This window comes from Allosphingosinicella sp. (assembly GCF_036403745.1).
Lineage (GTDB): Bacteria > Pseudomonadota > Alphaproteobacteria > Sphingomonadales > Sphingomonadaceae > Allosphingosinicella.
Genome location: NZ_DASWQI010000085.1, coordinates 1 through 55998, shown reverse-complemented (window position 1 = coordinate 55998; position 55998 = coordinate 1). Strand labels below are relative to the sequence as shown.

Annotated in this window: 53 protein-coding genes, 2 tRNA genes and 1 pseudogene; 26 read left to right on the top strand and 30 right to left on the bottom strand. The window is 68.2% G+C overall.

Features of this window, described 5'->3' with window-relative positions; all coding sequences use genetic code 11:
• The first annotated feature begins 102 nt into the window (after nt 1-102).
• Nucleotides 103-336: a hypothetical protein gene (locus VGC56_RS16330; RefSeq protein ID WP_464126571.1), complete on the top strand. Its 234-nt coding sequence runs from the start codon at nt 103-105 to the stop codon at nt 334-336.
• Between the two features lie 72 nt (nt 337-408).
• Here VGC56_RS16330 and VGC56_RS16325 read toward each other — a convergent pair whose 3' ends face one another.
• The 8 genes from VGC56_RS16325 to VGC56_RS16290 form a co-directional block, all read right to left on the bottom strand.
• Nucleotides 409-561 carry a hypothetical protein gene (locus VGC56_RS16325; protein ID WP_464126570.1) on the bottom strand — a complete coding sequence of 51 codons (153 nt, stop codon included), beginning with the start codon at nt 559-561 and terminating at the stop codon, nt 409-411.
• Between the two features lie 115 nt (nt 562-676).
• Nucleotides 677-1561, bottom strand: a complete 885-nt coding sequence (locus VGC56_RS16320; protein WP_464126568.1) for a hypothetical protein — start codon at nt 1559-1561, stop codon at nt 677-679.
• A 142-nt stretch (nt 1562-1703) separates the two neighbouring features.
• The gene (locus VGC56_RS16315; protein ID WP_464126567.1) at nt 1704-1862 is read right to left on the bottom strand and encodes a transposase; all 159 of its coding nucleotides are present in this window, start codon (nt 1860-1862) and stop codon (nt 1704-1706) included.
• A 576-nt stretch (nt 1863-2438) separates the two neighbouring features.
• Nucleotides 2439-4286, bottom strand: a complete 1848-nt coding sequence (locus VGC56_RS16310) for a hypothetical protein (RefSeq protein ID WP_464126565.1) — start codon at nt 4284-4286, stop codon at nt 2439-2441.
• Complete coding sequence (locus VGC56_RS16305; protein ID WP_464126564.1) at nt 4283-6211, bottom strand: heme-binding protein; 1929 nt, start codon at nt 6209-6211, stop codon at nt 4283-4285. The genes VGC56_RS16310 and VGC56_RS16305 overlap by 4 nt, the downstream gene beginning before the upstream one ends.
• On the bottom strand, nt 6208-7581 hold the full coding sequence (locus tag VGC56_RS16300) for a multiheme c-type cytochrome (protein WP_464126562.1): 1374 nt from the start codon (nt 7579-7581) through the stop codon (nt 6208-6210). Before VGC56_RS16300 ends, VGC56_RS16305 begins: the two co-directional genes overlap by 4 nt.
• 107 nt (nt 7582-7688) lie before the next feature.
• Nucleotides 7689-8615 (bottom strand): FecR family protein, encoded by a 927-nt coding sequence (locus VGC56_RS16295; protein ID WP_464126561.1) that lies wholly within the window; start codon nt 8613-8615, stop codon nt 7689-7691.
• The gene (locus tag VGC56_RS16290; RefSeq protein WP_464126559.1) at nt 8612-9019 is read right to left on the bottom strand and encodes a hypothetical protein; all 408 of its coding nucleotides are present in this window, start codon (nt 9017-9019) and stop codon (nt 8612-8614) included. Before VGC56_RS16290 ends, VGC56_RS16295 begins: the two co-directional genes overlap by 4 nt.
• 153 nt (nt 9020-9172) lie before the next feature.
• Between VGC56_RS16290 and VGC56_RS16285 the strand changes: the two genes are divergently transcribed.
• Nucleotides 9173-11419: a CHASE2 domain-containing protein gene (locus tag VGC56_RS16285; RefSeq protein ID WP_464126557.1), complete on the top strand. Its 2247-nt coding sequence runs from the start codon at nt 9173-9175 to the stop codon at nt 11417-11419.
• On the opposite strand, the gene gdhA is transcribed toward VGC56_RS16285, so the two are convergent.
• The gene (gdhA, locus tag VGC56_RS16280) at nt 11420-12778 is read right to left on the bottom strand and encodes an NADP-specific glutamate dehydrogenase (protein ID WP_464126555.1); all 1359 of its coding nucleotides are present in this window, start codon (nt 12776-12778) and stop codon (nt 11420-11422) included.
• A 95-nt stretch (nt 12779-12873) separates the two neighbouring features.
• Between gdhA and VGC56_RS16275 the strand changes: the two genes are divergently transcribed.
• From VGC56_RS16275 to VGC56_RS16260, 4 genes are all read left to right on the top strand, one after another.
• The gene (locus VGC56_RS16275) at nt 12874-13305 is read left to right on the top strand and encodes a methylglyoxal synthase (protein ID WP_464126553.1); all 432 of its coding nucleotides are present in this window, start codon (nt 12874-12876) and stop codon (nt 13303-13305) included.
• Nucleotides 13306-13368: 63 nt separating this feature from the next.
• Complete coding sequence (locus VGC56_RS16270) at nt 13369-14283, top strand: class I fructose-bisphosphate aldolase (protein WP_464126552.1); 915 nt, start codon at nt 13369-13371, stop codon at nt 14281-14283.
• Between the two features lies 1 nt (nt 14284).
• Complete coding sequence (gene thiE / locus VGC56_RS16265; RefSeq protein WP_464126551.1) at nt 14285-14980, top strand: thiamine phosphate synthase; 696 nt, start codon at nt 14285-14287, stop codon at nt 14978-14980.
• Between the two features lie 3 nt (nt 14981-14983).
• Nucleotides 14984-16801, top strand: coding sequence for a glycoside hydrolase family 9 protein (locus VGC56_RS16260; protein WP_464126549.1), 1818 nt, complete (start codon nt 14984-14986; stop codon nt 16799-16801).
• Between the two features lie 935 nt (nt 16802-17736).
• Here VGC56_RS16260 and VGC56_RS16255 read toward each other — a convergent pair.
• From VGC56_RS16255 to VGC56_RS16240, 4 genes are all read right to left on the bottom strand, one after another.
• Nucleotides 17737-17812, bottom strand: a tRNA-Lys gene (locus VGC56_RS16255).
• Nucleotides 17813-18173: 361 nt separating this feature from the next.
• On the bottom strand, nt 18174-18833 hold the full coding sequence (gene lexA / locus VGC56_RS16250) for a transcriptional repressor LexA (RefSeq protein ID WP_464126547.1): 660 nt from the start codon (nt 18831-18833) through the stop codon (nt 18174-18176).
• Between the two features lie 43 nt (nt 18834-18876).
• Nucleotides 18877-19512, bottom strand: a complete 636-nt coding sequence (locus VGC56_RS16245; RefSeq protein WP_464126546.1) for an anthranilate synthase component II — start codon at nt 19510-19512, stop codon at nt 18877-18879.
• A gap of 18 nt (nt 19513-19530) precedes the next feature.
• Complete coding sequence (locus VGC56_RS16240) at nt 19531-21483, bottom strand: SurA N-terminal domain-containing protein (RefSeq protein WP_464126544.1); 1953 nt, start codon at nt 21481-21483, stop codon at nt 19531-19533.
• 155 nt (nt 21484-21638) lie between these two features.
• On the opposite strand from VGC56_RS16240, the gene tpiA reads away from it, so the two are divergent.
• Together tpiA and secG are read left to right on the top strand one after the other, a co-directional pair.
• Complete coding sequence (gene tpiA / locus VGC56_RS16235) at nt 21639-22388, top strand: triose-phosphate isomerase (protein ID WP_464126543.1); 750 nt, start codon at nt 21639-21641, stop codon at nt 22386-22388.
• Nucleotides 22389-22533: 145 nt separating this feature from the next.
• Complete coding sequence (gene secG, locus VGC56_RS16230; RefSeq protein ID WP_464126542.1) at nt 22534-22920, top strand: preprotein translocase subunit SecG; 387 nt, start codon at nt 22534-22536, stop codon at nt 22918-22920.
• A gap of 4 nt (nt 22921-22924) precedes the next feature.
• Here secG and VGC56_RS16225 read toward each other — a convergent pair whose 3' ends face one another.
• Nucleotides 22925-24184 (bottom strand): FAD/NAD(P)-binding protein, encoded by a 1260-nt coding sequence (locus VGC56_RS16225; RefSeq protein ID WP_464126539.1) that lies wholly within the window; start codon nt 24182-24184, stop codon nt 22925-22927.
• Between the two features lie 134 nt (nt 24185-24318).
• On the opposite strand from VGC56_RS16225, the gene VGC56_RS16220 reads away from it, so the two are divergent.
• Nucleotides 24319-25962: a CTP synthase gene (locus tag VGC56_RS16220; protein ID WP_464126538.1), complete on the top strand. Its 1644-nt coding sequence runs from the start codon at nt 24319-24321 to the stop codon at nt 25960-25962.
• A gap of 61 nt (nt 25963-26023) precedes the next feature.
• Here VGC56_RS16220 and VGC56_RS16215 read toward each other — a convergent pair whose 3' ends face one another.
• From VGC56_RS16215 to VGC56_RS16200, 4 genes are all read right to left on the bottom strand, one after another.
• The gene (locus tag VGC56_RS16215) at nt 26024-26836 is read right to left on the bottom strand and encodes an ATP-dependent Clp protease proteolytic subunit (protein ID WP_464126536.1); all 813 of its coding nucleotides are present in this window, start codon (nt 26834-26836) and stop codon (nt 26024-26026) included.
• A gap of 38 nt (nt 26837-26874) precedes the next feature.
• A complete protein-coding gene (locus tag VGC56_RS16210) occupies nt 26875-27090 on the bottom strand; it encodes a hypothetical protein (protein ID WP_464126535.1) in 216 nt (71 codons plus the stop codon).
• Between the two features lie 115 nt (nt 27091-27205).
• Nucleotides 27206-27553, bottom strand: a complete 348-nt coding sequence (locus VGC56_RS16205; protein ID WP_464126533.1) for a hypothetical protein — start codon at nt 27551-27553, stop codon at nt 27206-27208.
• A 114-nt stretch (nt 27554-27667) separates the two neighbouring features.
• The gene (locus tag VGC56_RS16200) at nt 27668-28108 is read right to left on the bottom strand and encodes a hypothetical protein (RefSeq protein ID WP_464126532.1); all 441 of its coding nucleotides are present in this window, start codon (nt 28106-28108) and stop codon (nt 27668-27670) included.
• A 626-nt stretch (nt 28109-28734) separates the two neighbouring features.
• On the opposite strand from VGC56_RS16200, the gene proS reads away from it, so the two are divergent.
• The 3 genes from proS to VGC56_RS16185 all read left to right on the top strand — a co-directional run bounded on the left by proS (nt 28735) and on the right by VGC56_RS16185 (nt 32114).
• The gene (gene proS / locus VGC56_RS16195; protein WP_464126530.1) at nt 28735-30057 is read left to right on the top strand and encodes a proline--tRNA ligase; all 1323 of its coding nucleotides are present in this window, start codon (nt 28735-28737) and stop codon (nt 30055-30057) included.
• Nucleotides 30058-30175: 118 nt separating this feature from the next.
• A complete protein-coding gene (locus tag VGC56_RS16190) occupies nt 30176-31426 on the top strand; it encodes a lipoprotein-releasing ABC transporter permease subunit (protein WP_464126528.1) in 1251 nt (416 codons plus the stop codon).
• A gap of 13 nt (nt 31427-31439) precedes the next feature.
• Nucleotides 31440-32114 carry an ABC transporter ATP-binding protein gene (locus tag VGC56_RS16185; RefSeq protein ID WP_464126628.1) on the top strand — a complete coding sequence of 225 codons (675 nt, stop codon included), beginning with the start codon at nt 31440-31442 and terminating at the stop codon, nt 32112-32114.
• A 30-nt stretch (nt 32115-32144) separates the two neighbouring features.
• On the opposite strand, the gene VGC56_RS16180 is transcribed toward VGC56_RS16185, so the two are convergent.
• Nucleotides 32145-33107: an NAD(P)/FAD-dependent oxidoreductase gene (locus VGC56_RS16180; RefSeq protein WP_464126526.1), complete on the bottom strand. Its 963-nt coding sequence runs from the start codon at nt 33105-33107 to the stop codon at nt 32145-32147.
• Nucleotides 33108-33203: 96 nt separating this feature from the next.
• On the opposite strand from VGC56_RS16180, the gene VGC56_RS16175 reads away from it, so the two are divergent.
• From VGC56_RS16175 to VGC56_RS16150, 6 genes are all read left to right on the top strand, one after another.
• The gene (locus VGC56_RS16175; protein ID WP_464126524.1) at nt 33204-34712 is read left to right on the top strand and encodes a serine hydrolase domain-containing protein; all 1509 of its coding nucleotides are present in this window, start codon (nt 33204-33206) and stop codon (nt 34710-34712) included.
• Between the two features lie 51 nt (nt 34713-34763).
• Nucleotides 34764-35042: an AbrB/MazE/SpoVT family DNA-binding domain-containing protein gene (locus VGC56_RS16170; RefSeq protein WP_464126522.1), complete on the top strand. Its 279-nt coding sequence runs from the start codon at nt 34764-34766 to the stop codon at nt 35040-35042.
• A complete protein-coding gene (locus VGC56_RS16165; protein ID WP_464126521.1) occupies nt 35035-35418 on the top strand; it encodes a PIN domain-containing protein in 384 nt (127 codons plus the stop codon). The genes VGC56_RS16170 and VGC56_RS16165 overlap by 8 nt, the downstream gene beginning before the upstream one ends.
• Nucleotides 35415-36146 (top strand): tRNA (guanosine(37)-N1)-methyltransferase TrmD, encoded by a 732-nt coding sequence (gene trmD / locus VGC56_RS16160; RefSeq protein WP_464126520.1) that lies wholly within the window; start codon nt 35415-35417, stop codon nt 36144-36146. The genes VGC56_RS16165 and trmD overlap by 4 nt, the downstream gene beginning before the upstream one ends.
• Before the next feature lie 14 nt (nt 36147-36160).
• A complete protein-coding gene (gene rplS, locus VGC56_RS16155; protein WP_464126519.1) occupies nt 36161-36589 on the top strand; it encodes a 50S ribosomal protein L19 in 429 nt (142 codons plus the stop codon).
• A 225-nt stretch (nt 36590-36814) separates the two neighbouring features.
• A complete protein-coding gene (locus VGC56_RS16150) occupies nt 36815-39019 on the top strand; it encodes a S9 family peptidase (RefSeq protein ID WP_464126517.1) in 2205 nt (734 codons plus the stop codon).
• On the opposite strand, the gene VGC56_RS16145 is transcribed toward VGC56_RS16150, so the two are convergent.
• Nucleotides 39016-41250: a M28 family peptidase gene (locus tag VGC56_RS16145; protein ID WP_464126516.1), complete on the bottom strand. Its 2235-nt coding sequence runs from the start codon at nt 41248-41250 to the stop codon at nt 39016-39018. The two genes, VGC56_RS16150 and VGC56_RS16145, sit on opposite strands and share 4 nt — an antisense overlap.
• A 636-nt stretch (nt 41251-41886) precedes the next feature.
• Here VGC56_RS16145 and VGC56_RS16140 point away from each other — a divergent pair.
• Both VGC56_RS16140 and VGC56_RS16135 read left to right on the top strand, forming a co-directional pair.
• Nucleotides 41887-42384 (top strand): hypothetical protein, encoded by a 498-nt coding sequence (locus VGC56_RS16140; RefSeq protein ID WP_464126515.1) that lies wholly within the window; start codon nt 41887-41889, stop codon nt 42382-42384.
• A gap of 118 nt (nt 42385-42502) precedes the next feature.
• The gene (locus VGC56_RS16135) at nt 42503-42742 is read left to right on the top strand and encodes a helix-turn-helix domain-containing protein (RefSeq protein ID WP_464126514.1); all 240 of its coding nucleotides are present in this window, start codon (nt 42503-42505) and stop codon (nt 42740-42742) included.
• Nucleotides 42743-42820: 78 nt separating this feature from the next.
• Here VGC56_RS16135 and VGC56_RS16130 read toward each other — a convergent pair whose 3' ends face one another.
• The 6 genes from VGC56_RS16130 to VGC56_RS16105 all read right to left on the bottom strand — a co-directional run bounded on the left by VGC56_RS16130 (nt 42821) and on the right by VGC56_RS16105 (nt 48849).
• A complete protein-coding gene (locus tag VGC56_RS16130; protein WP_464126513.1) occupies nt 42821-44824 on the bottom strand; it encodes an ATP-binding protein in 2004 nt (667 codons plus the stop codon).
• A gap of 280 nt (nt 44825-45104) precedes the next feature.
• On the bottom strand, nt 45105-45644 hold the full coding sequence (gene nusG / locus VGC56_RS16125; RefSeq protein ID WP_464126511.1) for a transcription termination/antitermination protein NusG: 540 nt from the start codon (nt 45642-45644) through the stop codon (nt 45105-45107).
• 152 nt (nt 45645-45796) lie between these two features.
• Nucleotides 45797-45994, bottom strand: coding sequence for a preprotein translocase subunit SecE (secE, locus tag VGC56_RS16120; RefSeq protein ID WP_464126510.1), 198 nt, complete (start codon nt 45992-45994; stop codon nt 45797-45799).
• A gap of 205 nt (nt 45995-46199) precedes the next feature.
• The gene (locus VGC56_RS16115) at nt 46200-46877 is read right to left on the bottom strand and encodes a hypothetical protein (RefSeq protein ID WP_464126509.1); all 678 of its coding nucleotides are present in this window, start codon (nt 46875-46877) and stop codon (nt 46200-46202) included.
• Nucleotides 46878-46975: 98 nt separating this feature from the next.
• A tRNA-Trp gene (locus tag VGC56_RS16110) sits at nt 46976-47051 on the bottom strand.
• 61 nt (nt 47052-47112) lie between these two features.
• Nucleotides 47113-48849 carry a fatty acyl-AMP ligase gene (locus VGC56_RS16105; protein ID WP_464126507.1) on the bottom strand — a complete coding sequence of 579 codons (1737 nt, stop codon included), beginning with the start codon at nt 48847-48849 and terminating at the stop codon, nt 47113-47115.
• A 111-nt stretch (nt 48850-48960) separates the two neighbouring features.
• Between VGC56_RS16105 and VGC56_RS16100 the strand changes: the two genes are divergently transcribed.
• From VGC56_RS16100 to VGC56_RS16085, 4 genes and pseudogenes are all read left to right on the top strand, one after another.
• Nucleotides 48961-49497, top strand: a complete 537-nt coding sequence (locus VGC56_RS16100) for a regulatory protein RecX (RefSeq protein ID WP_464126506.1) — start codon at nt 48961-48963, stop codon at nt 49495-49497.
• A 78-nt stretch (nt 49498-49575) separates the two neighbouring features.
• Complete coding sequence (locus VGC56_RS16095) at nt 49576-50175, top strand: cold-shock protein (protein ID WP_464126504.1); 600 nt, start codon at nt 49576-49578, stop codon at nt 50173-50175.
• A gap of 45 nt (nt 50176-50220) precedes the next feature.
• The gene (locus tag VGC56_RS16090) at nt 50221-50607 is read left to right on the top strand and encodes an NADH:ubiquinone oxidoreductase subunit NDUFA12 (protein ID WP_464126503.1); all 387 of its coding nucleotides are present in this window, start codon (nt 50221-50223) and stop codon (nt 50605-50607) included.
• Nucleotides 50604-51011, top strand: a pseudogene (locus VGC56_RS16085) (DUF2155 domain-containing protein); the annotation flags it as partial. The gene VGC56_RS16090 and the pseudogene VGC56_RS16085, both read left to right, overlap by 4 nt.
• Before the next feature lie 35 nt (nt 51012-51046).
• On the opposite strand, the gene aat reads toward VGC56_RS16085, so the two are convergent.
• Genes aat through VGC56_RS16065 form a run of 4 tightly spaced genes read right to left on the bottom strand, consistent with a single transcriptional unit; the run spans nt 51047 to nt 54318 of the window.
• The gene (aat, locus tag VGC56_RS16080) at nt 51047-51793 is read right to left on the bottom strand and encodes a leucyl/phenylalanyl-tRNA--protein transferase (protein WP_464126501.1); all 747 of its coding nucleotides are present in this window, start codon (nt 51791-51793) and stop codon (nt 51047-51049) included.
• Nucleotides 51794-51839: 46 nt separating this feature from the next.
• Nucleotides 51840-52175 carry an arsenate reductase (glutaredoxin) gene (gene arsC, locus VGC56_RS16075; RefSeq protein WP_464126500.1) on the bottom strand — a complete coding sequence of 112 codons (336 nt, stop codon included), beginning with the start codon at nt 52173-52175 and terminating at the stop codon, nt 51840-51842.
• The gene (locus VGC56_RS16070) at nt 52172-53401 is read right to left on the bottom strand and encodes an MFS transporter (RefSeq protein WP_464126499.1); all 1230 of its coding nucleotides are present in this window, start codon (nt 53399-53401) and stop codon (nt 52172-52174) included. Before VGC56_RS16070 ends, arsC begins: the two co-directional genes overlap by 4 nt.
• Nucleotides 53402-53412: 11 nt before the next feature.
• Nucleotides 53413-54318 carry an oxygenase MpaB family protein gene (locus VGC56_RS16065; RefSeq protein WP_464126498.1) on the bottom strand — a complete coding sequence of 302 codons (906 nt, stop codon included), beginning with the start codon at nt 54316-54318 and terminating at the stop codon, nt 53413-53415.
• A gap of 108 nt (nt 54319-54426) precedes the next feature.
• Here VGC56_RS16065 and VGC56_RS16060 point away from each other — a divergent pair, with 108 nt between their 5' ends.
• Both VGC56_RS16060 and VGC56_RS16055 read left to right on the top strand, forming a co-directional pair.
• Nucleotides 54427-55116, top strand: a complete 690-nt coding sequence (locus VGC56_RS16060; protein ID WP_464126496.1) for an SRPBCC family protein — start codon at nt 54427-54429, stop codon at nt 55114-55116.
• A 13-nt stretch (nt 55117-55129) separates the two neighbouring features.
• Nucleotides 55130-55998 (top strand): alcohol dehydrogenase catalytic domain-containing protein (locus tag VGC56_RS16055; protein ID WP_464126495.1); only part of this gene is annotated, 869 nt, incomplete at its 3' end.

Sequence of the window (55998 nt, the reverse complement as noted above, 5' to 3'; positions counted from 1 at the left end):
TCCCAGGTACGTACCTGTCACCGCTCCGTCCCTCGAAGCAGACCTTAACTTTGCTGTCGTACACCGGCCCGTTCAACGCAGATGCGATCGCGGAGACGTGACGTGAGCATGATGGGTCGGTACATCTGGGGCCTCGCGGTGCTCACATTCACATGGGGGCTTCTCGTCTATGGGTCGCCGAGCCCGCCCGATCATCGCAACGGTGCGCTCATCATGGCCTGGGGGGGATTGATGGCCGCATTGCTGCTCTTTCGCGACCGGCCGATCATCCGCATCCTGCGAGCCGTAACGGTTGCTCCGATGCTACTTACCCTGGCCTATTGCGCTTTGAAGTAGACAGGATAGCCGTGACCGCACGGCGGGCCGTCAGGCAAGGGACCAACGGAGCGAACCAGCGAGACCGCCCCGCTAAACCCCAGCAAAGCCCCGTACATCCCGCACCAGCGCCGCCAGACACGCCTCCCCGGCGCGCAGCTCCCACACCTGCTCCGCGACAACCAGCTCGATCTTCACCGCCAGCGCCGCAAGGCCGGGCGCCGGCCTCCGCAACAACTGCACCATCGCCCGCAATTCCTCGTAACCCTAAACTTGTTTGGCGCTTGTCCCTTTTAAGCATGTACCGTGCTTTTTACGGGGTGGGCTCCAACTTGGAATGGAGATTGTTGAAGCTGCGGCCCTAGTTGCCGCGATTATGGTCGGGCAGGTACAGGCCGCGGACTTGCCATCCGGTAGGATTTCCTTCGCCGTCGAACGCGGAAGGAATCCACCATACGCGTTGTGCGAATGTCCGCCGATGGCGTTGTTTGAAAACGTCCATGTACTCGACGACACCCCAAACATAGAGGCCCATGTCGCCAATACCGTTCTTGACGGAAAGCGCCATGTCGTCATCAACGCGCCCGGGAGCGATGGCCGTTATCGCCCCGTCCTGCATCGGATCGAGAATATTCCCACCCCCCCATTCCTTAGGCAGCGGGTATTTGAAAGTGTCGGGCAAGGGGATCGGCAGAACGTCAGCGGCTATCTTAAAGCGGACATGGCGAGCTACAGTGTTGCCTCTGTTCACAAGAAGCGGGTCGGCCTGGAATCTAAGCCCGCGGTCCTGATAGAGCCCACCTCCGATCAAGATAGCAACATACGCCCGCATTTGGATCTTGCTAAACTCTCGCTGGGTCTCAGCCATCTGTTCCGTGATTTCTACGCTGCGAACAATCTGAGCGGCGTTCACGGCCATGGACCCAGCTACGCCCTCCATCGCCTTGGCGGCTCTAGCGGCCTCCTGAATAGACCGCTCCATTTTCTCGGCTTGAGAATCGCTGGTCGATTTAGCGTCTTTGGCCAAGTCGGTGGTGGCCCTCCACAGGCGAGCGGTGTAGATCACAAGGCCGGTGGTCGCGATGGCAAGCCACAGGGTGAGAAGGGAAATCGGCTCGATCCAACCCGCCGGTATCGTGGGTTCTGGCTGGCTTTCGTGAGCGCTTGTGGTTTGGGTGCCGTGCTGTCCTACGGCTACATCTGGTGGGCTGGCTGGCGCTACCGCCGTGGTCGTCGTATTCCCCATGATCGCCTTATGGCAAACACGACACGGAGTGGAAAGAATGGTTGAGGAGCACGAGCACCATCGCCGCTTTAACGGGCTCCTGAAAGCAATGGCCTCCGGAACAGCGCCTAGCGAGGGAAAGACAACATCAGGCGCTCAAGCATCAGCTGCGGAACGTGACGAATGTTGACCGGTACTCAAACTCGCCCAGATACTTCGGAAGGTACTTCGCGCTGACGCGGATATGCGTCCGCTTGATGCCGCGCTTTAGCTGAGCCCAGAAGCCCTCCATCGCGTTCACGCCGTGGCCTTGGGCGTTCACATATTGCCCGTCTTGTGGTCGAAGCCGCACATGACATAGAACGAATCGCGCAGCGGGGTGCGGGTGCGACCCTGAACTCGCCGTAATTTTCGCGGCTCCGGCCGGCACCGGGGCGGGTTTGACCCAGCACCGGCCCGGCAACGGCACGGTAAGCACCCGGCACCCGCACGGTACGCACCCGGCACCGACACGGTAAGCGCACGGCCGGGACTCGACAGCCGCACCATCGCTCAGCCGCCTCCCGCACCCCCCTCATGGCCCATGGTAATTCTCGTCCGTTTATGCTATGTTCCAACCATGACAGCGGCACAGCTTCTCTCCCGCCCGCGGGCAACGGCACGCGATTCGGGCGCTCCGCACGCCTGCACCGCGGCCCCGACTTATAGAGAGAATCGATCGAAGGGGCCGGGTTTGATCGAAAGGATTTTTAAAAACCACGAAAGTTCGAAACTTCCGGGGTGGGGTCCGCCGGGCGGCTCAGGGCGCGCTAGGCGTGACCACAGCGTGACCTTCCGCGGCTCTCGCCGGTCGCTGCGCACCGGGGAACAGTCACAAGTGACCGCCCCATCCCGAGCCTCAGTAGGCGACGATCGCGTTGAGAAGCACCGAGACGTACCGCTTGTCGCGGTCGGAGTTGGCGAAGAGGTCGCGGAAGCCGGGGCCGGGCTGGAGCACCGCCGCCGAAGCGCGCAGGACCAGGTTCTGGGTGAATTTGGGGCGCCAGATCGCCGCCGCCGACAGGTCCCAGCCGATGTCGCGGGGGATGCTGCCCTCGTTGCGCAGCGCCTGCAGCACGGCTGTGTCGGCGAACCAGAGATGGTTCAAGTTCGCGCTGAGCCGCAGCGTCGGCAGGATGTCGAAGTCGGCGCCGGCGCCGAGGAGCACGGTGCCGGGATTGTTGAAGTTCGACTGGCCCTGCTCCTTCGAGGAGCGGAGCGAATTGAGGATGCCGTTGCGGCCGTTCAGCGACACGGCGCGGCCGCCGCCGGCGAAGGGGATGGACTGGCGGATCCAGTAGCTGGTGTCGGCGCCGGCGAAGATCGGGTTTTCGAAGATCGCGTCGAAGCCGCCCTCCTTGTTGTCGAACGGCTTGCCGTCGCCGCTCGCATAGAGGATCGAGGCGCGGAGGCGGATCCAGTTCACGTCCCAGCTCGGCTCGGCGGCGAGGAAGTAGCTGCGGATCTGGGCGCTGCGGCCGGTGAAGATCGAGCCCCGGTCCCAGCCGAACGCGCCGTAGACCGAGGCGGTGAGGTTCAAGCGCCCGAAGTGACCGTCGCCATTATAGCCCAGGTAGAAGACGTCGTAATTGCGCGCCCGCAAAGTGCCGATCAGCGCCGGGCGGACCGGAAAGCCGTTCTTGTCGACCTCGATGTCGCCGCGCTCGCGATTGGCGTTCCAGGTGAGGCTCGCCTGGCTGGTGAAGCCGGGGACGGGAAAGTCCTGCCGGTAGAGATTGGCGTGCAGCACCCAGTCCTTGCGCGGGGTCTGGGTCACGTCGTTCAACCCGCTGTTCGTGTCTTTCTCGAGCCGCCACACGGCGAGCAAGTTGTACTGCAGGCGGTTGCCGCCGCGGTTGCCGAACAGGCGCACGCCAAGCTGCTGGTCGTTGAACAGGAAGCCGCGGAAATCGAGCTGGAAGGGCTGGATGCCGACCCGGACGCTGTCGAAATCGTAGCGCGCCGAGACGTCGCGGAGATGATAGTCGACGAACGCCTCCTGCACCCCCACCCAGCCGTCGAGGCGCGAGGTCGGGCTCGACGGCTTGACGTTGAGGATGCGGCGCTCCGACACGTCGGCATAGTTCATGTTGAAGGCGAGGCTGACGCGATATTCGACATGCGGCGGCATGAACGCCGTCGACCCCTTGGTCAGCGACGCGCCGAGGATGAAGGTCTGCGACAGGAGCAGGCTGCCGTTCTTCCCGAACACGTCGTTGCTGCCCGGCCGGTTCGTCGTCTGCACCCCGACAGGAATCGGAAAGGTGCGGGGCTCGATCACCGTGTCCGACACCGCGTTCACCGAGAAGAACCAGTCATGCTCCTTGAGCCCGAGCCAGCGCGGCGTGGCGCACGGGCGCTGCCCAGCCGCCGCCCGCCGGGCCTGCTCCTCCCTGGTCGGCAGGCACAGCGGCCGGTCGCCCTTATATGTGTTCTGGTGGTAGGGATCGAACCAGCGCTCCTTCACCAGCCCGAGGCTCTCGACCAGCCGCCACCGGTCCGGCACCGGCACCTGGTCGGTCGGAAACGCCTCCGGCGGCGGCGCCCGCAACGCGCCCGGATTGGATTGCGACACCGGTTCGTCGAGCACCTGCTGCGGCACGCCGGGACGGCGGCGGCCGGGAAGCGGCGCGGGCGGCGGCGGCGGCTCGGCCTCGGCCGGCGGCTGCCCAGCCGAGGCGAGGAGCAGGGCCATCGTCAGGCTCATTTGCCCTGGCAGACATTCTGGTCGCTCGTCCCCAGGAACGGCGCGAACGGGCAGTTGACGAAGCGGAGGCGCGCGCTGACGGCGCCGACCTGCAGGACGATCTGGTCGGAGCGGCGCGCGGGGTCGGCATTGCCAAGGGTGCCGAGGCGGGCGGCGGCGTTGTTGGTGCCGAGGAAGGCGGTCATGTCGTCCTGGTCGATGCCGTCGCCAGACACGCCGATCGCGCCCACCAAAGTGCCGCCGCGGTAGATGGGCACCGATCCCGGGAAGATCTGCATGCCGTTGGCGAGCCGCGACACGCCCGCCGCACCGCCGCATTGCGCCGGCACATCCGATCCAGCCCCGAGCACGAAGCCGACATGGGCCTTCACTTCCGCCTGGATCAGCGCCGACTGGAGCCCCGTCGAGAAGGGGTTGAACTGGGCGATCGAGCGGGACAGCGGCCCCTGCGGCTGCGCCGCCTCGCCGTCCGGAAAGTGCGGCCGGTGGATGTTGCCGATGGCGCGGTCGCTGAACGCCCAGTTCGATGTGAACAGCGGCTGGGCCGCGGTGTAGAAGGCGCGCACATCCGGGTCCGAACTGGTGCTCAGCTGCGCTGCGGTGGTCGCATTGGAGAAGAAGGCCGCAGTACGTGCCTTCTGCACCGAGACGTCGATGCCGAAGATCGGCGCGTCGGGCGCCCGGACGAGACCGAGCACCGCGCCATTGGTGTCGACCACGGCCATCGAGACCTGCGCGCGGCTGTCGAGCGGGTGACGGATCTGCCCGCGCGCCGCGGTCATGATCTTGAACGCTTCCTCGAGCAGCGCCGTCACCTCGCCGGCGGCCAGCAGGCCATCGGTGCCCGCCCGGATCGGGAAGCGGTTGCCGCCCGCGCCGTTGGTGAGAACGAAGGCGTCGGGGTTGGAGAATTCGGCGCCGGCGGAAGCGCGAACGCCCGAAGCTTCGGAGCCATAAGCGCGGCCCGCGAGGATGCCCGCCGTGGCGTCGTAATAGCCGCGGACGGTGACCAGCGCTCCCGCGGCGCCGGAGAAGGGCGGTGCGCTCGCCGGGTTGCGCACCAGGTCGCCGGGCGCGGCGTCCGAATAGCGGAGCAGAGTGCCGTCGACGGTAATCCGGTCCGCTCGGATGTCGTCGCCCGGCGCGAAGCCGGAAGCGGCGGCGAAGGCGATCGCTTCGTCCGTGTCGCGGTCCACGTCCTGCACTTCCGGGTCGAAGCCGTAGACGCCGTCCGCCATCACCCCGACGCCGCCGACCAGCACGCCGTTCTTGTAGAGCGGGAAGCCCCCTGGATCGGCGGCGAGGCCGAGCGGCGAGCGTTTCGGCCCGATGAAGCCCGCCGCGCCGACATTGCCCTTGAAGCGCGCGGCGACGTCCGAGCAGGGCAATTGGCTGAACTGCACCCCGAACAGAGGCCCGCTCTCCAGTTCGACCGTCGCCTTGGAGGGCGGGAAGTTCGCCTGCACGATCATGCTCGCCGTTCGCGTCGAAAAGGCGTTGCCGCCCGACGAAAGATAGGCGCCGGTAATCGCCTTCGCGATCGCTCCCGCCGCGCCGCCGGGCACGTCGACGCCCTGCAGGTCATGCGCGCTGCCGTCCGGCGCCACCGGGATCGACAGCCGCGGATTGGCGCCCGCCATCGCGAAGACGGCGAGGACGTTGCCGACCCGGTCCACCACCGCGAAGGTGGCGGGCGTCGAGCGCCCCTGCGCCTCGTTGATGCCCCGCGCCAGCACCGCCTCGACATCCGCCTGGGTGAGCGCCTCCTGAGCCGGCACCGCGTAATTGGACGTCGGCGGGGGAGGGGGCGTCGGCGCCGGCGTGACGGCGACCGGGCCCCCGCCGCCGCTGGTCCCACCGCCGCCGTCGCCACAGCTTCCGAGGACCAGGGCGGCGATGGCGACGGCGCCGGGCACCCGCCTCATTGCAGTCTCCGGATCGCCGCGGCGGCGCGCCCCAGGCCGGCGCGAAATTCGCGCGGATCGTAGGCATTGGGCTCGCGCACTGCCCTGTACGCGATCTCGATGTCGCCGCGGATCGTCTTGGCCGCGGCGCCATCGACCTGCCCCGCATTGACGAGCGCCGAGAGCAAGGTGTCGACAGCCATCACCGCCTGCACGCTGCCCTCGTAATCGGTGAACCGCGCCGAGACCGCATTGCCCGCGATGCTGTCGATGATCGCGAAGGTCTGTGGCCGGCTGACGCCGCCGCGGTCGAACTGATCGGCGACGGCGAGTGCGGTCCCCCTCAGCCGCGCCGCGGCCGCCAGCGCGCTGCCGCGGTCCTCGGCCAGCGCGGCGTGGAAGGCGCGGCTGTCGCGCTCGAAACGGGCGGCGAGGGCAGGGGATGTCGCCCGCAGCGCTGCCGACAGCATGATCATGTTCTCGTCGTTGTAAGCGGGCATCCCGCTCGGGATCGGCCGTCCCGGATTGGCCGCCGCGCTCGGCTGGAAGCGGCGGTCGTCGGAGATGGCGCGGTGGCAGGTGTGGCAGTCGAAGAAGTAGAATTCGGGAAAGACGCCGTTCGTCCCCTTCGGCGTCGCATACAAAGCCAGCGACCGCTCCAGCGCCAGCGCCTGGCCGACCGCCCACACCTGCACGTTGGAGCGCCGTCCCTTGCGCTGGACGTAATCGGCATCCTCGACATGATGCTGCTGCAGCGTCGTGAACAGGTCGAGCTCGAACGACAACCGCGGATGGCCTGCCGCCATGATCCTGTGGTCGACGAACTGCCCCGTGGCGCCGCTGCCGTAATGGCAGTCGAGGCATTTCGACGCCCTGGCCCGCGGCGTGTCGAGCGGCACCATCCCCCGCGCGACATTGCCGGTGTGGCTCGCGCCGACCGAATAATGGCTCGCCAGCCATTCCGAGGCCGCGCCGTGGCACGCCTCGCAGCCGACGCCGTCGGAGCGCAGGAAACGAGGGCCTGTCGCCGCCCCCGCGGTCGGCGTCGCATGGCAGCCGAGGCAGAGCGGCGCGCTCGTCGCCTCGCCGATCCCCAGCCGCGCCGCGATCGCCTTTGCGCGCGGCTCGGCAAGGGCACGGAAGGCGCGGCTGTGGATGCCGGCGGGGCTCGCCGGATCCTGCCAGCGCATCAGCTCGTCTTGGCGGACGACCTTGCCGTCTCCCTCCAAGCGGCCGTGGCAGGTCGTGCCCGCGCAGCTCGCCACGCCGACGAAAGCCTGGGCCGACGGCTCGGCCGCGCCGGCGCCCTCAGCCAGAAACAGGACGAGGAGCAGCAAAGCACCGGCAAAGGCGGCCGCAACGCTCCAGGCAGTTCCGCGGCTGCGGCCCATTCGCCCCCCTTGTTGCCCGCGCGGCGGTGCGGCGCGGAACGTCCCGACTATGACTTAGACCGCATTGTTGAGGCAAGCCGTGAAGCGGCGCTTGCCGCGCACCGGGATCAGCCGCCGTTCGGCTTGCGCGGCGGCGGCGCCTGGGCGTTCGGGTTCTTCGGCGCCCCCGGCTTCGGCTTCTTGCCTCCGCCGCCGAGCAGCTTGCTGCCGATGATCCCCGCCGCCACCACTCCCGCGCCGATGGCGATGTTGCGCGCCGTGTGGTTGCCGCCGCCGCTGCCCGGTGCGGAGCCCGGACTCGTCCGGAGCAGGTCCTGCAGCGCTTCAAGCCCCGCCGGCGAGATGCGGAACGGGCCGATCGGCGGCGCTCCGTCGCGCGGCGCGTAGAGGGCAAGATCGGGCCCGTCGAGCGTGACCGTCCGATCGCCGACCGTGACGTCGATGATTCCGGGCACGACGTCCCCCTGCGCCCGCGGCCCGGGCCCTCGCAGCACGATGAGCGATGCTTCGCCCTTGTCCGCCTTGACGCGCTTGCCGACCGCCGGCTCGTCCTCTGCGATGCGAATCGCATCCTCTCCGACCACCCCTTCGAAGATCGTGCCGCGGATGCCGATCGCCGCCACCGGCGTCCGCACGCTGACGGCCCCCGAAGGCCGCCCCAGCGCGCGCCCCGACATGAAGCGGAAGGCGCCGTGGGCGACGGAGATGCCGACCTGCCGGCTGTTCGCCGCCGGATCGTAGACGAAGCGGTCGATCGTCACCCGCGCATTGGCGCCGACGGTGAAGGTGGTCCGGTCCATCAGCAGCATCTGCAGCTGGCTCGCCGCGGCGGTCTGCACCTGGTCCGCCATGTACAACCGCTCACGCAGCGCGGCGGGATGCGCCTTGCGGGTGGCGGCGCTGCGGATCTCGACCTTGTTGCGCACCGCCGCGGCGATTCCCGCCTGGGTCTGGGCCAGCACCGGGCTCACGGCCATGCTCAATGCGGCGGCGAGGGCGATCGGCCGCCCGACGGAGACGATGGCGCGGATCACCGCCGGCGGCCCTTGGGCGGCGGTGGCCGGGTGATGCCCGGACAGGCGGCCGCGACCTCCGCCCAGTCGGCCTCGGCGAAGGCGTGGCCGTCGAACTGCCCAAGCTCGACCTCGGCGCCTTCCCGGTCGTCGAGCCGGCAGAGCAAGGCCGTGTAGAGCAGCCGCGGCGGCACCGCTTCGGGATGCGCGAACAGCACCCGCTCCAGCGTGCCGAGCGCGCCGAGCAGGTCGCTTTCGGCGATCTCGCTGCGGGCGAGGGTCATACCCGTGTCCGGCGACAGCGATGCGCCGATCAGCGTCTCGGCGTCGGTCGGCGCGCGCTGGGCGCAGGCGGGTGTCGCGAGCGTTGCCGCGGCCGCGAGACCGATCGCGCCAAGCCAGCACCGCACCTCAAATCTCCGCATCGTCGGGACCCCTTTCGGCGGCCGATGGTCGACGTGGGCGGCACCGCCGCATGCGGCGCCGTCGATTGACTAAGGGCTATCATTCGCGCACCGTTGCCGCAACGTCATTTCAGCCCCGGTCCGGTCCGGGCCGAAGGGGGGCGGCGGGGGACGATGCTGGCCAGACGCACGAAGCGCCCGCCGGCCTCGACGCGCCGCTCGACCATCGCCGCCGCGGGCCTGGTCCCGGTCCTGCTCGTCGCGCTCCTCGCCTTTTTGCAGCCGACGATCTTCACTGAAGCCCGCGGGCTGCTGTTCGACACCTACCAGCGCCTGTCGCCGCGGCCCTTCAGGGACGCGGGCGTGCGCATCGTCGACATTGACGAGGAGACGATCCGCCGCATGGGCCAATGGCCCTGGCCACGCGGCGATGTCGGCGCCCTCACCAAGGCGATCGCAGACGCCGGCGCGGCGTCGATCGCCTTCGACATCGTCTTCTCGGAGCCGGACCGCACGTCGCCGGGGCGCCTGGCGGCGCTCGCCGAGCGGCAGGGCGCGCCGGCCGCGCAGATCGCGGCGATCAGGGGCCTCCCGGACCAGGACGGCCGCTTCGCCGAGACCCTCGCCGCCGCGCCGGCCGTCCTCGGCCTCTTCCTCACCGCCGACGCCAGCGGCGCTCCCGTCCAACCGAAGGCTGGCTTCGCCGTCGCCGGCAGCGATCCCGGGGCCAGCCTCAACGCCTATCGCGGCGCCATCGTCCCGCTGCCGGCGCTACAGGCGTCCGCCCGCGGCCTCGGTTTCGTGTCGCTCCGCGGCGATGCGGACGGCATCGTCCGCCGCGTGCCGCTCGTCGCCAAGGTCGGCGATACGTTGCTGCCCTCGCTCTCGGCCGAAGCATTGCGGGTGGCGCAGGAGGCCGGCGGCTTCGTCCTCAAGAGCAGCGACGCGAGCGGCGAAGTCAATTCGGGAAGACCCGAAGCGGTGGCGGTGAAGATCGGCGCCGCCGAAGTCCCCGTCACGGAGCGCGGCGAACTGTGGATGCACTATACCGCCCCCGTTCCCGAACGCGTCGTTCCGGCCTGGAAGGTGCTGGAGGGCAAGCTCCCGCCGGCCGAGATGCAGCGGCTGTTCTCCGGCCGCATCGTCTTCATCGGCACCGGCGCCGTCGGCCTGCGCGACCTCGTCTCGACTCCAGTGGCGGATCGCGAGCTCGGCGTCACCCTTCACGCCGAGGCCGTCGAGCAGATGGTGCTGCAGGATTTCCTCTCGCGCCCCGATTGGGCGGCGGGGCTCGAAATGGCGGCCTTGCTCGGCGCTGGCATCGCCCTTGCGCTCGCCTTGCCCTGGCTCGGGGCTTTGCGGGGTGCCCTGTTCGCGGGGCTGCTTGCGGGCGGCGCAGGCGGCGGCAGCTGGTACGCATTCGAGGAAAAGCATCTGCTCGTCGATCCGACGGCGCCGCTCCTCGCGCTTCTCGCCTGCTATCTCGTCGCCACCCTCTTCACCTACGTGCGTGAGGAGAGACAGCGCCGCTACATCCACGGCGCCTTCGACCGCTACCTTTCGCCCGACCTCGTCAAGCGCATTACCGACGATCCCTCGCAGCTCGAGCTTGGCGGCGAAGTGCGCGAGATGAGCGTGCTCTTCTGCGACATTCGGGGCTTCTCGCACATTTCGGAAGGGCTCGGCCCGCAGCAGATCATCGGCTTCCTCATCGCCTTTCTGACGCCGATGACCGACATCCTCATCGCCCGCCGCGCCACCATCGACAAATATATCGGCGACGCCATCCTCGCCTTCTGGAATGCGCCGCTCGACGATCCCGACCAGTATCGCAATGCCGCCCGCGGCGCGTTGGACATGGCCGCCCGTCTCGACGCTCTGAACGCAGACATGGCCGGCCGCGAGGACTGGCCCGGCACGGTAGAGATCGGCATCGGCCTCAACGCCGGCCCGTGCTGCGTCGGCAACATGGGCTCGGCCCGGCGCCTCTCTTATTCGCTGATCGGCGACACCGTGAACCTCGCCTCGCGCCTCGAAGGCCTCACCAAGCAATATGGCGTCCGCATCGCCATCGGCGCCGTGCTGGCGGCGCAGCTTCCGGAGTTTGCGCTCATAGAACTCGACCGCGTCCGCGTCGTCGGCCGCGAGCGCCCGGAAACCGTCTATGCGCTGGTCGGCGACGAGACGGTCGCGGGCCGACACGAATTTCGAACCTTCCTCGATGGCCATGCCACCATGCTCGCCGCCTATCGCGCGCAGGACTGGGACGAAGCCGAGCGCCGCGCGTCGGCGAATGAGACCGCCGCCCGCGGCTACGGCCTCGCCACGCTCTACGCCCGCTACCGCGCCCTCATCGAACGCTACCGCGCCGATCCCCCGCCCCCCGGCTGGGACGGCGTCGCCCAACTCAAGGAAAAGTGATCACACCACCCCAAACGCCAGCATCGCGTCTGCGACTTTCTTGAAGCCGGCGATGTTCGCGCCCTTCACATAGTCGACATAGGCCTCGCCGGCGCTCTGGCCGTAGGCGACGCAGCGGTCGTGGATGTCGGCCATGATCGTTTCCAGCATCGTCTGGAGCTCGGCTTCCTTCCAGCTCATCCGCGCGCTGTTCTGGCTCATCTCCAGCCCCGACACGGCGACGCCGCCGGCATTGGCCGCCTTGCCCGGCGCGTAGAGGATGCGGGCGTCCTTGAAGACGTGCACGCCTTCGAGATCCGTCGGCATGTTGGCGCCTTCCGCGACCGCAGTGCAGCCGTTGGCGACCAGGGTCCGCGCGTCCGCCCCGAGCAGCTCGTTCTGCGTCGCGCAGGGGAGGGCGACGTCGCAGGGCACGCCCCAGGGCGTCTTGCCGGCGTGGAAGGTCGCCTGCTTATACTCCTGCACATAGTCGGAGATGCGCCCGCGTCGCCGCGTCTTGTGCGCCTTGACCCAGTCGATCTTCGCCTGGTCGAAGCCGTCCGGATCGTGGACGAAGCCTTCCGAATCCGACAGCGTCAGCACCTTGGCGCCGAGCTGCACCAGCTTCTCCGCCGCATGCGTCGCAACGTTGCCCGAGCCGGAGACGACCGCCGTCTTGCCCTCCAGGCCGCTCCCGGCCCGCTTCAGCATGTTCTGGAGGAAATAGACGGCGCCGTAGCCGGTCGCCTCCGTGCGGATGAGGCTGCCGCCATATTCGAGCGCCTTGCCGGTCAGGACGCCCGTGAACTGGTTGGTGATGCGTTTGTACTGGCCGAACATGTAGCCGATTTCGCGCCCGCCGACCCCGATGTCGCCGGCCGGCACGTCCACGTCGGCGCCGATATGGCGGTAGAGCTCGGTCATGAAGCTCTGGCAGAAGCGCATCACCTCATGGTCGGACTTGCCCTTGGGGTTGAAGTTCGACCCGCCCTTGCCGCCGCCCATGGGCAGGCCGGTCAGCGCGTTCTTGAAGGTCTGTTCGAAGGCGAGGAACTTGAGCACGCTCTCGGTCACCGACGGGTGGAAGCGCAGCCCGCCCTTGTACGGGCCGATGGCGTTGTTGTTCTGCACCCGCCAGCCGCGCTGGACCCGGATGTGGTTGTTGTCGTCCTGCCAGACGACGCGGAAGCTCACCACCCGGTCGGGCTCGGCGATGCGGCGCAGGATCTGCCAGCGGTGATACTCCTCCTTCCCCTCTATGAAGGGAAAGACGTCCTGCGCCACCTCGGTGACGGCCTGGATGAATTCGCTCTGCCCGGGGTTGCGCCGCTTCACGCCGTCGATGAACCCGTCAAGGTCGACATGGTCGTGCGTGCTCATCGGCTTCCCCTCCCGGCGACGTCTCCGCAAGGGGTATCAGAGCCGCGCCGCGCGCGCCATATCGGCGCTCCCGACGCCGTCCTGAGGAGCCCGCCATGAAGGCGCAAAAGCAGATCGCCCTCGTCGCCCACGACCGCAAGAAGGCGGAGCTGGTCGGCTGGGTTGAGGCCAACGAGGCGGTGCTGGCAAAGCATCTCCTCTGGTCGACCGGCACCACCGGCGCCCGCATCCGCGAGGCCTGCCCCGGCCTCACCCTCACCGCGCTTCGCTCGGGCCCCTTGGGCGGCGACCAGCAGCTCGGCGCCCGCATCGCCGAGGGCGGGATCGACATCCTCGTCTTCTTCACCGACCCCCTGTCGCCGATGCCGCACGACGTCGACGTCAAGGCGCTGACCCGCCTCGCCACCCTCTACAACGTCGCCTGCGCCACCAACCGCGCCGCCGCCGACTTCCTCATCGCCTCGCCCTACTTCGACGCGCCCTACGAAGCGCCGACGGGGGGAGGGGACGGGGAGCCGGGGACCTGACCGCTCCTGTTGCCCCGCGGCACGGCGGAGGCTATCCGCCCGGTAAAGCCAAAGGGAGCGACCATGAGCATCACCCCCGCCGTCAAGGCGATCCTCAACAAATATGAGAGCGACAATCCCGGCACCAAGGCGAACCTCGCCCGCATCCTGATGCAGGGGCGCCTCGCAGGCACCGGCAAGATGATCATCCTGCCCGTCGACCAGGGCTTCGAGCACGGTCCCGGCCGCAGCTTTTCGGTCAATCCGGCGGCCTACGACCCGCATTACCATTACCAGCTCGCCATCGACGCCGGCCTCAACGCCTATGCGGCGCCCCTCGGTGCGCTCGAGGCGGGGGCGGGGACCTTCGCCGGGCAAATCCCGACCATCCTCAAGATCAACAGCTCGAACAGCTGGGCGACGCGCAAGGACCAGGCGGTGACCGGCGGCGTCGACGATGCGCTGCGCCTCGGCTGCTCGGCGATCGGCTTCACCACCTATCCTGGCTCGGAGGACAATTTCGAGCTGATCGAGGAGATCCGCGAGCTTTCCGCCGAGGCCAAGGCGGTCGGCCTCGCCACCGTGATCTGGGCCTATCCGCGCGGCGGCGACGTCTCGAAGGAGGGCGAGCTCGGCCTCGACATCACCGCCTACGGCGCCCACATGGCCGCCCTCCTCGGCGCCCACATCATCAAGGTGAAGCTGCCCTCCGCCCATATCGAGCAGAAGGACGCGCAGAAGGCCTATGAAGGCGCGGACTGGTCCCAACAGGCCGACCGCGTCCGCCACGTCGTCCAGTCCTGCTTCGCCGGCCGCCGGATGGTCGTCTTCTCGGGCGGCGCCACCAAGGGCACCGACGCGGTGTTCCAGGACGCACGCGACATTCGCGACGGCGGCGGCAACGGCTCGATCATCGGCCGCAACGCCTTCCAGCGCAGCCGCGAAGACGCCCTCGCCATGCTCGACCGCCTGGTCCGCATCTACAAGGGCGAGGAGTAACTTGGAGGCCGAGGAGCCGCAGGATACGGGCGTTGAACTCGATCCGGGCTTCGCGGCCCGGTTCGATCCCGTCCGGCGACCGGCGGCGGAGCTTTACCTCATCTCCCCGCTCGACACGGGCCGCGACTTCCCCGCCCGCCTCGAGGCGGCGCTGGCCGGCGGCCCCGTCGCCGCCTTCCAGTTCCGGGTGAAGGGGCTCGACCAGCATGAGGCGGCGGCTCTGGCCGGGCCCCTCCTCGACATCTGCCGCGCCCGCGACGTCGCCTTTCTCGTCAACGACGACATCGGCCTCGCCAGGCGCCTCGGCGCCGACGGCGTCCATCTCGGTCAGGGCGACGGCGACCCGCGCGATGCCCGCGCCCTGCTCGGCCCCAATGCGCAGATCGGCGTCACCTGCCACGACAGCCGCCATCTCGCCATGGAGGCCGGCGAAGCGGGCGCCGACTATGTCGCGTTCGGCGCCTTCTTCCCGACCACCACGAAGGAAACGCAGCACCGTCCGGACCCGTCGATCCTCGGCTGGTGGTCGCGGCTGTTCGAGATGCCGTGCGTCGCCATCGGCGGCATCACGCCGGACAATGGCAGCGCTCTCGTCGAAGCGGGCGCCGACTTCCTCGCTGTCTCCAGCAGCGTCTGGACGCACCGGGACGGCCCTGCTGCGGCAGTGGCCGCCTTCCAGGACGTGCTGAAGCGCTAGCCGATGCGCAGCTTCGCCGCCGCCGCCGCCCTCCTGCTCGCCGCCGCGGCCCCGGCCGCCCCGCCGCCGGCCAATCCGGTGCACATGAACCAGCTCGGCTTCCTGCCGGGCGCTCCGCAGCGGGCGATTGTCGCCGACCCGTCCGCGGCGCCCATTCCGTGGCGCCTCCTCGATGCCTCCGGAAAGGTGCTCGAAACAGGCCAGACCGTCGTCTTCGGCGACGATGCGCAATCCGGCGAGCACGTCCACCGCATCGACATTTCGGCCCCCGCCGGCGCCGGCTACCGGCTCGAAGTCGGCGGCCGGAGCGGCCGACCGTTCGCCGTCTCGCCGAGCCTCTACGACCGCCTCCGCGGCGACTCGCTCAACTATTTCTACCAGACCCGCGCCGGCATCCCGATCGAGGCGCGCTTCGCCGGCGGCCCGCAATGGGCGCGGCCGGCGGGGCACCCCGCCGAGCGCGCCGCCTGCCTCTCCGGCACCGACGCGCAGGGCAATGCCTGGCCCGCCTGCGACATCGTCCGCGACGTCACCGGCGGCTGGTACGACGCCGGGGACCAGGGCAAATATGTCGTCAACGGCGGCATTTCGGTCTGGACCCTGCTCAACCTCTACGAGCGCCAGCAAGCACTCCACCGCCCCGCCGCCTTCGGAGACCGCACCGGCCGCCTCCCGGAGACCGGCAACGGCGTCGACGACATCCTCGACGAGGCGCGGTGGGAGCTCGAATTCTTCCTCAGGATGCAGGTGCCGGACGGTACCCGCGTCCGCGTCCCCGTGGGCGTCAAGCGCAGCCGCCCCGGCCTCGCCTTTACCGAGATCGACGCGGGCGGCATGGCCTGGCACAAGGTCGGCGACGAGCATTGGACGGCGCTGCCGACCCCGCCGCACCTCGACCGCGAGCGCCGCATCCTGTTCCCGCCGTCGACCGGCGCCACGCTGAACCTCGCCGCCGCCACGGCGCAATGCGCCCGCATCTGGCGGACCATCGACCCCGCCTTCGCCGCCCGCTGCCTCGCCGCCGCCGAGCGCGCCTTCGCCGCCGCCAGACGCAATCCGGAAGTCTATGCGATCGCCGCCTTCACCGGCAGCGGCGGCTATGGCGATCCCGATCTGAGCGACGAATTTTACTGGGCCGCCGCCGAGTTGTTCGTCACCACCGGCAAGCCCGAATATGGCGCCGCCCTCGAAGCCTCAGCCTGGTTCCACACCGCCGTCGCGCCGGAATTCGGCTGGCCGAAGATGGCGACGCCCGGCACCATCTCGCTCGCGCTCGTCCCCAACGCGCTCCCAGCGGAGGACAAGGCGCGCCTCCGCCGCAGCCTGGTCGCCGCCGCCGACGCCTTCCTCGCCGACGAGGACCGCACCGGCTACCGCATCCCCTATGCCCCCGCCGGCTGGCCGTGGGGCTCGACCTCGTCGATCCTCAACCGGGCCATCTTCCTCGCCCTTGCCGCCGATTTCAGCCGCGATCCGCGCTACCGCGCCGGCGTGGTCGACGCGATGGACTTCGTCCTCGGCCGCAACCCGCTCGACCGCTCCTTCGTCACCGGCACTGGCGCCCGCCCGATGGAGAACCCGCACCACCGCTTCTGGACCCACCAGCTCGACCCCCGCCAGCCCGGCCCGCCGCCCGGAATCATCTCAGGCGGCCCCAATTCCACCGCGATGGGCGACCCCGTCGCCTCCCACCTGAAGGGCCGCTGCGCCCCGCAAACCTGCTGGGCCGACGACGCCCGCGCCTTCACCGTCAACGAAGTCGCCATCAACTGGAACGCGCCCCTGGTGTGGGTATCGGCCTGGCTCGCGGAGCGGCGCTGATCCCTACACGGCTTCGGCCGGCGGGAGCCGCGCCGTTCGAGTGAGCAACGCTCGCGGGTACGCGCAGGTCCTTGCGGGCAGGCCGCTGGTTTGATTCAGCGACTCAGCCGCGCTTGAGCAGGTCTGAGGCCTCCGCGCGGAGGGCGTCAGCGATTCGAATGAGGCCTTCGAGGCCCGGGTTCTTGGCCCGCGGTTGACGGCACTCGCATCGGTAGCAGTGACGACCCGCCGATTGTCAGCAGCGCTTTGATGGGCCATCGCAGTTACACGCAAGTTTATGGGATGCGGCAACGGGTGGGCCATACAGCTACCAATGGCTGTCCGGAGAATTAATGGAAGTGGTTCTCAGGCCATAGATGATCAGGCAGGTACCGTCTGATCAAATCGCTTGCTTGCTGAAAGCCCCTCGCATCGAGCTCACGAAGAAAATGCGGCCAAGGCGGGATGTTGCTGCGATAAATATTCGTCGATGACGTCGACATCCCACCACCTTGTAACGTCGAAAGACCGCCGAATTGGAGAGTCGACAAACCCCCATATTGTAGGGTCGACAGGCCGCCATACTGCAATGTCGACAGCCCGCCATATTGCAAGGTTGAGAGGCCCCCGTACTGTAAAGTTGACATACCGCCGTACTGCAGCGTGGACAGGCCACCGTACTGCAACGTGGAGGCGCCTCCGTGTTGCAACGTGGACACCCCACCCCCCCGTAGGGTCGAAAGCCCGCCCCCCCGCAAGGTGCTAAGGTTCCGGGGCCATGTCCGCATATTCGGAATTTCGGGTCTTGCCATGCTTCGCTCCTACTATTCCGCCATATCATCAGAGCTTCGTCGAGACCAATGGCAAGCGTCTAGCATGTCGCTAGCACGAGAGCGTCCGCAGCATCTAAATCGCTAAGCGGCCTGTCCTACCTAGTTGTTTTCTTTTGGAGAAGGTGGTGGACGCACTAGGGCTCGAACCTAGGACCCGCTGATTAAGAGTCAGCTGCTCTACCAACTGAGCTATGCGTCCATGCCTGTCGGGCAGAGCGCGCATCTAGAGGGGCTTCGGGCGGATTGCAACCGCCTCTGCGCACTAGATTTGCGATGCGATCAGGGCGGCCGGCGCGCTCCGCCCGACGGCGCGCGTCATCCCGGCGAAAGCCGGGATCTCTCTCCGGAAGAGGCGCTATCCCGTTCTCCCGGGGAAGACCGGACCTCTACGCGGGAGAGGCGCCGGTGCCCTTCACCCGACGAGATCCCGGGTTTCGCGTTCCCATCAAAGTAGTACTTTGATGGGGTCCCTCCCGGGATGACGGGGAACTTCCGCCCCTTCCCCTCACCCACGTCAGTTGGCTGAAGGGAGGGGGAGGGGGCCTAGCCTTCGGTCAGTATCAATACCGCCGCAGCAGCCCGGCCAGGCGGCCCTGGATGCGGACCTGGTCGGGGCGGTAGCGCTGCGGATCGTAGCGGCGGTTGGCGGGATCGAGGCGGATCATCTGGCCTTCGCGGCGGAAGGTCTTGAGCGTCGCCTCATTGTCGTCGATCAGGGCGACGACGATCTCGCCGTCGCGCGCCGTCTCGGTCTTGCGCACCAGGGCATAGTCGCCGTCGAGAATGCCTTCGTCCACCATCGAATCTCCGGCCACTTCGAGCGCATAATGCTCGCCCGGGCCGAGTAGGGCGGCGGGGACGGGAAGCGTATTCTGACCCTCGATCGCCTCGATGGGGAGGCCGGCGGCGATGCGGCCGTGGAGCGGCAGCTCGACGACGCTGTCATTGGCCGCCTGGGGCACCGGCACGCCGCCCGTCCTGGTGGTGGCCGCGATGCCGCCCTTGCCGTCGGGGAGGCGCAGGATCTCCAGTGCGCGCGCCCGGTTGGGCAGCCGGCGGATGAAGCCGCGCTCTTCGAGCGCCGAGATCAGCCGGTGGACACCGGACTTTGACTTGAGCGCCAGAGCGTCCTTCATCTCCTCGAACGAGGGCGAAACACCGCTCTCGCCAAGGCGCTGGTTGATATACGTCAGAAGCTCGGATTGCTTGCGGGTCAGCATCGCTCATCCCCCTATGGAACACACGCTGAACCTATAGGAAACATCATGCGCGGCTGTCAAGCGCCTGTTCTACTTTTTTCTGCGCACCCTGTTCAGCGTCCGTTTCCCCCCGACACAGGGTGAGGAAGTTAGCCAGCAAGGCGTGCCCCTGCGCGCTCGCCACGCTCTCTGGATGGAACTGCACGCCGTGCAGCGGCAGGTCCGCGTGGCGCAGCCCCTGCACGCTCCCGTCGTCCGCAATCGCGTTGACGATAAGCTCCGCCGGCAGGCCCTCCGCCGCCACCGTTAGCGAATTGTAGCGCACCGCGTCGAAGGGGGAGGGGAGGCCTGCGAAGAGGCCGCTGCCGTCGTGGCGGATCGACGAGACCTTGCCGTGCATCGGCCGCGGCGCGCGCAGGATCCTGCCGCCGAAATGGACGGCGATCGCCTGGTGCCCAAGGCACACGCCGAGCAGTGGCCGCCGGGCCGCCACGCACGCCGCCACGAGGTCCAACGAAATCCCCGCCTCTTCCGCCCGCCCGGGCCCCGGCGACAGCAGAAAGCCGCGCGCCCCGCTCGCCAGCGCCTCGTCGGCGCTCAGCGCGTCGTTGCGCACCACCCGCACCTCGGCGCCGAGCGCGTCCAGGTAATGGACGATGTTCCAAGTGAAGCTGTCGTAATTGTCGACGACGAGGATCACCGGCCCCGGACCGCCGCTTCAGCTGGTCGGGCGGTTGCCGGCGAGCTCGCCCTTCAACTTGGCGAGCGCGGTCTCGTTGCGGCGGATCTTCAGGCTCGCGCGGATCGCCCCGACCAGCTGCTGGGCATATTCGTCGCCAAGGCCTGCCGTGAGCTCGCCGCGTGCCTTTTCGACCTCTTCGGGTCCCTTGGCAGCGTCGCCGGGCACGATGGTGTCGACATAGACGATGAGCCAGCCGCGGTTCTGCGGCGCGGGGATCATCTTCGCCTTGCCGCGCGGGAGGCTGAACAGCACTTGCAGCGGCGGGGACGGGGGCTGGCCGGGCTTGGCGATGTCGCGGCGAACGGCGGTGACCGGCTGCAGCGGCGGCAGCGCGACATTGGCCTGGCGGAACGCCTCCGCCGGCGCGACGCCGGCGTTGATCTTGGAGACGATCGATTGCGCCACCGCCTTGGCACGATCGGCGGCGCGCTGGGCGACGACGTCGGCCTTCACCTGCGGCTGGACCTTGGCATAAGGCGGCGGCGCCGCGGCGATGACCTGCGAGACGCTGACGAGCGCATATTTCTGGTTCGGCAGCACCGGTGCGATCTGCGGCGGCTCGTTGGCGCCGAGCAGCGACGCGCCCTTCAGCACCGCGGCGAATTCCGGCGGCACCTTCCAGTCCTGCGCGTCGGGCGCGCCGCCCGCCGCCGTCACCGCCGGAGTCTGAACCACCGCCAGCTTCTCGTCGCGCACCACCTGGTCGAAGCTCGCGCCGTCGCCGACCTTGTTCTCGATGCGGGCGGCAAGCTCGGCGAGCAGCGCCTGCCCCTTCTGCGCCTCGAGCCGCGTGGCGATCTCGCCCCTGACCGAAGCGAGCGGCTTGCCGGCGACGGTCTTGACGTCCTCGACCTTGAGGATGTGCCAGCCGAGCGGGTCGCGGATCGGGCCGACGGTCGCGCCCTTCTGGGCGGCGAAGACGGCGTTGGCGACGGCGGCGGAGCTGAGCTTGGTCACCTCGTCGCGTGTCTTGGCGCCGAGCGCGATATCGGCGGCGCCGAAGCCGACCTGCTGCGCCGCCTGCGCGAACGGCGTGCCGCCCGCGAGCTTCTGCTGGAAGGCCTTGGCGGCGGCGTCGCTGGTCAGCACCACCTGCGACAGCGTCCGCGTCTCGCGCGGGCCGTAATTCGCCTGGTCGCGGTCGTAGGCGGTCTGTACTTCGGCGTCGGTCGGCTTGGCCGCAGCGCCCAGCGTGTCGATGCCGAACAAGGCGTAGCGGATCACGCGGCGCTCCGGGATCGTGTAGCGGGCGACGTTCTTGCGGTAATAGTCAGCGACTTCCTGGTCGGTCGGCTCGTTGCCGCCGCCCATCGCCGCGGCCGGCACGCCGCCGACGCTGCCGGTGCGCGATTCGAGGCGCAAAGCGGCATATTGCAGCGCCAGCGCCTGCGGCACAGAGGCCGAGCCGCCGGCGGGGAGGGCGACCTGGCGCTCGATCAGCCGCGTCGAGATCTCCTTGCGCAACTGGTCCTCGGTGATCCGCTCGCGCTGCAGCGCCGCCAGGAACAGGCCCTGGTCGAACTTGCCGGCGGCGTTCTGGAAGGCGGGAATGGCGGCGATCTGCGCGTCGACCATCTTCTTCGAGGCGACGATGCCGACCGAATTGGCGAAGTCCATCGTCGCCGCGGCGCTGATCATCTGCTCCAGCACCTCGTCGACGGCGCCGCGACGGACGAACTGGGCCATGTCGAGCTCGGGCTGCTGCTGGCGGAAGCGCTCGAGCTGGCGCTGGGTGTTGTCCCTGAGGTCGTCGCTGGTGATCGCTTCACCGCCGACCTTGGCGACGGTGGAGGCGCCGAGGCCGCCAAGCTCGCCGAGGCCGCCCATGCCGCCGGTGCCGAAGCCGGTGATGACGATCGCGACCAGGCTCAGGAACAGCACGCCCAGCATGATCTTGGACATGATTCCGCGACGAAAGAAGGTGAGCATGGATTTCCCTGGACTGACGGAGAGCTTGGCGAGGTCATAGAAGGCGCGCCGCGGCCCGGCAAGCTTGGCAGGCCCACCCTTGGCAGAGCCCACCCTTGGCAGAGGGAGTCGGCGTTGCTAGGCGGCGAGGGTCCAACCGGGAGCCTTCCGCCAACATGCACGTCCGCCGCAAGCTCGTCGCCGGGAACTGGAAGATGAACGGCAGCCGCGCTGCCCTGGCCGAGCTTGCCCCCATCGCCGCCGCCGCGCGGGAAGCCGCCGGGGTCGACGTTGCTTTGTGCCCGCCCTTCACCCTCATCACCCTCGCCATCGCCCGCGCCGGCGGCATCTCGATCGGCGCGCAGGATTGCCATTCGGCCGCGTCCGGCGCCCATACCGGCAACGTCTCGGCCGCGATGCTGGTCGAGGCGGGCGCGAAGCTGGTCATCGTCGGCCATTCCGAGCGCCGGCAGGACCAGTGCGAGAGCGACGATTTCGTCCGCGACAAGGCGGAGGCCGCGCTCGCCGCCGGGCTGCAGACGATCCTGTGCGTCGGCGAGGTCGAGGAGGAGAGGGTGGCCGGCACCCATTGCCAGAAGGTGCTCTACCAGCTCGATCGCTCGCTGCCCGAGCTGCGCGCCGACGCGGAGCTGGTCATCGCCTACGAGCCGATCTGGGCGATCGGCACCGGACGCACCGCCACCCCGGCAGACGCGATCGAGATGCACGCCGTCATCCGGGAACAGCTCGCCGCCCGCTTCGGGGACGCCGGCCAGCGCATCCGCATCCTCTACGGCGGCTCGGTCAACGCCGCGAACGCCGCCGGCCTGTTCGCCTGCGACAATGTCGACGGCGCCCTCGTCGGCGGCGCCAGCCTCACCGCCGAGGCCTTCGTGCCGATCATCGAGGCGGCGGCGAAGAGTTGAACCTGGGGCAAGGTTCCCCTAAGTCCGCGCAACCCGTCGCCCCAGCGAAGGCTGGGGCCCAGGGGGATTAGCCGCCGCGCTTTTCACCCACGGGGAGGCCAGCCTTCCGCTGGCATGACGATCTCACACCCGACCCGAGGCCCGCATGTACACCTTCCTCCTGATCGTCCAGACGCTGATCGCCGCCGCCATGGTCGCGGTGATCCTGATGCAGCGCTCGGAGGGCGGTGGATTGGGCGTCGGCGGCAGCCCGTCCGGCCTGATGTCGGCCCGCGGCGCGGCCGACTTCCTGACCCGGGCGACCGGGATCCTCGCGACCCTGTTCGTCGTCCTGTCGATCATTCTCTCCGGCCTCGCCACCTTCCAGCGCGCGCCGGTCCAGATCGATCCCAACGTCCGCGCGCCGGTCTCGAGCGGTCAGCCCCTCGCGCCGCGGACCCTGCCGCCGGCCGGCTCCCTCGGCGGTCCCGCCCAGACCCCGCCGCCCGCCAAGGCGCCGGCGCCGAAGGGCGGCGTCCCCCTCGCGCAGTAAGGCGCTAGCCGGCGAGGCTCAGGGCAACGTCGCGCACCTGGTGGCGGATGTCCGGCACCGCGACGATCTCCCACAAGGCCCCCTTCGTGAGCGGCCCCACCGCGTAAATGCGGTCTGAGGCCGCGCCGTCGGCCCCGATCACCCGGTGCGACGAGTCGACGTCGAGCCCCAGCCCCAGCGCGTCCGGCCGCGCCAGCCCCGCGTCGAGCAGCTGCCGGACCAGCGGATCGCCGATGCGGGCGATGGCCCCCTCCGGCCCGGTGCAGTTGATCGCCCCGGCGACCGCGAAGCGCCGCTCCCCGCCGCCGCGCAGCGCCACCGTCACGCTCTCCGCATCGCCGCCGCGGACTCGCCCGGCCAGCACTTCGAGCCGCCCTTCGCCGATCAGCGCCTCGATCCGCCGCGCCACGGGCGGCGCGATGCGGTGGCGGTGGACGTCCCACCACGGCCGCAAATGCCGTAGGAAGCGCTTCTTCTCGTCGATGGAAAATCCCCGCCACAGATACTGGCTGTGGGGCCGCAGCGAATCGACCGCCGCCCGCCACGGCGCCCCCGCCCGCGTCTGGCGCACGAGGTCGCCGAGCCTCGGCGGGGCCTCCACCGCGTAAGGCGGCGACGCCGGCTCCTCATGCGGCCGCGGCAGCAGGCCCCGGCGCGAGACCGCCACCATCCGCCCGCGACAGCCTTCGTCCACCAGGGTCAGCGCGACATCGACCATGGTGAGGCCGGTGCCGACCAGCAGCACGTCCTTCTCCTGCCCCGCCATCGCCCGAATCGCCTCTATCCCTTCTCGACTCCACGGATCATCCACGGCCGGCACCTCGACCTTCGCCGGCAGCCGTCCGCCATAATTCCCGCCGGCGAGGATCAAGGCGTCGAACGCCAGCCGCGCCCCGTCCGCCAGCACCAAGGCCCCGTCCGCGACCGCCACTGCCTCACCCGCCACCCGGCGCACCCCCGGCACCGCCGCCAGCACGCCCTCCAGATAGCGCCGATAGTCTCGCCGCGGCACGAACGTGTCCGGCCCGCCGATCCCCTCGGCCTCCACCCACCGCACGAAATGGTCGGGCTCCCCGGCAAAGGCGCTCATCCCCCGCGCCCGCACGTTCAGGAGATGCGACCCGCTGGTGGTGGAATAAGCCGCGCCCGCCGCGAACGTCCCGCGCCTGTCGACGAGCGCGATGTCGGCGCCGGGCACCGCCCGCGCCGCCTCCACCGCCGCCATCGTCCCCGAATATCCCGCCCCGACGATCGCTATCTTCATGGCCAAGCGGCCTAGCCGCGCCAGGCGGCCGCGTCACCCTCGGCCTGCAACCCGCATCGAAGTGCCACTTCGATGCGAATATTCGAGTCTGCGCCCTTGCCCCCGGGCCCTTCGCCCGCTTATCCGGGGCTCCCATGGCGCGGTTCATTTTCATCACCGGCGGCGTGGTCTCCTCGCTCGGCAAGGGCCTGATGGCGGCCTCCCTCGCGGCGCTCCTCCAGGCGCGCGGCTACAAGGTCCGCATCAGGAAGCTCGACCCCTATCTCAACGTCGATCCCGGCACGATGTCGCCCTATCAGCATGGCGAAGTCTATGTGACGGACGACGGCGCCGAGACCGATCTCGACCTCGGCCATTACGAGCGCTTCACCGGCGTCCCCGCCCGCCAGTCGGACAACGTGACCTCCGGCCGCATCTACCAGGGCATCCTCTCGAAAGAGCGGCGCGGCGATTATCTCGGTGCCACCGTCCAGGTCGTCCCCCACGTCACGAACGCCATCAAGGAATTCATCCGCGGCGATCTCGACGCCGATCTCGATTTCCTGATCTGCGAGGTGGGCGGCACCGTCGGCGACATCGAATCGCTCCCGTTCATCGAGGCGATCCGCCAGTTCAGGAACGAGGAGGGGCGCGACAACACCCTCTCCATCCACACCACTTTGGTCCCCTACATCGCCGCCGCCGGCGAACTGAAGACCAAGCCGACCCAGCATTCGGTGCGCGAACTCACGTCGCTCGGCATCCAGCCCGAAATCCTCCTCTGCCGCGTCGACCGCGAACTGCCCGAGAGCGACCGCGCGAAGATCGCCTTGTTCTGCAACGTGCGGATGGAAGCGGTCATTCCCGCCCTCGACGCCAAGTCGATCTACGCCGTCCCCGCGCAATATTCGGAGGCCGGCCTCGACCACGAAGTGCTGCGCGCCTTCGGCCTCGCCGAGACCGCCCCCGCCCTCGACATGCGCCGCTGGGACGACGTCGCCGACCGCCTGTTCAACTGGGAAAGCGAAGTGACGATCGGCGTCGTCGGCAAATATGTCGGCCTCCAGGACGCCTACAAGTCGCTAACCGAGGCGCTGGTCCACGGCGGCATGGCCAACCGCGTCAAGGTCAACATACGCTGGCTCGACGCCGAACTGTTCGAGCATCCCGAGACCGACATCCCCTCGCAACTCGAGCCGGTCCACGGCATCCTCGTCCCCGGCGGCTTCGGCGAGCGCGGCAGCGAAGGCAAGATCGCCTCCGTCCAATTCGCCCGCGAGCGCGGCGTCCCCTTCTTCGGCATCTGCCTCGGCATGCAGATGGCCTGCATCGAAGGCGCGCGAAACCTCGCGGGAATGAAGGGCGCCGGCACCACCGAATTCGGCGAAGCGGAAGAGCCCGTCGTGGGCCTCATCACCGAATGGATGAGCAAGGAGGGCCTGCGCGAACGGCGGGAAGCGAACGGCGACCTCGGCGGCACCATGCGCCTCGGCGCCTACGAAGCGGTACTCGCCGGCAACAGCCACGTCGCCAGCATCTACGGCGCCGCGCACATCTCGGAACGCCACCGCCACCGCTACGAAGTCAACGTCCACTATCGCGGCGCGCTGGAGGAGGGGGGGCTGCTTTTCACCGGCATGAGCCCGGACGGGGCGCTGCCGGAGATCGTCGAACGGCCGGACCATCCATGGTTCGTGGGGGTGCAGTTCCACCCGGAGCTGAAGAGCAAGCCTTTCGAGCCGCACCCTTTGTTCGCGAGCTTTATCGAGGCGGCGGTGAAGCAGAGCCGGTTGGTGTGAACCGAGGCCGGGGGATCAGTGGCCGCCGCGGGGCGACGCCGGCAAGTCCTCGCCCGTCGCTCTAGGCGGGAGCCCGGCCAACGGCCGCTCCGCACCTCGGCAGCGGCTTCGCGGCGACGTTCGCCGGCGGTTCGCTCGCCGCGGCATCGTACTCGGGCTGGAATGCGTCGCGAAAGCCCAGCCCCCGAAGATCGTCCCGAAGTGCCGACGCGGTCGGCCAGTAGCCGCTTACGTTGCGGACACCCAGGCGCTCGAGTTGGTTGTGGTTGAGAATGACGGTGCTGTGCTGCCAGCCGATCCCGTAGCGCCCTGCGTCGGCGACCGCCCTTGAAGGGTCCTCCACGATGCAGAGCGGCTTCATCATCGCGGCGGTGACGAGAGGCAGGCGGGGATCGACGCCCAAGCTCAGGTAGAAGCGTCTCTCGGCCTCTTCGACGCGCGCGAAGACCTCTCCCCCACGCGGCAGCCCCGAAGCCTTCAGATACTCCGCCATGCTGGTGGCGCTGGAATGGAAGGAGACGATGGAGTGCGGTTCGATCTCCTTTGCCGCACCCGCGATGAATATCTGCGTACAGGCCGAGATGCACATGCCGCGGACCACCACCTTGAGCTTGGCGCGCGCGACGGCCGAAGCAATCGGCAGGACCTGGTCCCCCTCGCCGCCGGGGCTGTTGATGACGAGCGTGTCGAGCGCGGTCGCCGGCTGGACGAGGCTGCGATAAAGAGCCGCGGCGGCGTCTCCCTTGAGCTCGCCCGCGAAGAAGAGGGTGCGGCCTTCCTGCCGAACCGTGAACGGCTCCGCAGTTTGGGCAGCCCGGCAGGATCCGGCGACGAGCGAGGCGAGAAGCGCAATGGCGAAAGACGATTTGCGCACGTACTGTTCTCCGTGGTCGATCCGGGTCGGCGCTGCGGCTAGATCCGGTTCCAGTACAACCGGAATCCGATCAGCCCGGCACAGGCGACCAAAGCTCCGCCGGCGATCTTGACGATGCCGGAGGTGGAGTGAAGGTCGCCCTCCGAGATGAGCAGGAACGCGGCATAGAGCGAAAGAAACCCGGCGCCGCTGGCGATGCCCAATATGACCCGTTCGCGCTCGAACGCGCTGGCGATATCGAAAGGGTCCATCATCCGTCGCTTTCCAAGCTCAGAGCGTACAACGGCCGTCAACGATGTTGGAGCCCCTCCGTTTCCGGAGGCTCCCCGCTCGCTAAAGCAGGTCCAAGCATTGGTGCCGAGCGCCTTCCTAGGCCGCCAGGCCGCGGCTGAGCCGGATGAGGTACGAATAGGGGCCGCTCACCCGGTATCGCGCATCGGCCGCCGAATCCACTTTCTCGATTTCCACGAAGGCATCCTCCCACCGGAGATATCTCGGGAGCGGCGGCGTCCAGCGTTCAGGCGCAACGCTTTTTCGGAAGCGGCTACGCTCGAGACGCAGCCTTAGCATGTGGACCGCATCCGAGCCGCAAAGCAGCTGCGCGGTATCCGAAAAGCGGAGCATCGCGAGCCCACCACCGAAACCGGACATCACGTAAATCGGATATTCGGGTCGAAAAGCGGCCGCCACAGCGCCGACGACAATTGTCGCCGCCACCAGAACGACCGCCTTCCGCCAATCTGACAATAGCAAGATCCAGCCACTGGCCCCCCGCCTTACATAAGAGATAGAGATCGGGCTAGTAGACATCCAGGAATCCTGCTGCAGTGTTTATTGAAGCGCGGAGTCAATGCTCTGTAGAACCTGAGGCCCGTAGGTGTAGACCGCATAACCGGCAGCTGCTCCCACAACGACGCCCACCGCCACGCCGACAGGACCGGCAAGTGCACCATATTCCGCGCCGATCACGCCATATTCCACGGCCATTCCGATCCCTTCCGCCGCGGCGGTGCCGTACTCCGCGCCGGTATAGACGCCGCCAGCGGTCGCGATAGCACCCCATCCCCAGTTGAAGGAATCAGAGCTGCTGCTCCCGGCACCGCTCCAGTCGGCGGTGAGGCCATAGAAGGTGTTGCCGTCGTCGCTCCACTCCTCGGTGAAAACCGACCCATCGCTATTGGTGTACGAAACGAACTTGTTGCCGCCGGCAACATCTTTGATCTCTTGGTCCGTCAAACCACGCAAAGGCGGGCGCTCCAGCCCCTCCCGCACTCTTTCTCGCGGTTGCCGCGGGGCTCGGCCAGGTCCCGCCGGCGCGATCGCTGGGTCCCGTCGTCGCATTTTCCGGTGAAAGTCCGGTGAGGGGCCCGTTCGCAGCCGGCAGCGACCCGGCTCCCGCCCGGCATCCGCACGGTAACGGCCCGGCAGTGACCCGGCACGCGCCCGGCAAGCACCCCGCAGCAGCACGGCACCCATCCCGCACCCCTCCTGCCCCGGGGCCAAGTACCACTTGGCCCTGAACGACAAGTGCCCGGGCATCGCTGCCCGGGCACCCGTTTGACGACCGTGAGGCCGTCAACCCCCTTGTAGCGGAACCCTCCGCCCGCACGCGCCGCCACCTCGCTTGGCGACACGGGGCAGGAAGCCTCCCCGAACCGGGGCCTTCGAGCCCTCGCTTCGTGGGGACGTGCTAGGACCCGGCCGCGCCCCGTGTCACGCCCTTATCAAGCACTTGTGCTGTTTTGCTGCCACCCTGTGTCGGGGCGGCAACAGCGGCCGCGCCGCCCGCCGGCGCGTGCACCAGTCCAGTGCGGTTGCCCCCCGCGGTTGCCATGCCCGCGCCCGCTCCGTAGAGGCTCGAACCTCGCTCCCGCCTTGCCAAGGACCGCCGCCCGAAGATGCGCCTTTCCCGCTACTTCCTCCCCGTCATGAAGGAGACGCCCGCCGACGCGCAGGTCGTCAGCCACCAGCTGATGCTCCGCGCCGGCCTCGTCCGCCAGACCGCCGCCGGCATCTACGCCTGGCTGCCGCTGGGCAAGCGCGTCCTCGCCAATATCGAGCGGATCGTCCGCGAGGAGCAGGACCGCGCCGGCGCCATCGAGATGCTGATGCCGACGCTCCAGGCCGCAGACCTGTGGCGCGAGAGCGGCCGCTACGACGCCTACGGCCCCGAAATGCTGCGCATCGCCGACCGTCACGGCCGCGACATGCTCTATGGGCCGACCAACGAAGAGATGATCACGGCGCTCTTCCGCGATGCCGTGAAGAGCTACCGCGACCTGCCGCGCATCCTCTACCACATCCAGTGGAAGTTCCGCGACGAAGTCCGCCCCCGCTTCGGCGTGATGCGCGGCCGCGAATTCCTGATGAAGGACGCCTACAGCTTCGATCTGGACGAGGCCGGCGCCCGCCACAGCTACAACCGCATGTTCATCGCCTACCTGCGCACCTTCGCGCGGATGGGCCTCACCGCCATCCCGATGCAGGCGGACACGGGGCCGATCGGCGGCGATTTGAGCCACGAATTCATCATCCTGGCCCCCTCCGGCGAGAGCGAGGTCTTCTACCACAAAGCGTGGGAGGCGGACCGTTCGGCCGAGGCGCAAGGGGTCGACGCGGACGACGCCGAGACGCTCCAGGCGTTCGTCGGCGGCCTCACCCGCGACTATGCCGCCACCGATGAGAAGCGCGACGAGGCCCGCGAGGCCGCGGCCGGCGCCGACCTCAGGACCTCGCGCGGCATAGAGGTCGGCCACATCTTCTATTTCGGCACCAAATATACCGCCGCCATGGGCATGACCGTCCAGACCGCCGACGGCGGGCAGGTCCACCCGGAGATGGGCAGCTACGGCATCGGCGTCTCCCGCCTCGTTGGCGCGCTCATCGAGGCGAGCCACGACGCGTCCGGCATCGTCTGGCCCGAGGCGGTGGCGCCGTTCAAGGTCGGCCTCATCAACATGCGCGCCGACGACCCGCGCTGCGCCGCAGCGGCCGACGATCTCTACGCAAAGCTCCACTCCGCCGGCGTCGAGACCCTCTACGACGACCGCGACGAGCGCGGTGGCGCCAAGTTCGCGACCATGGACCTGATCGGCCTCCCCTGGCAGCTCATCCTCGGCCCCAAGGGGGTCGAGCGCGGCGTCGTCGAACTGAAGCGCCGCGCCACCGGCCAGCGCGAGGAGCTCAGCGTCGAAAGCGCCCTGGCGAGGCTGGCGGGATGAAGGCTGCCGCAACAAAGCCCCTCCCCTTCAGGGGAGGGGTTGGGGTGGGGCCTGTCTCCACGCAGAGGAATCCGACATCCCCCACCCCCGGCCCCTCCCCTGAAGGGGAGGGGGGAAGGTGATCCTCAACCGCTACGAGCGGATGATCGCGCGGCGCTATCTCCTCCCCGGCAAGGGCGAGGGATTCATCTTCCTCGTCGCCGCCATCAGCCTCATCGCCGTCATGCTCGGCGTCGCCGCCCTCATCGTCGTGATGAGCGTGATGAACGGCTTTCGCGCCGAGCTGTTCGACAAGATCATCGGCTTGAACGGCCACGCCGTCGTCCAGAGCTATGGCGGCCGCCTGCCCGACTGGCAGCAGATCCTCGCCGAATCCAAGCGTACCCCCGGCGTCGTCTCGGCCACCCCGCTGGTCGAGCAGCCGCTGATGGGCAGCTATTCCGGCCGCGTCGAAGGCGTGCTGGTACGCGGCATGCTCCCGCAGGACATCGCCGCCAACAAGGTCCTCCAGGGCAAGATCGTTCAAGGCTCGATGGCCGAGGTGAAGCCGGGCTCCGGCAATGTCGCGATCGGCGCCCGCCTCGCCGAGGCGCTCGGCGCCAGCGTCGGCGGCCAGATCAGCCTGATCAGCCCCGAAGGCCCCGCCACCCCGTTCGGCACCGTCCCCCGCATCGTCTCCTACCGCATCGCCGCGATCTTCGAAGTCGGCGTCTACGATTACGACAAGGCGTTCGTGATCATGCCGATGAGCGACGCGCAGACGTTGCTGATGATGGGCGACACCGTCTCGATCATCGAAATCCAGACCGAGGACGCGGACAAGGTCGACAAGATCCTCCACCCGCTCGTCCTCCGCCTCCAGGGCCGGGCCTTCCTGAGCGACTGGCGCTCGCAGAACAGCTCCCTCTTCCAGGCGCTCGAGGTCGAGCGGGTGGTGATGTTCGTCATCCTCTCGATCATCATCCTTGTGGCCGTGTTCAACATCCTCTCGTCGCTGATCATGCTGGTCCGCGCCAAGACCCGCGACATCGCCATCCTGCGCACGATGGGCGCCACCCGCCGCGCGCTGCTCAAGGTGTTCATGACCGTCGGCGTCACCATCGGCGTGCTCGGCATCTTCGCCGGCCTGCTCCTCGGCGCGCTCTTCCTTTATTTCCGCCAGGGGCTGGTGAACTTCGTCCAGATGCTGACCGGGCAGAACCTCTGGGATCCGTCGGTCCGCTTCCTCACCGAGCTCCCCTCGAAACCGGACCCGGTCGAAGTCGCCGCCATCGTCGGCATGGCGCTCCTCTTCAGCTTCCTCGCCACCCTCTACCCGGCCTGGAAGGCGGCCAGCACGGATCCGGTCCAGGTGCTCCGCTATGAGTGACCCCGGTGTGGCCATCCAAGCGGCCATCCTCTCGGTCCGCGGCCTGAAGCGCAGCTTCCAGCAGGGCGGCGTCACTATCAACGTGCTGCGAGGGCTCGATCTCGACGTCCGCGCCGGCGAGATCGTCGCTCTCCTCGGCCCGTCGGGCTCGGGCAAGTCGACCCTGCTTCAGGCGGTCGGCCTGCTCGAGGGCGGCTTCGAAGGCTCGATCCGCATCGAAGGCGAGGAGGCGGCGAGCCTCGACAATGACGGCCGCACGCGCCTGCGCCGCGACGCCCTCGGCTTCGTCTACCAGTTCCACCATCTGCTGCCCGATTTCTCGGCGCTCGAGAACGTCGTCCTGCCGCAACTCATCAAAGGCGCCACCGACGCCGAGGCGCGCGACCGCGCGGCGAGCCTCCTCACCACCCTTGGCCTTGCCGAGCGCCTGACCCACCGCCCGTCCAAGCTTTCGGGCGGCGAGCAGCAGCGCGTCGCCGTCGCCCGCGCGCTCGCCAACCGCCCGCTCCTCGTTCTCGCCGACGAGCCGACCGGCAATCTCGACGAGAAGACGGCCGACATCGTCTTCGCCGAATTCCTCCAGCTCGTCCGCGGCGAAGGCAGCGCCGCCCTCGTCGCCACCCACAACGAACGCATCGCCGCCAAGATGGACCGCATCCTCCACCTCCACGAGGGCCATCTGGAATAGGGCAGGGGGGACCGGCGGCGCCGACCCGCTTCAGGCCCCTTCGGAAGCCTTGGCGCGGATCGAGCCGCTCAGCCGCTCCCGCAGGATCGGCCGCTCCTTCGCCAGATCGTTGCGGATCGTCGTCGCCGCGACTCCGCCTTCCCCCATGGCGTGGCTGATCTGGTCGAGGCCGAGCACCACGTCGCCCGCCGCATAAAGCCCCGGCACCGATGTCCGCTGGTGGCTGTCGACAACCAGCACGCCCTCCTTCAGCGTCGCCCCGACCTGCTGCGCCAGCTCGACATGGGCGTCGGAGCCGAGGGCGGGATAGACGCTGTCGAACGTGTAATGGCCCTCCGGCGTGTCGACGACGATGCACTCGTCGTGCGCCGCCACGGCCTGGCACGGTCCGTCCACCGCCTCGATGCCGAATTCCGTCAGCCGCGCCTGGTCGTCCGCGTCCAGCTCGTGCGCCCGATCCGGCGCGATCAAGGTAATGTCCGCCGTGAATCCACGCAGGAACACCGCCTCGGCAACTCCCCGCCCGCCGCTGCCGATCACGCCGATCCTTTTGTCGGTGACTTCATAGCCGTCGCAGACCGGGCAATAGCGGATCAGCCCCTTTGCCAGCGCCGCGTCGTGCAGATCCTCATCCATCGGCGGCCGGCGGTTGGTCACGCCCGTGGCAAGCAGCACGGTCCGGGCCATCACCGATCCCTCGCCCCATTCGGCGCGAAAGCCGCCGTCGATCCGGTCCAGCCGCGTCACCCGGCCGGCGACGATCGCGGCGCCGTACATCTGCGCCTGCTCCGTCATCCGCGCGATCAGCTCCTTGCCGGAGATGCCGCCGGGATAGCCGGCATGATTGTGGGTGCAGGGGATGAGGCTCGCCCGGCTCTTCCCCGCATCTACCACCCGGATCGAGAGGTGGTAGCGGGTGAGGTAGATGGCCGCGGTGAGGCCGGCGGGGCCGCCGCCGATGACCAGGCAATCGTAGCAGGGCTCTTCGCTCATGGCCGGCACCAGCGCCGCGGGCTGCGACAAGTTCCCGTCTGGCACGGGGGCCGCGGTAGGGCTAGCCTCGCGCCCGACCAGCCGGAGCCGACGCTTATGCGCATCACGATCCTCGCAGCTTTGCTTCTCGGCGCCGCCCGGCCCGCAGGCGCCCAGCCACCGCCGCCGCCTCCGCCCGCGGCATCGATCGAAGCCGCGGCGCCGGAGCTCGAGGCCATCTTCCGCCGCTACATGGAGGACGCCCACATTCCGGGCCTCGTCTACGGTGTCGTGAGGGACGGCCGCCTCGTCCTCGTCCGCACGATGGGGGTGCAGGACCCGGAGTCGAAGCGGCCCGTCGCGCCCGAGACGCTGTTCCGCATCGCCTCGATGTCGAAGGCCTTCACGGCGCTGGCAATCCTCAAGCTCCGCGACGCCGGCCGCCTCTCGCTCGATGCGCCGGCCGAAACCTACGTCCCCGAGATGCGCGGCTGGAAATACCCCACGGCCGACTCCCCGAGGATCCGCGTCCGCGACCTCCTCAGCCACGCCGCCGGCTTCGTCACCGACGATCCCTGGGGCGATCGGCAGACGCCGATGCCCGAGGCGGACTTCACCCGCCTGCTCCGCACCGGCGTCCCCTTCCAGCGCGCGCCGCAGACGGCGTACGAATATTCGAACCTCGGCTTCGCCATCCTCGGCCGCATCGTCACCAACGTCTCCGGCCGGCCCTTCGAGGACTATATCCAGAGCGAGATCATGCGCCCACTCGGCATGACGTCCACCGGCTACGATTACACCAAGGCGCCGCAGGCCCGCCGCGCCCTCGGCTATCGCTGGGAGGACGGCGCCTGGAAGCGCGAGCCGGACCTCGCCCGCGGCGCCTTCGGGGCGATGGGCGGCGTCCAGACCACCGCGCCGGACTATGCAAAGTGGATCGCCTTCCTCCTCTCCGCCTGGCCGCCCCGCGACGGGCCGGAGACGGGCCCCGTCCGCCGCTCCAGCGTCCGTGAGCTCAGCCAGGGTCTCGATTTCCCCCAGCTCGTCACCCGCCCCGGCGGCCCGGCGAGCTGCACGCAGGCGTTCACCTACGGCATGGGCCTGCGGGTGATGGCGGACTGCGACCTCGGCCTCAGCCTCGCCCATGGCGGCGGCTATCCCGGCTACGGCTCCTACATGCTGCTGTTTCCGAACCGCGGGATCGGCCTCTTCGCCTTCACCAATCGCACCTACGGCGCGCCGGCCCCGGCCTTGTGGCAAGCCGCCGCAGCGCTCCAGAAGGCGGGCTGGATGCCCGCGCCGCGCGCCATCCCGCCAAGCCCCGCCGTCCGCGCCGCCTACGCCGCCGCTGCGACCATGTGGCGCGCCGGCAGCGTCGACGCGGCCCGCACCAGCCTCGCCATGAACTTCCTGCTGGACCGCACCGCCGCCAGCTGGGCCGCCGACCTCGCCCGCGCCAAGGCGGAGGTCGGCGACTGCCGCACCGACGGCCCCGTCACCGCCGCCGGCAACCTCCAGGCCCATTTCACCTGGTCTTGCGAACGCGGCCGCATCGAAGGCGACGTGCTCCTCGCGCCGACGAGCCCGCCAACGATCCAGGCGCTGAGGTTCGCGCCGGCGCATTGATTCAGAAGTGCATTCACCGTATATACGTGCCGTATCTACGAGGTGAGTCACATGGGTAGTGAGTACGTGGGCAAGACGTTCAAGTCGGGAAATTCGGTCGCCCTGCGCCTGCCGAAGGCCCTCGGCTTCAAAGAGGGGGAGCAGGTGAGGCTGGTCGAGCTCACGCCCGGGACCGTTCGCGTGGAGACGGTGCCGGCCGAGAAGCGGAAGCTGAACGTCGATGCTTTCTGGGGGAAGGCCACCGGGCTGAAGCTCTTGTCGCCGGAGGACCGCGTCTTCGTCGAGCGACGGCTCGATTGGGAGGGCAAGCGGCTGAACGAGGATGGATGAGTCTCTCTTCCTCCTCGACAGCGATATCTGCATCTACGCGCTCCTCGGTCGTAGCGCCGCTCTCAAGGATCGCCTTGCGCAGCAGCCGGAGGGCACGGTGGCGATTTCGGCAGTGACTCTAGCCGAGGTCGGTGTGGGATACGGCGAGGCGATGGACGATGCCGATGAGTTGCAGGCGTTTCTGGGCGAAGTTGAGGTGCTGCCCTTCGACGAAGCAGCCGCCCGTGCCTATGCGGCGCTCCCGTTCAGGCGCGGATCCTTCGACAGGCTGATTGCCGGCCATGCCATCTCGGCCGGGCGAATCCTGGTCACCAACAACGAGCAGGATTTCGCCGATCTACCGCACTTGAAGATCGAGAATTGGGTCAAGCCGTGACCTGGTCCGCTACCGTCCTCACCCTCTACCCGGAAATGTTTCCCGGACCCCTGGGCGCCAGCCTGGCGGGCCGCGCCTTGCGCGAGGGCATCTGGTCGCTGGAGACAGTGCAGATCCGCGACTTCGCGACCGACAAGCACCGCTCCGTCGACGACACCCCCGCAGGCGGCGGCGCCGGGATGGTGATGCGGGCGGACGTGCTCGCCGCTGCCGTCGACCACGCTCTTGCCCAAGCCCCCGCCGCCCCGCTTCTTGCCATGACCCCCCGCGGCCGCCCGCTCACCCAGGACTTCGTCCGCACCCTTGCCGCCGGCCCCGGCGTCTCCATCCTCTGCGGCCGCTTCGAGGGGATCGACGAGCGCCTGTTCGAGGCGCGGCCCATCGTTCCCGTCTCGATCGGCGACTATGTGCTGTCGGGCGGGGAGATGGCGGCGCTGACCCTCCTCGATGCTTGCGTTCGGCTGCTTCCCGGGGTAATGGGCGCGGCCTCAAGCGGTGAGGAAGAGAGCTTCAATGAGGGGCTTCTCGAATATCCGCATTATACCCGACCTGTTGAATGGGAAGGGCGCACGATCCCTGAAGTGCTGCGATCGGGGGATCATGCGAAGATCGCCGCGTGGCGCGCCGAGCGCGCCCGGGCGGACACACGGTCACGGCGGCCGGACCTGATCGCGCGTCACGGGGACGCGCGAAGGCCACCGCCCTCTGGCGCGCGGCACGACGATTAGAGAGACGAGACGACATGAACCTCATCCAGCAGCTCGAGGCCGAGCAGATCGAAAACCTGACCCAGGCCCGCGCCATCCCCGAATTCCGTCCGGGCGACACGCTCCGCGTCGGCGTCAAGGTGGTCGAGGGCGACCGCACCCGCGTCCAGAATTTCGAAGGCGTCTGCATCGCCCGCGCCAACCGCGGCATGGGCAGCTCCTTCACCGTCCGCAAGATCAGCTTCGGCGAAGGCGTCGAGCGCGTCTTCCCGCTTTATTCGCCGAACGTCGATTCGATCGAGGTCGTGCGCCGCGGCGCCGTTCGCCGCGCCAAGCTCTATTATCTGCGCGGCCGCACCGGCAAGGCCGCCCGCATCGCCGAGCGCCGCGACACCCGTCCCGGCGCCGGCGCCAAGGCGCCCGCCGCGACCGCGACGCCCGAGACGGAAACCGCCGAGGGCTGAGCTTTTCTACCTCCCCATCCGCAGGATGGGGAGGGGGACCACCCGAAGGGTGGTGGAGGGGTATTCCCGCGCACCCGGAGCGGCGCGCGCGGGCAGCCCCCCGGTGCCCCTTATACTACCCCTCCGCCACCCTGCGGGTGGTCCCCCTCCCCACGAGCTTCGCTCCTGGGGAGGCACGTTCGCGCACGATCTTCCCTTTTCCGCGCCTGCCTTTAGGAAAGCGCCATGCGCAAGATCCTTCTCCCGCTTCTCCTCCTGACCGCCACCGTCACGTCCGCCGCGGCGCGTGACCTCACGCTCGAGCGCGTGTTCCAGAGCCCCGCGCTCTCCGGACCCAGCCCGCGCCTAGCGAGGCTCTCGCCCGACGGCCGCCTCGTCACCCTCCTCAGGAACCGGCCCGACGAAAAGGAACGCTACGATCTCTGGGCGATCGACGCCGCCACGGGACAGGCGCGGATGCTGGTCGATTCGAAGAAGATCGGCTCCGGCGCCGAGCTCTCCGAGGAAGAGAAGATGCGCCGCGAGCGCCTCCGCATCGCCGGCACCCGCGGCATCACCGATTATGCCTGGGCGCCCGACGGCAAGTCGATCCTCGTGCCCATCGACGGCGATCTCTACCTCGCCACCCTCGACGGCAATGTACGCCGCCTCACCGCCACAAAGGAAACCGAGATCGACCCCAAGGTCTCGGAAGCCGGCCGCTACCTCTCGTTCCTGCGCAACCAGAATTTGTTCGTCCTCGATCTCGCCACCGGCACCGAGCATCCGCTCACCACCGACGGCGGCGGCACGTTGAGCTGGGGCGCGGCCGAGTTCGTTGCCCAGGAGGAGATGGACCGCCACACTGGTTACTGGTGGTCGCCGGACGACCGCTACCTCGCCGTCGCCCGCGTCGACGAGAGCCCGGTGCAGGTCGTGACCCGCGCCGCCATCGGCGCGGAGGGGACGAAGCTGGTCGAGCAGCGCTACCCCGCGGCCGGCACGAAGAACGCGATCGTCGACCTCTACATCATGACGCCCGATGGTGCCTCCAAGGTGAAGGCCGATCTCGGGCCGAACCCGGACCAGTATCTCACCCGCGTCGACTGGACGGCCGACGGCAAGGCCGTGCTCGTCCAGCGAATGAGCCGCGACCAGAAGACGCTCGACGTCCTGCGCATCGACCCCGCCACCGGCGCCTCCACGCTTTTGTTCAGCGAGACGTCGCCGACCTGGGTCAACCTCACCGAAAATTTGCGCGCTCTCAAGGACGGCAGCCTGATCTGGTCGTCGGAACGCTCCGGCTTCTCGCATCTCTACCGCTGGAAGGCGGGCAAATGGACCCAGCTCACCCGCGGCGAATGGGCCGTCGACCGCGTCGCCGGCGTCGATGAGAAAGCGCGGCGCGTCTATTTCACAGGCACGCAAGAGACGCCGATCGAGCCGCAGCTTTACTGGGTCTCCTACGACAAGCCCGGCAAGCCAATGCGGGTCACCGAGGCGGGCTGGTCGAACGGCGTCACCATGGACAAGGCCGCCACCCACCTCCTCGTCACCCGCTCGAACCCCGCCCAGCCGCAGCAGACCTACCTCGCCGACGCCAGCGGCCGCCGCCTTGCCTGGGTGGAGGAGAACCGGCTCGGGCCGGACCATCCCTATGCCCCCTATCTCGACAGCCATATCCAGCCCGTGTTCGGCACCCTCAAGGGCCCCGACGGCTCGGAGCTCCACTACCGCATGCTCTCGCCGCGCCGGGAGCCCGGCAAGCGCTACCCGGTCTTCTTCTACGTCTATGGCGGCCCGCACGGGCAGCAGGTGACGCGCAGCTGGTACGGCGCTCTTCCCCTGCAGGAATATCTCGCCCAGCACGGCTGGATCGTCTTCACCATCGACAATCGCGGCACCAACCGGCGCGGCGTCAAGTTCGAGAGCGGCATCTACCACGCCGCCGGCACCGTCGAGGTCGAGGACCAGCTCGCCGGGGTGGAGTGGCTGAAGCGCCAGCCGTTCGTCGATCCGGCCAGGGTCGCGGTGATGGGCTGGTCCTACGGCGGCTACATGACCCTGCGCCTGCTCGAAAAGGCGCCCGGCGTGTTCGCCGCCGGCGCCGCCGTCGCGCCCGTCACCCGCTGGGAGCTGTACGACACCTTCTACACCGAGCGCTATCTCGGCAACCCGGCCACCGACCCCAAGCCGTACAAGGCCGGCGACACCCTAAACGAGGCCAGCAACATCCGCGACCCGCTCCTCGTCGTCCACGGCATGGCCGACGACAATGTCGTGTTCGAGAACACCACCAGCCTCATCGCCAAGCTCCAGAAGGAGAAGCACCCGTTCGAGCTGATGGTCTATCCCGGCGCCACCCACGCCATCGCCGGCGAGGGCCCGCAGACCCACGTCTGGCAGACCATCGTCAACTTCCTCGACCGGACGGTGAAGGACAAACGCTAGAGCGGCACCTTCGTCCAGTTGATCGACGCGTCGGGGCCGTATTGCGCCTGCGCCGTCGCGGGCCGCGCCCGCACCAGCGGCGCGGCGGCGGCGGGGAGGCTGTCGCGGATGCCGATCACCGTCGCTTCGGCTGGCGCGGCGGGTAGGGAGACCTCGAACACGGCGCCGTCGCAGCTCCGTCCGGTGCAGCGCAAGAGGTAGGGTTCCTTGCCCGCCTCCGCCCCGAAAGCCACGTTCGAGCCGCCGGTGCCGAACGCCCTGACGCGGGCCGTGCCTTCGAACCGGACGAGCACGTCGTCCGCCCCGTTCGCCGCCACCCGCACCGCCACGATCCGTCCGCCGGATCCCGGCCGCTCGCCCACCCGCTCGATGCGGGGGGCGGGGAGGGGGATGGCCGGCGCCGGGGCTGTCCAGCGGCTGCTCGCCGTCCACGGCAGCTTCACCGCAGCCTTGAACGCGCCGCGCTGGGGGAATCCGTCCGGCAGCGGCACGCCGCCATTGCCGACCAGCCACTGCCCTTTGGCGGCCGTCCCGTCCCAGGCATATTCGATGCGGAAGCCCTGCTTGCGGTCCTCCGAATAGGCGGGAAGCGCGAGCATCGCCCCCCACGCCGCCACTGCCGCGACGCCGGCCAGCGCCAGAGCCGCAGGCCGGAACGCCCCGAGCGGCTTCAATTCGATCAGCGCCGGCAGCACCAGCAAGGCCGCGAACGGCGCGAACAGCCAGGCGCTCCAAAAATCGAGCAGCACCTCGCTCAGATGCACCAGCGGCCCCCAGGTCAGGAACAAGGCCGCCCAGGCCAGCAAAGCCGCCACGGTCTCCGCCCGCCGCGCCCGCTGCCCCGCCAGCCAGCCGACCAGCATGATGAGCGGCGGGATCAGCGAGAAGATCGCCGCCCCCGGCGCGACGAACACGATCCCGAGGCTCAGCACCATGAACACCAGCCAGAACGCCGCCCGCAGCCGCTCCCGGCTCAGCCCGCGCCCCACCCAGGCCAGCGCACCCACGGACACCGCCAGCGCCGCCAGATCCACCGCCAGCGCCATCGCGTCGGGATGCGCCCGCCAGAAGCTGCCCGGCCGCGCCATGCCGGTGAGCCATTGCAGCACGAACACCAGGGCCGCGCTCCCCAGCACCGCCGCGATCATTGCGCCGGCCCCGCGCAGCAAGCCGTCGCGCCGGCCCCAGGCGAACACCGCCACGCCCGCGACCAGCAGCCCGAACAGCGCCAGCCCCAGGGTCCGCGGCAGCACGATCAGCACCCGCCCGGCAACGTCCGCATAGATGCGCTCGCCGCCGCCTCCACCGCCAATGGCGCCGGATCCGGCCTCGGTCAGCCGCACGGCCGCCGACAGACCCTGGCGCCCCATATGCTGGAGGCTGGCCGGATCGAGCGCGGCCACCGTGTCCCCCGGGCTGTGGTAGCGCGTCTCGTTGCCGATCACCGCGAAATTGAGGATCGTCCACGGCCGCGCCGCGAAGACGGTGACGTCGGTCGAATTGGGAATGAGCCGATAGAAATCCGCGGTCATCGAATTGGCGACGGGCCGTGCCGCGCTCGCCTTGAAGGCGCCGATCGCCGGGCCGTTCGGCCGGCTCGTCTCGAACATCGTCGCCGGCCCCGTCACGCCGCGCGCCTCGAAATTGATCAGGCTCTCGATCCGCGCGGCCTGCGGATCATGTTCTAAAAAGGCGTGCGCGCCGAGCAGCCCCGCCTCCTCGCCCTCGTCGAACAGCAAGGCGACCGGCCGCGCCAGCTTGCGCCCCTTCAGGAGCGAGGCGACCTCCAGCATCGTCGCCACGCCGATGCCGTCGTCCGACGCGCCCGGCCCCACCGGCGTCGAATCGTAATGGGAGGCGAGCAGCAGCTGGTGCGGCGCCGCGGCATCGCCGATCGTCGCCACCACGTTGCGGATGCGCGCGCACACCGCGGACCGCCCGCCTTTGCTCCCGCCGCAGGCCCAGTCGTCGGTGACGCGCGGCTGCAGCCCCATCGCCTGCAGCTCGGCCACCAGGCGCCCCCGCACCGCATCGTCGGCGGCGGTATCGACCGGATGCGGTCGCTGGTCCCCCAGCAGCCGCGCCAGCCGCGCCTTCGCCCGCATTGCATCGAACTGCCCCGCCTCGGCGGCGGCGACCGGCGGAGGCTGGGTCAGCTGTCCCTTGAACGCCAGCGCCGCCGCCAGCAGCAGCATCAGCACCACCAGCAACGCCGCGCCCGCCCGCTTCATGCCATCCCTCCCCGCCTCACGGCCAGGAGCCCTAGCAGACCGTTACGCCCCCGAACATGCCGGGGCGCTGAGACCCGGGCGGTCGGACGACGGCAGGCGCGGCGGCGGGGCGGAAGCTTCGAAGTTTCGAAGTTTCGTGAAAAATAATTATCCTCTCTATCAAATCGGCGTCTTCGATCGATTTTCTCAATCAGAGCCGCGTGGCGCAGATCGCCGGCCCGCGCGAGTCGCGGCCAATCCCACCGACGTATCGAGGCGTTCGCTATCCTGATCATCGTTGGAACATAGCATAAACAGCAGCCGAAATCCACAAGCGCAGTGGCCACCAGGACTTGTGCCGAAGCCATGCGAGTGTCGGGTCGTTACCGTGCGCGTGCCGGGTCGTTACCGTGCCGATGCAGGGTCGTTACCGTGTCGGTGCCGGGTCGTTACCGTGTCGATGCAGGGTGGTAACCGTGTGCCTACCGTGTCCGTGCCGGCGCGAAGCGGGGGGTGGGGGCGAGGGGCACGGGCGATTTTCGCGGCTGGGGGCGGCGAGTTGAATGGCGTTTCAACTTCTTTGGCCGCGGCTTGGCGGTTGCGATTTTCGAAGGATACGCTGGCAGAATATAACAAAACCGAATAATGTGCTTCGTGATGGCGAGAAGCGACGCACCCGCGGGCCTACGCGACGGCCGCATCCGCGCGGCGAGCCTTGCGGAGATCGGTGTGCTGCTGGAGGAGGCGGCACGCCTGGTCCATGCCCATGCGCTCGATCCCACGGCAGACCTCCTCGCCTTGGCCGAGCACGGCGCGCTGCCGGAGACGAACCCCCGCTGGGTGCGCGCCCTGCTCGACGTCCGACGGCTGCGGACCGAGTTCCTCGGCGTCCCCGTCACCGACACCGCTCTCACGATCCTTCTCGAGCTCTACGCCGCTGCCCTGGAACAACGCCCGCTGTCCCGTGCCGCGCTAGCCGAGGCGGCCGGCCTTGCCCCCGCGACCCTCGCCAGCCACCTCACGCGCCTCGAAGCCGCCACCCTCGTCGCCCCTCCAGCGGACCCGGCGCAGGCGCCGGCGTTGACACCCACCACCGCGAAGAACCTTCGGGCGTGGCTCGCCGCCGCGGCGGAGATAGCTGGGGCGGCGGTGTAGGGGAGGGGAGGGCAACCCCCTGTTGTCATTCCGGACTTGATCCGGAACCCACCTTCTTCCCTCCAGTCCGGACTTACGCCAACTTTGCATAGACTAGTCCGCTACCTACGCCAGCCCCATGGCGGGCCCGGCAGACGAACGCGAACGACTGACCCAGCGGCTCTGCGAGATCCTCGTCGAGGCGCGCGAAGCGAAGGGCCTCAACCAGACCCAGCTCGGCAAGGCGCTCGGACGGACACAGAGCTTCGTCTCGAACTACGAGCGCGGGCAGCGGAAGCTTGGCGTGCCGGAGTTTATCCAGATAGCGCGGGCGCTTGGCGAGGAGGCGACGGAGATGCTGGACCGGGTAAAATCCTGATCAGCGCAGATGGATAGTCACGGCGAGTGTCCCGTTCGCCAGGTGAGTCGCGGCGACGGTCCGGGTTGGCCGGAACCGTCACTCGGCGGAGAAGAAACTGCGTCCGCTCAAACCCGCTCGTTCGAAAAAGGCAGCGTTCCGAGCACGCGCATCTCTAAGGAGATCATCCCAGCCGATTAGTTCGATCGATCCAAGAAAACCATCCCGCGGGACATAACGCCGGCCGCCCGTACCCGCCACCCTCTCCCACGAAAATGTCCAGTCGTCCAGCCTTCCCACAATGTCGGCGACTATAAAACAATTAAAGACGGTATTGTCGGTCAATTTAATTGGGCGACCTCTGACATCGATCTGGCCACCAGCCTTCAGGATCCGCACGTACCTCTCAACCTGCTGCTGAGGGTTCTCGTCGTTATCGTAGCTCTTACGCCCGGGTCTTTTAAATTCCACGAGCAGAACTCTTGAACTCTCGTCTGAGTCCCGAAGCGAGTGAACGGTATTAAAGACCAGCACATCCGCGCGCTCTTCGCTTTCGAAAGCCTGCCCGAGTTCCTTGAAGGGTCGATCAGAGCTGAAATACTCCGCGAATGTAAGACGTTCATCGAGAACCCAGAGTTCGTGAGACGATGGTACAATCTTGAGTTCCTCACCGACTGTCCTAATCCTCATGGGACAGATGAGATTGTGGACCACAGACTCGGTCTGATAGGCGCTGTCGCCCTCGGTTAGCCTTACCCTCTCAAGAAGAAGAGACAAGAAGTCGAGGACGGCTTTTCGCCGAATGACATACTCCGCGAGACTTCGTGACTCGGCCTCTTCCAGGCTTTGCACCGCGTGAGCGACAGCGCCATAGAAAGCTTCGCCTGTGACTTTCCCGCCCTTTAGTGTCTCAAATGTGCTGCGGATTGCCTGAGCCTGCTTAACGTCTCGGCGGAAACGCTGGCGCGCGAGATGTCCGTAGATTGCATCCTGCTTGTTCTCGCCGGTCGGCAGGTAGTTTTGAAGCTCCTCTACGTCACCAAATTTAACGGATGGATATGTCTCCACGATCACTGCGATTTGCGCCCGTTGCCGCTCGCTCTGCTCCTCGAGGGGCTCGGCTAGGAAAGCCTCGATATGAGTCATGCAGACTTCATTGACGATACTATCTAGGATATGATCGTCGAATGTGAATCCGGTGCGCTCCTGGTTAACGTGCTCATTGAGAAATGAGCTAAACACACAGGCGTGGAACACGCGGTCCTTCTCTGGACCAAAATAGCCGATCCCGAGCTTCGCATCTATGCACTGCGACACGACTGTGCGATCATTGCCGATAAAATGTACGAAGTGGTTGCCGCCAAGGCTGGCGCTGGCCGTCTTATGGCACTCCAGCAATGTAAGCTCGAAGAAACCGACATCGTTGAATCGTAAGTTTTTAAGATATTCCTGCCGGCTGATGTGTTCTGCCATGTCAGCGGGATAAGTCCGGGTTTCATCACCACAATTGATTTGGATATCTGGTGACTTCCCGCCTACGAATACTGGCAAAAAATGCGAAAACACGTGCTGGAATATGTATTCCCCTCGCGCAGGAAATTTATCCAGATAGGCCTTTTCTCGGATATCCGAAAATTTGATCCACGTCCCAGCCGAGCTGCCCGGGCTTGCTGCGCACTCAACGAGATCAGTGACCTGATCGCTGTTACTGAGCCGGAATGTGAACCTCCTTTCCCGCATCTGACCCTCTTGGAGGTAGCGCGAAACCACGCGCGTCGAGCCGAAGCAATCGAGCCAAAGGAGGCGGCCGACGCCTTTGCCGCCAAAAGAGATCTTATGATCCGTATCGGTCGTAAGAAAGGCTTCGAAATTTTCATCGTCGAGACCAATGCCGTTATCCTCGACTGTGACCCACACATCGCGCTTGTTGCGGCCTGTGTTGACAAATACCTCGATCTTTCCCTTGAACGCGGCTGATTCCTTCCATCGGGCATAGATGGCATGGATGCTGTTGCTGATCGCTTCGAAGATAGGCTGCAGCGCGTCAGATGTACGCGCTGGCTTCGGAAGGCGCTGAATGCGCTTGATAAGGTTGGCGTTCAAATTTGGCATTTGTAGAGGAGAGCCTCCTGCATCCGCGACTTCCGTGCGCTTATGCACGCTAAACGATGATCCTCTCAAGCTGTGCTATTGTCGAGTTCTCGGTGGCTGCGAGCAGGCTGGCCCTCCATCGGCTTGCGGTATCACCGTGCCTCTGCGTCTCTCCGTGAACTCTCCCTTCTCCGCGCCTCCGCGTGAAATGAAAAAGGCCAAGGCTTTCGCCCCGGCCTCTTCGAAGGAGAACGTGGATTCCGGATCAGGTCCGGGATGAGGGGCCGGGCCCTTACTTCACGCGCTCGACCTGCTCGAACTCCAGCTCGACCGGCGTCGCGCGGCCGAAGATGCTCACGCCGACCTTGACGCGGCCGCGGTCGAAATCGAGTTCCTCGACCATGCCGTTGAAGCTCGCGAACGGGCCGTCGAGGACCTTGACGCTGTCGCCGATCTCATAGTCGACGTTGATCTTGGTCTTGGGCGCGGCGGCGGCGGCTTCCTCCTTGGTGTTGAGGATGCGGGCGGCCTCGGCGTCGCTGATCGGCTGGGGCTTGCCCGAGGAGCCGAGGAAGCCGGTGACCTTGGGGGTGTTCTTGACGAGGTGGTAGACGTCGTCGTTCATGTTCAGCTTGGCGAGCACGTAGCCCGGGAAGAACTTGCGGTCGCTGGTGACCTTCTTGCCGCGGCGGACCTCGGTCACCTTCTCGGTCGGGACTTCGACGGCTTCGACGAGCTGCTCGAGGCCCATGCGGGCGGCGTCGGCCTGGATGGCGTCGCGCACCTTGTTCTCGAAGCCGGAATAAGCGTGGATGATGTACCAGCGGGACACTCTTGCTTCCTGTCTGTCTCTCTGTGCGGGGGGCCTTTGGGGCGCGGCCGCGGGGTCGTTCGTCGATGTCTTGCGAAGGGGGTTCTTAGCGGGTTGCGCCGCGCCCGTCTCCCCCTTGTTGGGCGGGGTTGCGGGCGAGGCCGGACGCGGCGTCAGCTGACCAGCTTGAGGAGCCCCTTCACGATCGCCTGGAAGGCGGCATCGACGCCGAAGAAGAAGATGGCGAGGATGCTCGTCATGATGAGCACCATGATGCCGGTGGTCACCGTCTGCTTGCGGCTCGGCCACACGATCTTCGCCGATTCGGCGCGGACCTGGCGGAAGAATTCGATGGGGCTGACTTTGGCCAAGGCGGCGCGTCCTTGCAGTCTCGGGCAGCCGCCGGGGACCGGAGCGCCGGTCGGCCAGAGGATTGCCATGGATGGGAGCTTCGCGAGATAGCGAGCGGACGGGGTTAAGGCAAGGGCGGGAGGTTCGGGGGAAGGGTGGAAGGGGGCCACCCGGGGCGGCAGAGCCTGCGCCGTGCCTCTTGCGTCTTGGCGAAGTGCCGCTGCCTCAGCGCGGCGAGGACGTCGTCAGCAGCCGGATCGAATAGTCCTGCCCGCTGTCGCCGCTGACCCACAGGTGCAGGGAGCCGCCGTGCGTGCCGTCGGGGGAGGACATGTAGCCGATCTCACGGATCGGGTGCGTCGAGGTCAGCAGCGGAACCGGGCCGGCGCACGCGCCGCCGGGCGTACAGGTGATCGTCTCCACCGCCCACAGCCCGCCGTTCTTCCACAGGCCGATGCGTCTGTGCCCGTCGAGATAGACGCTGTTGAGGTAGACGAGCCTGTGTCTGGACCCGACGTTGGCGCCCCCGATGGTGTGAAGCGCGGCGTCGATCGGCACAGGCAGGATCTTTGTGGCATAGCGGTCGCCCGCGGGGGCGGGAACGAGCTTGAGCGGCGGGAAGCCTATCCAGACCGTCCGGCCGTTGGCGAACACGAAATTGGTGGCGACGGTCCGAAGCGTCGCCACGCAGGGACCGGACATTGCAAAGGACGGACCGTCGATGCCGGTCACCTTGAGGTCGGGATTGTCGCGAACGTGCAGGAGGGCAGAGATTTCGGCTTGCGAAAGCGCGCGGGGATTGAGCAGCGTCGGATTGTCGGCGCAGGTGCTGCTCACGTCCGGTGGTGCCGGGGCGGCGAGCGCGAAGCCGAGCGCGGCGGCGAGGGGCGTGAGAAGCATCATGCGGATCTCCGTCTCCGTTGAGCGGACGGCCGGCGTGACAAGTTCCACGTGCTTTGCAGCAGCGGTGCCCTGCTGTCGCTGCGCGCCTCGCTACGGCCTGGCAGGAGTGGAGGGACTCGAACCCACGGCCCTCGGTTTTGGAGACCGATGCTCTACCAACTGAGCTACACTCCTAGGCCCCCCACCCGTTAGACGGGGGGAGGAAATGGCGCAAGGGGCCGCGGGGCGGAGCGGCTCAGGCCGCGATATCGTAGGGCTGGATTTCGCCGGTGAGATAGAGGCTTCTCGCCTTGGCCCGTGACAGCTTCCCCGAGCTCGTCCGCGGCAGGGTGCGCGGCGGGACGAGCTCGACGACGCAGTTCATGCCGGTGATCGCGCGAACCCGCTCGCGGATGGCGTCGCGCAGGCGGCCGCGCTCTTCCGCGTCGGAGGTGCGGCACTGGACGAGCACCGCGGGCGTCTCCTCGCCGCCCTGGGTGGTGATCGAGAAGGCGGCGATGTCGCCGGCCTTGAAGCCGGGAAGCTGCTCCACGGCCCACTCGATGTCCTGCGGCCAGTGGTTCTTGCCGTTGATGATGATCATGTCCTTGGCGCGGCCGACGATGTAGAGATAGCCGCCGGACATGTAGCCCATGTCGCCCGTGTCGAGCCATCCGCCGGCGTCCATGCAGGCCTTGGTCGCCTCCTCGTCGCGGAAATAGCCGACCATCACCGACGTGCCGCGGCACCAGACCTTGCCGATCTGGCGGTCGGCGAGCGGGGTGCCGTCCTCCTCGCGGATCTCGACTTCCATGCCGCGCGCCGGGCGGCCGCAATTGACGATGGCGCGGTAGCGCTGCGGCCGGTCGCGGTGGACCTTGCCGTCGCCCGCCAAGGTCGTCTCCTCGACCAGCTCGACGACGATGCCTTCGCCCGGCGGCATGATCGAGACCGCAAGCGTCGCCTCCGCAAGGCCGTAGGAGGGGAGGAAGGATTTGGCGTTGAAGCCGGCCTCGTGGAAGGCGTCGACGAAGGCCTGCATCACGTCCGGGCGGATCATGTCGGCGCCGTTGCCGGCCACCCGCCAGCGCGACAAATCGAAGCGCTCGGAGACCTTGGACTGGCTGCCGATGCGGCGGGCGCAGATGTCGTAGCCGAAGGTCGGCGAGTAAGAGAGGGTGGTGCCCTTGTTGCGGCTGATGAGATCGAGCCAGGCGAGCGGGCGGCGGGCGAAATCCTCGGTCTTCAAGTAATCGGTCGAGACCTGGTTGGCGACGGGCGAGAGCAGGCAGCCGACGAGGCCCATGTCGTGATACCAGGGCAGCCAGGAGACGCAGCGGTCGCCCTCGACCACTTCCATGCCGTGGCTGTGCGCGGCGAGGTTGTTCAAGAGCCCGCGATGGGTGACGGCGACGCCGTGCGGGAAGCGGGTCGAGCCGCTCGAATATTGGAGGTAGGCGATGTCTTCCGGTAAAGCCTCGGGCAGATCGGCCTCCGGAGCGGCTTCGTTGGCGAAGTCTTCCCAGGCCACCCCCTTGACCCCGGCACCCTCGGCCGCGGCGCCCGCCATGCCGGCGAGCTCGGCCGGGTAGAAGAGATGGGTCGGATCGGCGCTCGCAAGCTGGACGGAGAGCTGGTCGATATAGGAATCGCGGCCCCCGAACGAGGTCGGCAGCGGCAGCGGCACCGGCCAGGCGCCGGCGTAGACGGCACCGAAGAACAAGGCGGCGAATTCGGGGCCCGTCTCGGCGACCAGGGCGATCCGGTCCTTCGGCGCAACGCCCTCGGCGATCAGCCGGCGCGCCATGACGAGGGCGTCGTCGCGCAGCTCGCGGAAGGTGTAGGCGCGGACCAGAGTGCCGCGCGGATCGTGGAAATTGAGGCCGCGCACGCCTTGCGCCGCATAATCCAGCGCCGCCCCGAGCGTCTCGAAGTCCGCGAAGCGGCGCGGATTGCTGTCGTCGGTCGGCGTCGGCTGAACGGGTTCCGGCACGATCTGTCGCTACCTCTTCGAGTCTGTTTCCGCGCATCGGGCGCGGCGGCTGAGCCAATGGATGGTGGCGGGCTTTTATAATCCCGTCCGACTGTGGCACAATCATGGCGCGTGAAAGCTGAACGACAGCGAAACCCTCGGCCACCTCTCGATAATGAGGGGCTCGAACGGCTCGGCCTCTTCTATGCCGGCCGCTATGCGACGACACGCGCCAAGCTCGCCACCTACCTCCGCCGCAAGCTGCGCGAACGCGGGTGGGAGGGGCAAAGCGAGCCGCCGGTCGAGCGTCTCGTCGCCCGTTTCGCGGAGCTCGGCTATGTCGACGACCGCGCCTTCGCCTCTGCCAAGGCCTCCTCGCTGCTCCGGCGCGGCTATGGCGAGCGGCGGGTGAAGGACGCGCTGCACGCTGCCGGTATCGGCGAGGAGGATTCGGCGCCGGCGCGGGAGGATGCGGAGGCGCAGGCCTTTACCGCGGCCCTGCGCTTCGCCGAGCGGCGCCGCATCGGGCCCTATGCGGAAGCCGCCCTCGAGCGGCCCCAGCGCGACAAGGCGGCGGCGGCGATGCTCCGCGCCGGCCACCGGCTGGACCTCGTCCGCCGCATCGTCAATGCCGCGCCGGGAGAGGTCCCTGAACCGGACAGCTTCTAAAAAAGCAGCGGAAACAGTTCACAAGGCCGCGAGAGCCATGATAGTCGTCGCTCGCACTTTAAGGTAGATCGGCCGTTCATGACGTCGCGCCGGGAAATGCGTGCTGAGGATCCCGCCGCAGCTGAGCCCGGCGAAGGGGAAGCTGCGCCCGGCGAGGAAGGCCTCCTCCACATCACCGGCACCATGAAGTGGTTCGACGCCACCCGCGGCTTCGGTTTCCTGGTCAGCGACGACGTGCCCGGCGACGTCCTCGTCCATTTCAGCATCCTCAAGGAGCATGACCGGCGCAGCCTCCCTGAAGGCGCGATCGTCGAATGTCTTGTCGCGCAGCAGGAGCGGGGCTTGCAGGCGCGGCGCGTAATTTCCATCGACCTCTCGACCGCCGTGGTTCCGGAGCCGGGCCGCCCGGCGACGGGCGCCAAGGCCGAGCGCGTCGACCCCGCCGCCCTCATCGACGAAGCCGGCGAATTCGAGCCGGTGCGGGTCAAATGGTTCAACCGCCTCAAAGGCTACGGCTTCGTGGTCCGCGAGGGGGCCGAGGACGGCGAGGACATTTTCGTCCACATGGAGACGGTGCGCCGCGGCGGCCTTTCCGACCTCGTTCCCGACGAGCCGCTGCGCGCCCGCATCGCCAAGGGCCGCAAGGGTCCGCTGGCGGTCGAGGTCGAGCCGCGCTGAGCGGCGGCTTGCGCAGGCGCGGCCAAGGGCGCTAGGCGGGCAGCCATGGGTTTCTTCAAGAGAATCTTCACCTGGTGGGACGGCGCGACGCTCGGCACGTCGCTGGAAATCTGGCGCAAGGGCCGCAAGGTCGGCAGCGATGCGCTCGGCAACGTCTATTACGAGGCGAAGAAGGGCGGCCGCCGCTTCGTCGTCTATAACGGCTTGAACGACGCGGCGCGGATCCCGCCCGATTGGCATAGCTGGATGCACCACCAGATCGACGGCCTGCCCGACGAATCGCTGCCGCCGGCGCCCAAGTTCCTGAAGCCCGGCACCGGCAACCTCACCGGCACGCCGCAGGCCTATCGCCCCGCCGGCGCCATCGAGCGTGGCGGCCGCCGCGCCGCGGCGAGCGGCGATTATGAGGCCTGGACGCCGGAGCAGGGATGAGGCGCACGACGCGGCCGTTCGTCCTCGCCCTCGCGGCCGTGCTTACGCTCTCCGGCTGCGGCAAGGGCGGCAGCGGCCAGCGCGGCGTGGGCGGCAATGGCGGACCCCAGACGGTCGACGTGCCGCAGACTGTGACGGCCGAGGTCCCCGGTACGACGCCGATGGGCCAGCGCGTCGCGGTGCTGGGCTTCCTCAACAAGCGCAACGGCCTGTCGCAGGACCTGACGTTGAAGCCCGGCCAGGCGATCCGGGTCGGCGACGCCATCGTCCGGCTGCGCGCCTGCGAGACGACGGCTTCGTGGGAGGCGCAGCGGCTCACCGGCGCCTTCGTCCAACTGGACGTGAAGGAGCCGCGCGACCCGCAGGACCGCTACCGCCGCGTCTTCTCGGGCTGGCTCTACAAGGAAACGCCGTCGCTGAACGTCGTCGAGCACCCGATCTACGACGTCTGGCCCAAGAGCTGTGCGATGAAGCGCCCGGGCGACGAAGCAACGGCGCCGCCGGGCGTGGCTTCCGCCAGCAACCGGTCGAGTGCGCCGAAGTCTCCGGCGCGCAAGCCTGCCGCGGCGGCGCCGTCCAGGCCTGCCGCGCCGACGCTGCCGCCGGCGAGGGCCGACATCGCGGGCGACACAGCGGCGGCCAACAACCCCAGATAGGTCTTCTTGGTGATCTCCACCGCGCCGAGGCTGCGCAGATGGTCGGTCATGAACTGGCAGTCGAGCAGGGTATAGCCGCCGACCTTCAGCCGCGCGACCAGCCAGGCGAGGGCGACCTTGGACGCGTCGGTCTCGGCCGAGAACATGCTCTCGCCGAAAAAGGCGCGGCCGAGGGCGACGCCGTAAAGGCCGCCGACCAGTTCGCCTTCGTGCCGGCATTCGATCGAGTGGGCGAAGCCGAGGGCGCGGAGGCGGATGAAGCTTGCCTCAATGGGGCTGTTGATCCAGGTCTCCTCGCGCTCCGCGCAGCGGCGGATGACCTGCTCGAACGCGGTGTCGGCGGTGACTTGGAAGCGGCTCGAGCGGATCGTCTTGCGAAGGGAATGGGAGACCTTGAGGCCGTCGAGCGGGATCACCGCCCGCCGCTTGGGCTCGACCCAGAAGACCTCCTCGGCCTCGCGGGCGTCGGACATCGGAAAGACGCCGATCGCATAGGCCCTGAGCAGCACGTCGGGGTCGATCACCGCCATCAGCGGGAGTGCGCCTGCAGGGGCCGGAGGATCAACACGCCATGGCTCAGAGGATCTCGCGCACCTTGTCCTGCGGCCGGCAGAGGCGGACCCCTTTCTCGGTCTCGACCAAAGGACGCTCGATGAGCTTCGGGTTCGCCATCATCGCGTCCAGCACCGCCTCGTCCTCCGCCTGCCGCACCGGCGCAGCCTCCTCCTCCTTAGCCCGTAGACCGTCGCGCGCGCTGATGCCGGCGGCGGCGTAGAGGCGCCTGAGTTCCTCGCGGCTGGGCGGCGCCTTGAGATATTCGATAACCGTCACGTCGGCCCCGGACTCGCGCAGGATGTCGAGCGTCTTCCTTGAGGTCCCGCAGTTCGGGTTGTGGTAGATGGTCGCCTTCACGTGGCCCTTGCCTCCTCGACGAAATCGACGTCCCGCCGCTCGGGGCCCAGCGCGGTCCAGATGGTGAGAACGACCGCGGTGACGCCGGCGACGAGAGCGAGGGAAAGGCCGTAATTGTCCCTGTGGCTCTCCGCTATGCCCGCCTGCATCGGCGCGTTCCACGAGGCAATGAGGTTGCCGAGCTGGTAGGCGAAGCCCGGGAACAGCCCGCGCGCCAGCGCCGGGGACAGCTCGTTCAGATGCACCGGCACGATGCCCCAGGCACCCTGGACTGCAACCTGGATGAGGAACGCGCCAAGGCCGAGCAGCAATGGCGTCCCCGCGAATGCCCAGAGCGGGATCACCGGCAGCGCGAGCAGGCTGGCGACGATGATCGCCTTCTTACGGCCCAGTCGCTCCGACCAGATGCCGAAGCCGATGCCGCCGACGATCGCGCCCAGGTTCATGATTGCGGCGAGGATGCCGGTGGTGTGGGTGTCGAAATGGTGCTGTTTCTGGAGGAAGGTCGGGTAGAGATCCTGGGTGCCGTGACTGAAGAAGTTGAACGCCGTCATCAGCACGACGAGGTAGAGCGCGATCTTCCAGTGGCGCGCGAGCTCGACGACCGGGTTCACCCGCGGCTTGTCGCGGCGGGCCTCGAAAGCGGGGCTTTCCTCGACATGCATGCGGATGAGGATGACGAGCAGCGCCGGCGCGATGCCGACCATGAACATGCCGCGCCAGCCGATATGGTCGAACAGCAGGAAATAGACGAGGCTGGCGATGAAATAGCCGGACGGGTAGCCGCTCTGCAGTAGGCCTGAGACCGGTCCGCGCAATTTCGGCGGGATGCTTTCCATGACGAGGCTGGCGCCGATCCCCCACTCGCCGCCCATGGCGATGCCGAACAGGAAGCGCAGGATGAGCAGCGACGTCAGCGAGGGCGCGAAGCCCGAGGCGAGCTCGAGCACCGAGAAGAGGATGATGTCGATCATCAGGATCGGTCGTCGCCCGAACCGCTCGGCCAGCCATCCGAAGACGAAGGCGCCGAGCGGCCGCGCCGCCAACGTCAGGAAAACGCCGTGGCTTACCGCCTTGACGTCGGTGCCGAACTCCTTCGCGATGGCGGAGAGCATGAACACCATCAGGAAGAAATCGAACGCGTCCAGCGTCCAGCCGAGGTAGCTCGCCCAGATCGCACTGCGCTGCGCCTTGGTGAGAGACTTGAGATCGGCGGCAAGCGACATCGGCCTCTCCTTCAGCTGGCCGCCTTTTGGCGCGGGGCGGTGAGGTTGTCGAGCGGGAGTCCGAGGCGCCTTGCGCCTCGCGCGGGGGAGCCGTCCCGTATTCCCCAGCGGAGCAGCGACGCGAGGCGGCGCAGTGCGAAGGTGGAAGGGGCGCCGAGGGCGGGGCGGGTGAAGCCGTGCATGTCCGCCGCCCATTCCGGCAGGAGCGCGATGCCGGCGCGCAGGAACAGCCGGCCCGGTAGCGCGAGGAGCGGATTCGGGGCCGATTGCGCTCGAAGCGCGCTGGCGACCTCGCGGGTGCGGTCGTCGTGGCGCAGCTCCGGCCGGACCCCCGCCAGATAGGCGTCCGCCTCCGCGAGCGTCTGGGGCAGCCAGGCCGCGCCGAGCTTGCGGGCGATGACGGCAGTTTCTGCGAAGTAGCGGTCCTCGTCGCCGGGGAGCAGCGGGCCCGGCCCGTAGCGCAGGCGTGCTTCGAGGAAGCAGCGCATTTCGGTGACATGGACCCAGGTGAGGAGATCGGGATCGTCGGCGCTGTACGGCGTGCCGTCCGGCAGCTGCCCGTGCACGTGCGCGTGGATGCTCAGCACCTTCGCGATCAGACGCTCCGCCTCTGCAGTGCCGCCATAGGTGGTGCCGCCGACGAACTGGGCGGTGCGCCGTAGACGCCCGAACGTGTCTTCGCGCCAGCGCGAATGGTCCCAGACTCCGGCGAGCGCGCGCGGATGGAGCATCTGCAGGAAGAGCGCGGCGATGCCGCCGGTGATCATCGCGGTGAAGTCGCTGTGCACCCGCCACGCCGCCGAGCCTGGGCCGAACAGGCCCGGATCGCCCGGCGGGTTGTCGAGGTCGGTGGCGCCCTCGCCGAAGCCGACGAGGCGGTGGACCTGGCCCTGAATCGTGCGCTGCAGGAACGACATCGCGCCGACCTGTAGGCCGGGCTGGGCCTGCGACCAAGCGCCTCTTTTCGCGAGGAACTTCCGCTCGGGCTTACGGTTAACGGAGCGCAGCAAGCAGGAGGACCGAACATGGCCGAGAGGCGCAGGGACGGCACGCGCGGCGAAGGCGGCGACGCCTTGCAGAAGACCCTGATCGGGGCGGCGACGGTCGCGGCGGCGGCGGGCATCGCGCTCTTCTTCGCGCGCAAGGCCATGGATCCGGGCGAGGGGCCGCTGATCAGCGACGCGCCGCCCTCCACCCTGCGCGGCCGCCGCGGCAGGGATGCCCTCGTCAGCCGCACGGTCACCATCAACCGGCCGGCGCAGGAACTCTATACCTTCTGGCGGGACTTTTCGAACCTGCCGCGGTTCATGGACAATGTCCGCGCGGTCGAGATGATCGACGACACGCGCTCGCGCTGGACCATCGCCGCGCCGGGCGGCACCGAGATCGTCTTCACCAGCCGCATCACCGACGAGCAGCCTGGGCGCCTGATCGCCTGGGAGTCGGAGGAGGATGCCAGCGTCCGCAATGCCGGCAAGGTCGAGTTCCTCGATGCGCCGCCGGGGCGCGGCACCTGGGTCCGTGCGACGATCAGCTACGATCCGCCGCTCGGCGCCCTCGGGCGGGCCGTCGCCAAGCTCCTCCAGCGCGAGCCGAACGTGCAGGCGCGGCGGGATCTCAGGCGCTTCAAGCAATTGATGGAGACGGGCGAGGTGACCTCGTCCGCCAGCCCCTCGGGCCGCGCGTCCGAGGACCCCACAAAACAGTATCTCTGAGGAGCTAGGCACGATGCGCGCACTCACCTGGCACGGCCGCCACGACGTCCGCGTCGACACCGTTCCCGATCCCGAGATCGTCAACCCACGCGACGCGATCATCAAGATCACCTCCGCGGCGATCTGCGGGTCGGACCTCCATCTCTACGACGGATACATCCCGACGATGCGGGCCGGCGACATCCTCGGCCACGAGAATATGGGCGAGGTGGTCGAGGTCGGGGCGAAGAGCACGTTGAAGGTCGGGCAGAAGGTGGTGATCCCGTTCACCGTCTCGTGCGGCACCTGCTTCTTTTGCTCGAAGCAGCAGTTTAGCGCCTGCGACAATTCGAACCCTGCCACCACCTCGGACATGTCCGAAACGCTCTACGGCTATCCGATGGGGGGCGCGCTCGGTTACGCGCATCTGACCGGCGGATATGCCGGCGGACAGGCCGAGTATCTCCGCGTCCCCTATTCGGACGTCGGGCCGGTGGTGATCCCGGACGGCATCGACGACGACAAGGTGCTGTTCCTCTCCGACATCCTGCCCACGGGCTGGATGGCGGCGGAGAATGCCGAGATCGAGCCCGGCGACACGGTCGCAGTGTGGGGCTGCGGGCCGGTCGGGCTGTTCTCGGTTCAGTCGGCCTTCCTGATGGGCGCGGAACGGGTGATCGCGATCGATCACTTCCCCGGAAGGCTTGCCCTGGCGAAGCGCTTTGGGGCGGAGGTCCTCAACTTCAAGGAAACCGACATTTATTCGGCGCTGCTCGACATGACCGGCGGGATCGGCCCCGACGCGGTGATCGACGCAGTCGGACTCGAAGCCCATGGCCTCTCGATCGACAATATCATCGACCAGGTGAAGGCATCGACCTTCCTCGGCACCGATCGTCCGCA

What these genes read in the sequence shown, in the direction of transcription:
- VGC56_RS16325 (WP_464126570.1), bottom strand. Translation starts at nt 561, where the DNA reads ATGGTGCAGTTGTTGCGGAGGCCGGCGCCCGGCCTTGCGGCGCTGGCG.
- VGC56_RS16320 (WP_464126568.1), bottom strand. Translation starts at nt 1,561, where the DNA reads ATGGGGAATACGACGACCACGGCGGTAGCGCCAGCCAGCCCACCAGAT.
- VGC56_RS16310 (WP_464126565.1), bottom strand. Translation starts at nt 4,286, where the DNA reads ATGAGCCTGACGATGGCCCTGCTCCTCGCCTCGGCTGGGCAGCCGCCG.
- VGC56_RS16305 (WP_464126564.1), bottom strand. Translation starts at nt 6,211, where the DNA reads ATGAGGCGGGTGCCCGGCGCCGTCGCCATCGCCGCCCTGGTCCTCGGA.
- VGC56_RS16300 (WP_464126562.1), bottom strand. Translation starts at nt 7,581, where the DNA reads ATGGGCCGCAGCCGCGGAACTGCCTGGAGCGTTGCGGCCGCCTTTGCC.
- VGC56_RS16290 (WP_464126559.1), bottom strand. Translation starts at nt 9,019, where the DNA reads ATGCGGAGATTTGAGGTGCGGTGCTGGCTTGGCGCGATCGGTCTCGCG.
- VGC56_RS16285 (WP_464126557.1), top strand. Translation starts at nt 9,173, where the DNA reads ATGCTGGCCAGACGCACGAAGCGCCCGCCGGCCTCGACGCGCCGCTCG.
- gdhA (WP_464126555.1), bottom strand. Translation starts at nt 12,778, where the DNA reads ATGAGCACGCACGACCATGTCGACCTTGACGGGTTCATCGACGGCGTG.
- VGC56_RS16275 (WP_464126553.1), top strand. Translation starts at nt 12,874, where the DNA reads ATGAAGGCGCAAAAGCAGATCGCCCTCGTCGCCCACGACCGCAAGAAG.
- VGC56_RS16270 (WP_464126552.1), top strand. Translation starts at nt 13,369, where the DNA reads ATGAGCATCACCCCCGCCGTCAAGGCGATCCTCAACAAATATGAGAGC.
- VGC56_RS16260 (WP_464126549.1), top strand. Translation starts at nt 14,984, where the DNA reads ATGCGCAGCTTCGCCGCCGCCGCCGCCCTCCTGCTCGCCGCCGCGGCC.
- lexA (WP_464126547.1), bottom strand. Translation starts at nt 18,833, where the DNA reads ATGCTGACCCGCAAGCAATCCGAGCTTCTGACGTATATCAACCAGCGC.
- VGC56_RS16240 (WP_464126544.1), bottom strand. Translation starts at nt 21,483, where the DNA reads ATGCTCACCTTCTTTCGTCGCGGAATCATGTCCAAGATCATGCTGGGC.
- tpiA (WP_464126543.1), top strand. Translation starts at nt 21,639, where the DNA reads ATGCACGTCCGCCGCAAGCTCGTCGCCGGGAACTGGAAGATGAACGGC.
- secG (WP_464126542.1), top strand. Translation starts at nt 22,534, where the DNA reads ATGTACACCTTCCTCCTGATCGTCCAGACGCTGATCGCCGCCGCCATG.
- VGC56_RS16225 (WP_464126539.1), bottom strand. Translation starts at nt 24,184, where the DNA reads ATGAAGATAGCGATCGTCGGGGCGGGATATTCGGGGACGATGGCGGCG.
- VGC56_RS16220 (WP_464126538.1), top strand. Translation starts at nt 24,319, where the DNA reads ATGGCGCGGTTCATTTTCATCACCGGCGGCGTGGTCTCCTCGCTCGGC.
- VGC56_RS16210 (WP_464126535.1), bottom strand. Translation starts at nt 27,090, where the DNA reads ATGATGGACCCTTTCGATATCGCCAGCGCGTTCGAGCGCGAACGGGTC.
- proS (WP_464126530.1), top strand. Translation starts at nt 28,735, where the DNA reads ATGCGCCTTTCCCGCTACTTCCTCCCCGTCATGAAGGAGACGCCCGCC.
- VGC56_RS16180 (WP_464126526.1), bottom strand. Translation starts at nt 33,107, where the DNA reads ATGAGCGAAGAGCCCTGCTACGATTGCCTGGTCATCGGCGGCGGCCCC.
- VGC56_RS16175 (WP_464126524.1), top strand. Translation starts at nt 33,204, where the DNA reads ATGCGCATCACGATCCTCGCAGCTTTGCTTCTCGGCGCCGCCCGGCCC.
- VGC56_RS16170 (WP_464126522.1), top strand. Translation starts at nt 34,764, where the DNA reads ATGGGTAGTGAGTACGTGGGCAAGACGTTCAAGTCGGGAAATTCGGTC.
- VGC56_RS16165 (WP_464126521.1), top strand. Translation starts at nt 35,035, where the DNA reads ATGGATGAGTCTCTCTTCCTCCTCGACAGCGATATCTGCATCTACGCG.
- rplS (WP_464126519.1), top strand. Translation starts at nt 36,161, where the DNA reads ATGAACCTCATCCAGCAGCTCGAGGCCGAGCAGATCGAAAACCTGACC.
- VGC56_RS16150 (WP_464126517.1), top strand. Translation starts at nt 36,815, where the DNA reads ATGCGCAAGATCCTTCTCCCGCTTCTCCTCCTGACCGCCACCGTCACG.
- VGC56_RS16145 (WP_464126516.1), bottom strand. Translation starts at nt 41,250, where the DNA reads ATGAAGCGGGCGGGCGCGGCGTTGCTGGTGGTGCTGATGCTGCTGCTG.
- VGC56_RS16140 (WP_464126515.1), top strand. Translation starts at nt 41,887, where the DNA reads ATGGCGAGAAGCGACGCACCCGCGGGCCTACGCGACGGCCGCATCCGC.
- VGC56_RS16135 (WP_464126514.1), top strand. Translation starts at nt 42,503, where the DNA reads ATGGCGGGCCCGGCAGACGAACGCGAACGACTGACCCAGCGGCTCTGC.
- VGC56_RS16115 (WP_464126509.1), bottom strand. Translation starts at nt 46,877, where the DNA reads ATGATGCTTCTCACGCCCCTCGCCGCCGCGCTCGGCTTCGCGCTCGCC.
- VGC56_RS16095 (WP_464126504.1), top strand. Translation starts at nt 49,576, where the DNA reads ATGACGTCGCGCCGGGAAATGCGTGCTGAGGATCCCGCCGCAGCTGAG.
- VGC56_RS16090 (WP_464126503.1), top strand. Translation starts at nt 50,221, where the DNA reads ATGGGTTTCTTCAAGAGAATCTTCACCTGGTGGGACGGCGCGACGCTC.
- aat (WP_464126501.1), bottom strand. Translation starts at nt 51,793, where the DNA reads ATGGCGGTGATCGACCCCGACGTGCTGCTCAGGGCCTATGCGATCGGC.
- VGC56_RS16070 (WP_464126499.1), bottom strand. Translation starts at nt 53,401, where the DNA reads ATGTCGCTTGCCGCCGATCTCAAGTCTCTCACCAAGGCGCAGCGCAGT.
- VGC56_RS16065 (WP_464126498.1), bottom strand. Translation starts at nt 54,318, where the DNA reads ATGTCGTTCCTGCAGCGCACGATTCAGGGCCAGGTCCACCGCCTCGTC.
- VGC56_RS16060 (WP_464126496.1), top strand. Translation starts at nt 54,427, where the DNA reads ATGGCCGAGAGGCGCAGGGACGGCACGCGCGGCGAAGGCGGCGACGCC.